This is a genomic window from Pseudomonas sp. P4_B3, assembly GCF_056402295.1.
Genome location: NZ_JBFUHR010000006.1, coordinates 1 through 57671 on the forward strand (window position 1 = coordinate 1; position 57671 = coordinate 57671).

53 protein-coding genes (1 of these 53 running past the window's edge) are annotated in these 57671 nt (G+C 56.4%); 28 read left to right on the forward strand and 25 right to left on the reverse strand.

All coding sequences use genetic code 11. The features are described 5' to 3' along the window. Positions 1–596 precede the first annotated feature (596 nt). The gene (gene rfaH / locus AC1DWG_RS07845; RefSeq protein WP_477787662.1) at positions 597–1127 is read right to left on the reverse strand and encodes a transcription/translation regulatory transformer protein RfaH; all 531 of its coding nucleotides are present in this window, start codon (positions 1125–1127) and stop codon (positions 597–599) included. Between the two features lie 649 nt (positions 1128–1776). On the opposite strand from rfaH, the gene AC1DWG_RS07850 reads away from it, so the two are divergent. From AC1DWG_RS07850 to AC1DWG_RS07925, 16 genes are all read left to right on the forward strand, one after another. Further along, the gene (locus AC1DWG_RS07850) at positions 1777–2217 is read left to right on the forward strand and encodes a low molecular weight protein-tyrosine-phosphatase (protein ID WP_477787579.1); all 441 of its coding nucleotides are present in this window, start codon (positions 1777–1779) and stop codon (positions 2215–2217) included. Positions 2218–2254: 37 nt separating this feature from the next. Continuing rightward, on the forward strand, positions 2255–4483 hold the full coding sequence (locus AC1DWG_RS07855) for a polysaccharide biosynthesis tyrosine autokinase (protein WP_477787580.1): 2229 nt from the start codon (positions 2255–2257) through the stop codon (positions 4481–4483). A 337-nt stretch (positions 4484–4820) separates the two neighbouring features. Beyond that, positions 4821–5939, forward strand: a complete 1119-nt coding sequence (wecB, locus tag AC1DWG_RS07860; protein WP_477787581.1) for a non-hydrolyzing UDP-N-acetylglucosamine 2-epimerase — start codon at positions 4821–4823, stop codon at positions 5937–5939. Between the two features lie 88 nt (positions 5940–6027). Further along, positions 6028–7263: a UDP-N-acetyl-D-mannosamine dehydrogenase gene (gene wecC, locus AC1DWG_RS07865; protein WP_477787582.1), complete on the forward strand. Its 1236-nt coding sequence runs from the start codon at positions 6028–6030 to the stop codon at positions 7261–7263. A 37-nt stretch (positions 7264–7300) separates the two neighbouring features. Beyond that, positions 7301–8557, forward strand: a complete 1257-nt coding sequence (locus AC1DWG_RS07870) for an MATE family efflux transporter (protein WP_477787583.1) — start codon at positions 7301–7303, stop codon at positions 8555–8557. Further along, positions 8547–9704: a polysaccharide pyruvyl transferase family protein gene (locus AC1DWG_RS07875; RefSeq protein WP_477787584.1), complete on the forward strand. Its 1158-nt coding sequence runs from the start codon at positions 8547–8549 to the stop codon at positions 9702–9704. The genes AC1DWG_RS07870 and AC1DWG_RS07875 overlap by 11 nt, the downstream gene beginning before the upstream one ends. Further along, the gene (locus tag AC1DWG_RS07880; protein WP_477787585.1) at positions 9671–10801 is read left to right on the forward strand and encodes a glycosyltransferase; all 1131 of its coding nucleotides are present in this window, start codon (positions 9671–9673) and stop codon (positions 10799–10801) included. Before AC1DWG_RS07875 ends, AC1DWG_RS07880 begins: the two co-directional genes overlap by 34 nt. After that, on the forward strand, positions 10798–12030 hold the full coding sequence (locus tag AC1DWG_RS07885; RefSeq protein ID WP_477787586.1) for a DUF6369 family protein: 1233 nt from the start codon (positions 10798–10800) through the stop codon (positions 12028–12030). The genes AC1DWG_RS07880 and AC1DWG_RS07885 overlap by 4 nt, the downstream gene beginning before the upstream one ends. Before the next feature lie 59 nt (positions 12031–12089). Further along, positions 12090–12779 (forward strand): WecB/TagA/CpsF family glycosyltransferase, encoded by a 690-nt coding sequence (locus tag AC1DWG_RS07890; protein WP_477787587.1) that lies wholly within the window; start codon positions 12090–12092, stop codon positions 12777–12779. Positions 12780–13049: 270 nt separating this feature from the next. Continuing rightward, positions 13050–13337: a hypothetical protein gene (locus AC1DWG_RS07895; protein ID WP_477787588.1), complete on the forward strand. Its 288-nt coding sequence runs from the start codon at positions 13050–13052 to the stop codon at positions 13335–13337. Between the two features lie 88 nt (positions 13338–13425). Next, positions 13426–14538: a polysaccharide biosynthesis/export family protein gene (locus AC1DWG_RS07900; protein ID WP_477787589.1), complete on the forward strand. Its 1113-nt coding sequence runs from the start codon at positions 13426–13428 to the stop codon at positions 14536–14538. A 13-nt stretch (positions 14539–14551) separates the two neighbouring features. After that, positions 14552–15211, forward strand: coding sequence for a YjbF family lipoprotein (locus tag AC1DWG_RS07905; protein ID WP_477787590.1), 660 nt, complete (start codon positions 14552–14554; stop codon positions 15209–15211). After that, positions 15208–15975, forward strand: coding sequence for a capsule biosynthesis GfcC family protein (locus AC1DWG_RS07910; protein ID WP_477787591.1), 768 nt, complete (start codon positions 15208–15210; stop codon positions 15973–15975). Before AC1DWG_RS07905 ends, AC1DWG_RS07910 begins: the two co-directional genes overlap by 4 nt. Further along, a complete protein-coding gene (locus AC1DWG_RS07915; RefSeq protein WP_477787592.1) occupies positions 15972–18056 on the forward strand; it encodes a YjbH domain-containing protein in 2085 nt (694 codons plus the stop codon). The genes AC1DWG_RS07910 and AC1DWG_RS07915 overlap by 4 nt, the downstream gene beginning before the upstream one ends. Then, positions 18053–18442: a VanZ family protein gene (locus tag AC1DWG_RS07920; protein ID WP_477787593.1), complete on the forward strand. Its 390-nt coding sequence runs from the start codon at positions 18053–18055 to the stop codon at positions 18440–18442. The genes AC1DWG_RS07915 and AC1DWG_RS07920 overlap by 4 nt, the downstream gene beginning before the upstream one ends. A gap of 330 nt (positions 18443–18772) precedes the next feature. Beyond that, entirely contained in the window at positions 18773–19231 is a 459-nt protein-coding gene (locus AC1DWG_RS07925; protein ID WP_477787594.1) for a mannose-1-phosphate guanylyltransferase, read from the forward strand. A 35-nt stretch (positions 19232–19266) separates the two neighbouring features. Here AC1DWG_RS07925 and AC1DWG_RS07930 read toward each other — a convergent pair whose 3' ends face one another. Beyond that, positions 19267–19893, reverse strand: a complete 627-nt coding sequence (locus tag AC1DWG_RS07930) for a hypothetical protein (RefSeq protein ID WP_477787595.1) — start codon at positions 19891–19893, stop codon at positions 19267–19269. A gap of 74 nt (positions 19894–19967) precedes the next feature. Then, positions 19968–20336: a hypothetical protein gene (locus AC1DWG_RS07935; protein ID WP_477787596.1), complete on the reverse strand. Its 369-nt coding sequence runs from the start codon at positions 20334–20336 to the stop codon at positions 19968–19970. 475 nt (positions 20337–20811) lie between these two features. Between AC1DWG_RS07935 and tal the strand changes: the two genes are divergently transcribed. Continuing rightward, positions 20812–21738 (forward strand): transaldolase, encoded by a 927-nt coding sequence (tal, locus tag AC1DWG_RS07940; protein WP_477755958.1) that lies wholly within the window; start codon positions 20812–20814, stop codon positions 21736–21738. 122 nt (positions 21739–21860) lie between these two features. Here tal and rssC read toward each other — a convergent pair whose 3' ends face one another. The 3 genes from rssC to AC1DWG_RS07955 form a co-directional block, all read right to left on the reverse strand. Further along, positions 21861–22343 carry an anti-sigma factor antagonist RssC gene (gene rssC / locus AC1DWG_RS07945; RefSeq protein WP_477787597.1) on the reverse strand — a complete coding sequence of 161 codons (483 nt, stop codon included), beginning with the start codon at positions 22341–22343 and terminating at the stop codon, positions 21861–21863. Further along, positions 22343–23524, reverse strand: coding sequence for a two-component system response regulator RssB (gene rssB, locus AC1DWG_RS07950; RefSeq protein ID WP_477755956.1), 1182 nt, complete (start codon positions 23522–23524; stop codon positions 22343–22345). Before rssB ends, rssC begins: the two co-directional genes overlap by 1 nt. Before the next feature lie 391 nt (positions 23525–23915). Beyond that, complete coding sequence (locus tag AC1DWG_RS07955; RefSeq protein WP_477763450.1) at positions 23916–24605, reverse strand: MlaA family lipoprotein; 690 nt, start codon at positions 24603–24605, stop codon at positions 23916–23918. A 200-nt stretch (positions 24606–24805) separates the two neighbouring features. On the opposite strand from AC1DWG_RS07955, the gene AC1DWG_RS07960 reads away from it, so the two are divergent. Both AC1DWG_RS07960 and AC1DWG_RS07965 read left to right on the forward strand, forming a co-directional pair. Then, complete coding sequence (locus AC1DWG_RS07960) at positions 24806–25426, forward strand: HAD family phosphatase (protein WP_477763449.1); 621 nt, start codon at positions 24806–24808, stop codon at positions 25424–25426. A 112-nt stretch (positions 25427–25538) separates the two neighbouring features. Beyond that, positions 25539–25802 (forward strand): DUF4404 family protein, encoded by a 264-nt coding sequence (locus AC1DWG_RS07965; protein WP_477755953.1) that lies wholly within the window; start codon positions 25539–25541, stop codon positions 25800–25802. A gap of 710 nt (positions 25803–26512) precedes the next feature. Here the strand turns inward: AC1DWG_RS07965 and queF are convergent. Together queF and copI are read right to left on the reverse strand one after the other, a co-directional pair. Then, complete coding sequence (gene queF, locus AC1DWG_RS07970; RefSeq protein WP_477755952.1) at positions 26513–27343, reverse strand: NADPH-dependent 7-cyano-7-deazaguanine reductase QueF; 831 nt, start codon at positions 27341–27343, stop codon at positions 26513–26515. 61 nt (positions 27344–27404) lie between these two features. Then, positions 27405–27941 carry a copper-resistant cuproprotein CopI gene (gene copI, locus AC1DWG_RS07975; RefSeq protein ID WP_477787598.1) on the reverse strand — a complete coding sequence of 179 codons (537 nt, stop codon included), beginning with the start codon at positions 27939–27941 and terminating at the stop codon, positions 27405–27407. A 155-nt stretch (positions 27942–28096) separates the two neighbouring features. Here copI and AC1DWG_RS07980 point away from each other — a divergent pair, with 155 nt between their 5' ends. Next, the gene (locus AC1DWG_RS07980) at positions 28097–28777 is read left to right on the forward strand and encodes a heavy metal response regulator transcription factor (RefSeq protein WP_007995297.1); all 681 of its coding nucleotides are present in this window, start codon (positions 28097–28099) and stop codon (positions 28775–28777) included. Continuing rightward, positions 28777–30126: a heavy metal sensor histidine kinase gene (locus AC1DWG_RS07985; RefSeq protein WP_477787599.1), complete on the forward strand. Its 1350-nt coding sequence runs from the start codon at positions 28777–28779 to the stop codon at positions 30124–30126. Before AC1DWG_RS07980 ends, AC1DWG_RS07985 begins: the two co-directional genes overlap by 1 nt. Before the next feature lie 64 nt (positions 30127–30190). On the opposite strand, the gene AC1DWG_RS07990 is transcribed toward AC1DWG_RS07985, so the two are convergent. The 3 genes from AC1DWG_RS07990 to AC1DWG_RS08000 form a co-directional block, all read right to left on the reverse strand. After that, positions 30191–31435 (reverse strand): lipoprotein-releasing ABC transporter permease subunit, encoded by a 1245-nt coding sequence (locus AC1DWG_RS07990; RefSeq protein WP_477787600.1) that lies wholly within the window; start codon positions 31433–31435, stop codon positions 30191–30193. A 63-nt stretch (positions 31436–31498) separates the two neighbouring features. Then, positions 31499–32182 (reverse strand): lipoprotein-releasing ABC transporter ATP-binding protein LolD, encoded by a 684-nt coding sequence (gene lolD, locus AC1DWG_RS07995; RefSeq protein WP_218428817.1) that lies wholly within the window; start codon positions 32180–32182, stop codon positions 31499–31501. A gap of 7 nt (positions 32183–32189) precedes the next feature. Continuing rightward, the gene (locus AC1DWG_RS08000) at positions 32190–33440 is read right to left on the reverse strand and encodes a lipoprotein-releasing ABC transporter permease subunit (protein ID WP_477787601.1); all 1251 of its coding nucleotides are present in this window, start codon (positions 33438–33440) and stop codon (positions 32190–32192) included. 94 nt (positions 33441–33534) lie between these two features. On the opposite strand from AC1DWG_RS08000, the gene AC1DWG_RS08005 reads away from it, so the two are divergent. Further along, positions 33535–34116, forward strand: a complete 582-nt coding sequence (locus AC1DWG_RS08005) for a PilZ domain-containing protein (RefSeq protein WP_477763444.1) — start codon at positions 33535–33537, stop codon at positions 34114–34116. Between the two features lie 14 nt (positions 34117–34130). After that, positions 34131–34853: a glycerophosphodiester phosphodiesterase gene (locus tag AC1DWG_RS08010; protein WP_477756820.1), complete on the forward strand. Its 723-nt coding sequence runs from the start codon at positions 34131–34133 to the stop codon at positions 34851–34853. A 42-nt stretch (positions 34854–34895) separates the two neighbouring features. Here AC1DWG_RS08010 and sthA read toward each other — a convergent pair whose 3' ends face one another. From sthA to AC1DWG_RS08050, 8 genes are all read right to left on the reverse strand, one after another. Continuing rightward, a complete protein-coding gene (sthA, locus tag AC1DWG_RS08015) occupies positions 34896–36290 on the reverse strand; it encodes a Si-specific NAD(P)(+) transhydrogenase (RefSeq protein ID WP_007984277.1) in 1395 nt (464 codons plus the stop codon). Positions 36291–36497: 207 nt separating this feature from the next. After that, positions 36498–37520: an FAD:protein FMN transferase gene (locus tag AC1DWG_RS08020; RefSeq protein ID WP_477787602.1), complete on the reverse strand. Its 1023-nt coding sequence runs from the start codon at positions 37518–37520 to the stop codon at positions 36498–36500. Between the two features lie 276 nt (positions 37521–37796). After that, positions 37797–38153, reverse strand: coding sequence for a hypothetical protein (locus tag AC1DWG_RS08025; RefSeq protein ID WP_477763443.1), 357 nt, complete (start codon positions 38151–38153; stop codon positions 37797–37799). 682 nt (positions 38154–38835) lie between these two features. Next, positions 38836–39279 (reverse strand): hypothetical protein, encoded by a 444-nt coding sequence (locus AC1DWG_RS08030; RefSeq protein ID WP_477763442.1) that lies wholly within the window; start codon positions 39277–39279, stop codon positions 38836–38838. A 670-nt stretch (positions 39280–39949) separates the two neighbouring features. Beyond that, positions 39950–40393: a hypothetical protein gene (locus tag AC1DWG_RS08035; protein WP_477756679.1), complete on the reverse strand. Its 444-nt coding sequence runs from the start codon at positions 40391–40393 to the stop codon at positions 39950–39952. Beyond that, positions 40374–41486 carry a polymorphic toxin type 44 domain-containing protein gene (locus AC1DWG_RS08040; RefSeq protein ID WP_477787603.1) on the reverse strand — a complete coding sequence of 371 codons (1113 nt, stop codon included), beginning with the start codon at positions 41484–41486 and terminating at the stop codon, positions 40374–40376. The genes AC1DWG_RS08035 and AC1DWG_RS08040 overlap by 20 nt, the downstream gene beginning before the upstream one ends. Positions 41487–41614: 128 nt before the next feature. Then, on the reverse strand, positions 41615–42100 hold the full coding sequence (locus AC1DWG_RS08045; protein ID WP_477787604.1) for a hypothetical protein: 486 nt from the start codon (positions 42098–42100) through the stop codon (positions 41615–41617). A 216-nt stretch (positions 42101–42316) separates the two neighbouring features. Further along, positions 42317–43780, reverse strand: coding sequence for a glyceraldehyde-3-phosphate dehydrogenase (locus AC1DWG_RS08050; protein WP_477756617.1), 1464 nt, complete (start codon positions 43778–43780; stop codon positions 42317–42319). A gap of 363 nt (positions 43781–44143) precedes the next feature. Between AC1DWG_RS08050 and mfd the strand changes: the two genes are divergently transcribed. The 3 genes from mfd to AC1DWG_RS08065 are packed head-to-tail and all read left to right on the forward strand — an operon-like array spanning position 44144 to position 50882. Then, positions 44144–47593, forward strand: a complete 3450-nt coding sequence (gene mfd, locus AC1DWG_RS08055; RefSeq protein ID WP_477759923.1) for a transcription-repair coupling factor — start codon at positions 44144–44146, stop codon at positions 47591–47593. 10 nt (positions 47594–47603) lie between these two features. Continuing rightward, positions 47604–48182, forward strand: coding sequence for a CsiV family protein (locus AC1DWG_RS08060; protein WP_477763440.1), 579 nt, complete (start codon positions 47604–47606; stop codon positions 48180–48182). Positions 48183–48188: 6 nt separating this feature from the next. Continuing rightward, complete coding sequence (locus AC1DWG_RS08065) at positions 48189–50882, forward strand: SNF2-related protein (RefSeq protein ID WP_477787605.1); 2694 nt, start codon at positions 48189–48191, stop codon at positions 50880–50882. Positions 50883–51020: 138 nt separating this feature from the next. Here the strand turns inward: AC1DWG_RS08065 and AC1DWG_RS08070 are convergent, their stop codons facing one another. The 3 genes from AC1DWG_RS08070 to AC1DWG_RS08080 all read right to left on the reverse strand — a co-directional run bounded on the left by AC1DWG_RS08070 (position 51021) and on the right by AC1DWG_RS08080 (position 53647). Further along, positions 51021–51758 (reverse strand): S-methyl-5'-thioinosine phosphorylase, encoded by a 738-nt coding sequence (locus AC1DWG_RS08070; RefSeq protein WP_477763438.1) that lies wholly within the window; start codon positions 51756–51758, stop codon positions 51021–51023. Between the two features lie 12 nt (positions 51759–51770). After that, on the reverse strand, positions 51771–52781 hold the full coding sequence (nagZ, locus tag AC1DWG_RS08075) for a beta-N-acetylhexosaminidase (RefSeq protein ID WP_477787606.1): 1011 nt from the start codon (positions 52779–52781) through the stop codon (positions 51771–51773). Between the two features lie 158 nt (positions 52782–52939). Continuing rightward, positions 52940–53647: a TetR/AcrR family transcriptional regulator gene (locus AC1DWG_RS08080; RefSeq protein ID WP_477763437.1), complete on the reverse strand. Its 708-nt coding sequence runs from the start codon at positions 53645–53647 to the stop codon at positions 52940–52942. 229 nt (positions 53648–53876) lie between these two features. On the opposite strand from AC1DWG_RS08080, the gene lexA reads away from it, so the two are divergent. Together lexA and sulA are read left to right on the forward strand one after the other, a co-directional pair. Next, positions 53877–54485, forward strand: coding sequence for a transcriptional repressor LexA (lexA, locus tag AC1DWG_RS08085; RefSeq protein WP_007995278.1), 609 nt, complete (start codon positions 53877–53879; stop codon positions 54483–54485). 10 nt (positions 54486–54495) lie between these two features. Continuing rightward, the gene (gene sulA, locus AC1DWG_RS08090; RefSeq protein WP_477755311.1) at positions 54496–54972 is read left to right on the forward strand and encodes an SOS-induced cell division inhibitor SulA; all 477 of its coding nucleotides are present in this window, start codon (positions 54496–54498) and stop codon (positions 54970–54972) included. A 93-nt stretch (positions 54973–55065) separates the two neighbouring features. Here sulA and AC1DWG_RS08095 read toward each other — a convergent pair whose 3' ends face one another. From AC1DWG_RS08095 to topA, 3 genes are all read right to left on the reverse strand, one after another. Further along, the gene (locus tag AC1DWG_RS08095; RefSeq protein WP_015095953.1) at positions 55066–55299 is read right to left on the reverse strand and encodes a hypothetical protein; all 234 of its coding nucleotides are present in this window, start codon (positions 55297–55299) and stop codon (positions 55066–55068) included. Positions 55300–55393: 94 nt separating this feature from the next. After that, positions 55394–55918 (reverse strand): DUF6586 family protein, encoded by a 525-nt coding sequence (locus AC1DWG_RS08100; RefSeq protein ID WP_477787607.1) that lies wholly within the window; start codon positions 55916–55918, stop codon positions 55394–55396. A 228-nt stretch (positions 55919–56146) separates the two neighbouring features. Next, positions 56147–57671 carry the 3' portion of a type I DNA topoisomerase gene (topA, locus tag AC1DWG_RS08105; protein WP_477754641.1) on the reverse strand. Its footprint extends 1103 nt past the window's final position, so the window shows 1525 of its 2628 coding nt (coding positions 1104–2628); its start codon lies off the right edge, out of view — the gene reads right to left on this strand; it ends in the stop codon at positions 56147–56149.

Consider the following 57671-nt stretch of genomic DNA (forward strand, 5'->3'; position numbering starts at 1 on the left):
CGTCGTGTGAACCGGATAAACGCGGCGTACTTGAGTCCATCGCCGGCAAGCCGACTCCTACAGYTCCCCGGGAAGTCACTTCATTTTCAACCAGGACGCGGTCTTGTAGGAGCTGGCTTGCCAGCGAAGGTCGTTAACGATAACGCGAGTAAACCGGATAAATGCGGCGTCCTTGAGTCCATCGCCGGCAAGCCGGCTCCTACAGTTCCCCCGGGAAGTCACTTCATTTTCGACCAGGACGCGGTCTGTTGTAGGAGCTGGCTTGCCAGCGATGGTCGATAACGATAACGCGTGCGAACCGGATAAACGCGGCGTACTTGAGTCCATCGCCAGCAAGCTGGCTCCTACAGTTTCCCGGGATTGCGTGAAGAACCAAAAAAAGGATACCGGGCAATCGCGTGAAGACATAAACCTGTTCGCGAGCTGGAACGTCAGCGACGCCGTAAAGATGCGGTCCTGACTGAGACCGCTACCTTCCCGGCGCTGCGAAAAAAGCTTAATGCCTACTGGGGGGGGGAGCGAAGACGAGAGCAACTGACCTTGTTGCCAGAATGGTATCTGCTGGTTGATTGGCTGGCCGGGAGCAACGCGCCGTGTCAATGCTTACTGATATCAACCAGGGGGATGCTGATTCTTTGCTCACGCTGCAGCAGCGTCATCAGGAGCAACACACGCTGCTCTCCCTCCATCGCCAGGAAGATCGCTTCCACATCGACAAAAGGCCCCTCATTGATACGCACCTTCTCGCCACAGGCAAACCGAGCCTCCACAGGGGCTCCGCTATCGTGCTCATGAAGTCGGGCGATCAAGTCATCACCTACGGGCAGCGGCTTGCCTCCAAAACTGACAATTCGCAATACACCGCGGGTAGAACGCAAAGGCGCCCAGCTCTCACCTGAGCCTAGCTGGATAAACAGGTAACCCGGAAACAGCGATTCGCGAACAATCCTCCTGCGCCCCTGTAAATCACGTTCGCGCTGGTGCGTAGGGCGAAAACAGGTATACCCCTGGTTATCCAGATTGATCTCTGCACGCTCATCCTGGTTCGCCTTGCATTGAACCAAATACCAGGCGCTAGCCGTGAGACTCTCAGGCAAGGTCGTTTGAACTGCCGAAGCACTATGGATGGACACAATCAGCCCCTTCTACGCCCATGCGGCCAAGTAGCTCCGCGGTTTTCCCCTCGACCTTGCGACGGATTTCTCCCAAGGATGGAAACGCACCCGAGAAACGGAATTGGCCGATCATGGAAACTGTGCCCTTTAAAAACGCACGAAATTCATTGGCAATAAACGAATGCTGGAGAACGCTTTACTCAAAGCAATCCCCCTACACTTATCATCAAACTGCACCTCACGCTATTTAACATAGCCCAATACTGGACAACACAGAAAAGTCAAAAATGTTAATATTTGTCCGATAAGATCCAGTAATGTTATTTTAAGAGTTAGCGATGTTATTTAATATCTGACTTTATATATTGATATTTTTTTTCCGCGCACACTTAATAATCCCGTGGCATTTAATGGTTGAGTTTGCCGTGGGTTGCCAGTTATGATTTTTAGCACAGCAACTGTCAAGCACGCTCCAAGTCGAGATTCCAGCAGACCAGAGTCTTCGCAGTGAACAGTTTCATCCAGTACGGCAATTCCTCACGGAAAGAGGCACACACCCAATAGCTGCAAGCCGTCACAAAAGTGCCATTGAAGAAGAACAGAATTTCAGTCTTTCCAATTGCACCATCACCGCAAGTGTGGAATTTCCAGGGAGGTTGCCTTGTTTAACAAGATTCTCATCGTTTGCATTGGCAACATTTGCCGAAGCCCCACTGCAGAACATTTGTTGCGAGATGCACTGGGCCGGTCCGACATCGAAGTCAGCTCCGCGGGTCTTGGCGCGCTACAAGACCACCCTATCGAGTCCACCGCCCGGGCCGTACTGGAAGAGCATGGCCATCTGCCAAATGAGCACAAAGCCAATCAACTGACCCCCGCCACCATCAGCGAATCGGATCTGATCCTGGTGATGGAGCAGTCCCACATAGACCGTGTTCTCAAGATCGCGCCTGAAGCGCGAGGCAAGGTCTTCTTGCTGGGCAAGTGGCAGAACAACCGCGAAATCAGTGACCCCTACCGTCAAGGCAAACCTGCTTTTGTGCATGCATACGCGCTGATTGAAGAAGCAGTAACCGCCTGGGCAAGGCGTCTCGCACGCTAAACCACTCCTCGAACATCTGTTAAAAAAGAACCCACTTATGCAGCAAACTCCAGCATTAACCTCACATGACGATGATGATGAAATCGACTTGATGGGCCTACTCGGAACACTGGTCGATCATAAATGGTTGATTGCCGGGATCACTGCTGCCTCTATGGCTGTTGGCACGGCGTACGCGGTGTTGGCCAATCCTGTTTACCAGGCAACTGCCTTGATACAGGTGGAGGCCAAAAAAAATGACATGCTCGGATTCTCCGACATCAACAGCATGCTGGGCAAAGAGTCGCCTTCAGCCACAGAAATTGAATTAATCAAGTCGCGCGCCATCATCGGCAAGGTTGTCGACAATCTATCGCTGGATATCACTGTCGAGCCGAACCGTTTTCCGGTGATCGGCGACTTTATTGCTCGTCATTTCAAGCCGGACGCTGTTAATACGGTTGCGACGCCCTGGTTTGGCATGAACAGTTTTGCCTGGGGTGGCGAAACCCTGAAAATATTTCAGCTCGATCTCCCACAAGAACTCCTGAGTAAGACGCTCACGTTGGTCACTGGCGAAAACGATCACTTTACATTGCTGGATGAAGACGACAATGTCCTGGTCCAAAGCCAAGTGGGCCAAGCCTATGAAAAAGACGGCATTAAACTGCAGGTCGAAGTGTTGCAGGCGAATCCTGGTACTACGTTCAACATCGTGCGTGACCCACGCCTGACCAGTATTTTGAAGTACCAAAAGGTACTTGATGTATCGGAGCGCGGTAAAGAATCCGGCATGATCGGACTGGCTCTTGAAAGCGAGGAACCGGCCGAAGCCATTCAAATCCTCAATGAAATCGCCAAGCTCTATGTACGGCAAAATGTCGAGCGGACATCGGCCGAAGCCGCCCAAAGCCTGGATTTTCTTAAAGATCAACTGCCTCAGGTCCGTAAAGACCTGGAAAAAGCCGAAAACGCCCTGAACAAGTATCAAATTCGCAGCAAATCCATCGATATCAGCCTGGAAGCCAAGGCCATTCTCGATCAGATCGTGGCGCTGGATACCAGCATCTCAGAATTGAAATTGCAGCAAGCGGAAATGGATCGCAAGTTTACCCGTCAGCACCCCGCCTATCGGGCCTTGCTCAGCCAATTGGGCGAGCTGACAGCCAAGCAGAATGGCTTGGCCAAAAAAGTCGAGGGCCTGCCTTCAACACAGCAAGAACTGCTTAGCCTCACCCGCGATGTAAAAGTCAGCACCGAAATTTATACCCAGCTCCTGAACAAATCCCAGGAACTGGACGTAATGCGTGCCGGCACCGTGGGCAACGTGCGCTTGATCGATACCGCCGATGTGGATCTGCTAAAGCCCGTTAAACCGAAGAAACCCCTGATCGTTCTCATCGCCACCCTGTTCGGGGCTTTTCTGGCGATTGCAGTGGTGCTTTTTCGCAGGGCCCTTAACCGCGGCGTGGAAAATCCGGATCAAATTGAACAGCTGGGGTTGCCGGTGTACGCATCCATTCCTTTCAGCACACTGCAAAAAGGCGAGGAAAGCAAAACCCTGCGAAGTGGCCGAGGCCGCGCAAACAACGCCGCCCCCATACTGGCCAGCAGTCACCCCACCGACCTGGCCATAGAAGGATTGCGCAGCCTGCGCACCAGTCTGCACTTCGCCATGCTCGAAGCCAGCAATAATCGCCTGATGATCTCCGGCCCAAGCCCCAAGGTAGGTAAAACCTTCGTTTCCGCCAACCTCGCTGCAGTCATCGCTCAGACCGGCCAGCGTGTATTGCTGATCGACGTGGATATGCGCAAAGGGTATTTGCATAAAGTATTCGGAACGCCCGCTGAAAACGGGCTTTCAGATTTACTCGTCAAGCGCTGCGACCTGGCAACCGCGATCAATAAAACTGAATTCGAGCACCTTGACATTATTGGCCGCGGACAAATACCGCCCAACCCTTCAGAACTGCTAATGCACGCGAACTTCAGTGCGTTTCTAGACCAAGTCAGCGCCCAGTACGACCTGGTGATTCTGGATACCCCGCCATTGCTGGCGGTGACGGATGCGGCGATTGTCGGCCGCCAGTCGGGCACCAGCTTGATTGTGACGCGTTTTGCACTTAACCCGGTTCGTGAAATTGAATTAACCATTCGCCGCTTTGCACAAAATGGCATTGATTTGAAAGGCGCCATTTTCAATGGTGTTGAAAAACGCGCCTCGGCCAAATATGGCTATGCCGATTATGGTTATTACAACTACGAATATAAATCAGAGAACGTTTAGTTAACTAACTGTTATCTGTACCCCGCTACCGTCAAGCAGAAATGCATGGCGGTAGCCATATCAACTCCACCTTGCTACCTGCAGCTGAAAAAAATGCAGACACATTAATAAATAATGACGCTCTCAGGGACTGGCAATTAATCCTGGGGCGGTAGCGTGGCAAAAATCAAACAAGTGGCACCTCACGTCGATGGTTATCCGTTAATTCGGCGTATTTCTCTGGATCAACAAAGGTTGGCTCATCGTTGTTTTATACAGCATCGATCTGAAGCGACATTTGTTAGTCCGTCCAAACATCCCTCCACCTTCAGCTACGAACATAGCAATGGATCGCCCTATGAAGACCCTATGCATTTTTGGTACCCGTCCTGAGGCCATTAAAATGGCTCCACTTGCGTTGGCACTGGCGGCAGATGAACGCTTTGAGGCGAAAGTCTGCGTCACCGGCCAACACCGTGAAATGCTCGACCAAGTGTTGGGGTTGTTTTCCATTGAGCCGGACTTCGACCTGAACATCATGAAACCCGGCCAGGACCTGACCGATGTCACCAGCGCGATCCTGCAAGGGCTGAAGAAAGTCCTGGCAGAATTCCAACCCGATATCGTGCTGGTTCACGGAGATACCGCCACCACCTTTGCTGCCAGCCTCGCGGCCTACTACCAGCAGATTCCGGTTGCGCACGTCGAAGCCGGTTTGCGCACGGGTAACCTCTACTCGCCGTGGCCGGAAGAAGGCAATCGTAAACTCACGGGGGCGTTGGCCAACCTGCACTTCGCGCCAACCGAGACGTCACAAGCCAATCTGCTGCGCGAGGGCGTTGACCCGGCCACGATCGTCGTCACGGGCAACACAGTGATCGATGCCCTGCTGGATGTCGTCAAGCGTCTCGATCAGGACCTGGCACTGCTTGCCCAGGCCTCCGCACCGGCGGCCTTTCTGGACCCCGCCCGAAAACTGATCCTCGTTACCGGCCATCGCCGGGAAAGTTTCGGTGACGGCTTCGAACGCATCTGTCAGGCGTTGATGGAGGTTGCCCAACAACATCCAGAGGTTGATATCGTCTATCCCGTGCACCTCAATCCCAATGTGCGCGAGCCGGTCAATCGACTCCTGACCGGCATTCACAACATCTACCTGATCGAGCCCCTGGACTACCTGCCCTTCGTCCACATGATGAGCCGTGCGCACATCATCTTGACCGACTCCGGAGGCATCCAGGAGGAAGCGCCGTCACTGGGCAAACCCGTGTTGGTAATGCGCGATACCACAGAACGGCCAGAGGCCGTTGCCGCAGGCACGGTGAAACTGGTCGGCACCGAAACCGCGGATATCGCCCGCGAGTTGAACCGCTTGCTCACCGATACAGTCGCTTACCGCACCATGAGTTACGCCCATAACCCTTACGGCGACGGTAAAGCCTGCCAGCGCATCATCGAGGCGCTGCTCGCTCGCTAACCCCCTCCCTTACTTAACAGCCGTAGCTTTGCTCGGCTGTTAGCTCGCTTGAACAACGTATCTACACATCACCATTCAAGGACGTTCCATGCCTTTCAAAACCATCTCCGTCGTTGGTCTCGGGTATATCGGCTTGCCCACTGCGGCTGTCTTCGCTTCGCGCAAAAAACAAGTGATCGGTGTCGACGTTAATCAAAACGCGGTTGATATCATCAACCGTGGACAGATTCATATCGTTGAGCCAGACCTGGACATGGTTGTGCATGCCGCCGTGACTGAAGGCTACCTGCGCGCCACCACCCGGCCGGAACCCGCCGATGCTTTTCTGATTGCCGTACCCACTCCGTTCAAGGGCGACCATGAACCGGACCTGACCTACATCGAATCGGCCAGTAAAAGCATTGCCCCGGTGTTGAAGAAAGGAGACCTGGTCATTCTGGAGTCGACCTCCCCGGTCGGCGCTACGGAACAGATGGCCGCCTGGCTCGCCGAAGCCCGTCCAGACCTGAGTTTTCCGCAAACCCACGGTGAAAGCTCCGACATCCGCATTGCTCACTGCCCGGAACGGGTACTGCCCGGCCACGTGCTGCGCGAGCTGGTGCAGAACGACCGTGTTATCGGTGGTATGACGCCAAAGTGCTCCGAATTGGCCATCAGCCTTTACAAGGTCTTTGTCCAGGGTGAATGCATCGTTACCAACGCCCGCACTGCGGAAATGTGCAAACTCACCGAGAACAGTTTTCGCGACGTGAACATCGCCTTCGCCAACGAACTCTCGATGATTTGCGACAAGCTGGATATCAACGTCTGGGAACTGATCCGCCTGGCCAACCGCCACCCAAGGGTCGATATCCTGCAACCCGGGCCAGGAGTCGGCGGACACTGCATCGCTGTTGATCCATGGTTCATTGTCAGCAAAACTCCTGAGACTTCAAAGCTAATAAGAAGTGCCAGGGAGGTTAACGATTCAAAACCACAGTACGTAATTGAAAAGGTAAAACGCGAAGCCGACCGTTTTAAACAACCAAAAATCATGTGCTTTGGCTTAGCCTTTAAAGCCAACATTGATGATCTCCGAGAAAGTCCAGCTGTCGAAATTACAAAAGATCTATCAGAGCTATATCCGGACGCTGTATTTGCAGTAGAGCCAAACATAGAAAAACTGCCTGAATCCCTTAGCAAAAAAATACAACTAATAAGTCAGGAGCAAGCCATCCGCGAAGCAGACATCATTCTACTTTTGGTGGACCACAAAGAATTCAAAGCTATTGAGAAAAACAGACTCGACAGAGCCCTTGTAATCGATACAAAAGGGATATGGTGACGAGTGAGCGCGCAGACAAAAAAGGCTGCGTCAACAAATGAAAAACATTATCTATAGCGCCTTAAGCAACCTGATTAACTTTCTTTTCTCAAAAGGCGCAATGGTCGTAGCGGGGGCTTTTGCCTCCCACTACGCAACCATTGAAGACGCTAAGACCCTGACAATAATAATCACGACCATCTCAGCCTTCGGAACACTATTCCAACAGGCCATTAGCACCACCCACATTAGATACAATGGAGATACGATAACCCGTGACAAAAAATACAAAGCAACTTTAATCACTTTAATTGGAGTGATATCTGTACCTGTTTCGATGTACCTATATTACTCGTCCTCTCTCTCACCCACCAACGCAGCATTAACAATAGTACTTCTAATTGCACACGGAGCTAGCGGCTTCAAGATAGCCGCAGCAACCCAATCAAAGAAATTCAAACTAATCTCTTTGATAGGCACCCTGCAAGGACTATTACTATTATTAACATTACTACCGCTTATAGCATACTCAGGAAACTCTTACTTATACACTGCTCCATTTCTTCTCACCTCTATGCTATGGCTATTTGTGAGCCCCACCCGAACTGAACCAGAAAAATGTTCTGCAACAATTGTAAACGTTGTTAAAATAACATTTCTCCCAGCCATCTTTACCGGTCTATTTTTCATGCCCGTAATTTGGTTACTCCTCGGGTATGTACAGAGTAGATTTGGAGATCAGGAGTCTTTTCTGCTTGCGACCGCAAATCAGTGGAGAATGACCATAGGTATATTGCCCACGATTTTTGGAGGGTACTTACTTCTGCTACTCGTCAACAGCCCGAAAGACACTCAACACAATAAAAATATAAATTTTTCGATCACCTACTACCCAGCCGTAATCATTGCAATTTTTCTTGCATTATCCACAGATAAATTATCAATGATTTATCCGGATACGATTGTAAGAAACGGGGACCTTCAGCAAACAATAATGTTATTTATGCTTGCGAGCATCCTTACCTCATTCAAGAGCTCAATATCTCGAGAAATGGTAGCTGCTGAACTTGCAAAACTAAGTATTCTAAGCAACATGATATGGGCGGGAATATTCTCTCTAGTTTACTTTACAGCTTTCAATGAAGCAGGAGCCACCGGGGTCGCTAAAGCCTTCTTATTATCCCAGGTTATACATCTAGCTCTTTGGACACCAGCACTCGCAAAACACAACTTAGTACCAAAAAGTTTCTTTGATAAAAAGTTTTACATCAGCTTAATACCAATAGCCTGGATAACATACACCTATGCCATTTAACAAAAAACCTTTAAAAGCTTATATTCGAGGAGCTTATGGGCCGGGAAATTTGGGTGACGACGTTCTTCTCGAGGTGTGCATTAACATTTTGCGCCGACACTTTAAAGAAGAAAATATATCAGTAGGAGTCAAACACCCTAATAACGTTGGCTATCTAAATAAGTATAAATGCAATTATGTGCCGATATCAGCCCCCATCAAGACAGATTTTCTTTTTTTTGGTGGCGGAGGACAGTTTTTTGAATTCAATGGAAACAAGACCAAAAAGCCTTTTATCCAAAAATATCTAGAAGTTAGAAAACAAGGCCTAACTCAATTTGAAATCTTGAAGATATTCGCATTGCGAGCGCTAAAGAAAAGTCGCCCTTTATACAAAAGAAGCGCAGCCGTCTGTTTAGGCGTGGGCCCGTTTGAGACTTCCTCCCCCGCCCAAATAGAACAAGCCATAAGCCCACTTGTTAACTGTGATTTCAGATCCGTACGGGACAGTGTAAGCCTCGAAATACTCGAAAAACTTCTCCACACATCTGCTCTCTATACCGATCCGACCTTTCTACTTGACCACTGGAATACTGAGACGTCAAAACCAGTGAGAGAAAAAAGTAACTCTATTGGAGTCATATTACGCGATTGGAAATTAAATCAGCACGGCGAGAATGTATTAAAAAATACGATTGAAGCAGCACGCCAACTTGCTTCACGAGGCCATACAATTAAGCTGATTTCACTATATCACGAGCATGACCGCTCCATTATAGATAAAGTCCCTGATTTTGAATGGCTAGTCTGGGACCCTCAGAAGTGCACACCAGGCACCTTCATAAAAAAATTACAACAAGAGTTCGACATATTAGTCAGCACTCGAGCCCACGGGGTTTTGCTACCCGCACAAGTTGGACTACCGAGCGTAGTAGTTGGCATAGAGCCCAAACTGAAAAACATCCATAACTTATTACCTCAAGGCACCCTTTACAGTGACGGACTGAATCCAGATGACATTATTGAGAAGACCTTAATCGGCCTCAATAATCAGGATGAGCTTTCTCAACAACTGCTTAGCGATGTTAAAAAGCAGACCACCGTTGCCAACACTTTCTTAAAAGACATAAACTCATGGATAACAAAAAGCGTTCTGGAACTGCAGTAATCCTATACTTCGGGGTTGGAATTGAAACAACCCCGAAAATCGCCTTAATAAAGAGCACACTTGAAAAACAATATGAAAAAGTAATAATTGCCGGAATTACAGCCAAGCACTACTCATCAACTGAACCACACAAAGTGATAGCTGTAAGCGCTAAACACAAGCTTTTGAAAATATTTAATTCTGTAACCGGAATATTGAAACTTTGCCACTGGATTAACAAAACACCTCCACAATTAATTTATGCAGTTAACCCAATACCAGGCTTGATCGCGACTGTATTTAAAAAATTTAAATCCATTGAGTACATCTACGAAACACTTGAGATTTTTTGCGGACTAGATTACTTCCCCTACAGCAAGAAATATCGCCCTATCTGGTACTTCTTAGAGAAGAAGACCATCAACAACAGCCTAAAATCGTTCACGACAGATGAGTTCAGAGTAAAATTTCTTCGACGGTTACTAAAAGTAAAAAAAGAAAAAATCACCTATACCTACAATACCAATAGCCAAGTGCATATTTTACCAGAGCAGGCCAAAAGTCAGCCGACCATTTTAAGCTACTGTGGTGGCGTATATCCAGGCAGAGAAATTGATAAGATTATTCGAGCATTTGCCCTGCTAAAAGCATCTACACCGAATATCAGACTAATAATAGCGGGTGGGGGAAATGCCCTTTACATCCAAGAACTAATGCAATTGAGTCGCGACTTAGAAATTACCTCATGCATTGACTTTACAGGATCCATGTCCAATAGCCAGCTCAAGAAAATAATGAGTGAATCCAAAATAACATTTGCTTTTTACAAGCGAGACTCACTCAACAACAGGCTCAATAGCCCAAATAAAATCTTTGACGCAATTTTCTGCCGCACGCTCCTATTAACTACCAATTCTCCTCTTTCAAGAAAGATCATACAATTAAACAACATAGGAGAATTGATTAAAGAAACCAGCGCTACAGAAATCAGTAAAAAATGTCATGAGCTACTTAACAACCGAGAAAACCAATCACATTTCAATAAACTGATAGACAAGTACTCTTGGGAAACAGAAGAAAGAAAAATATTAAAAGCACTTGGATCAGCCTTACAATGACTTACATCGTTCTGTCTCTTCTATTTTTATGCCTAGGCCTTCTGAGGGAAAAAGGCCTATTATCTTTTCTGATGTTAATTGCCTGCTTGCCATTTTCAAACTCTTTTTCCATATATTTTTATCAATACGGACTCTACTCTTACGACTATTTCTTCTTCGGAGTATTGATTTCGACAAGTATCAGTGGCATCGCCACTAAAGCCAACGCTATAAAGATCCCCAAATGGGCAACCATTTCGTTTTTAATAATAGCAATTTATTCAGTAATCCCTGTCTTTTCTGGGACCTCCCTGGATGTATATTTTTTGCGGGATTATAGGCCCGCAATTTTTGCTCTTGAGTTAATCGCGGCATCGTTACTGCTCAAATCACAAAAGCTACAATTATCAAATCGCAATATCCTCACCGTAGCAACTCTAGCAGGCGCTACAAACCTCGTTTGGCTTGCACTTTCCATCGCAGGAGTAATGTCATCAGAGGACGAGTATTACACGACAAACAATTTCAAGTACTTTGATGCAAGTACATATATATCCGCACTATTCATAATATATTTTTTCTCCAAAACAAAAACTCACAGACACCCAGAACGCAAACTGGCTTTTAATCCGAGACAGACCCTCGCAATCATCGCCTCATTACTTTCAGTCATTTTGTCAGGGTATAGAATACTCGCCTTCGCGACGATTATTGCAGCCGCCTTAGCTGCAGCCAAAAGCCCAAAAAAACTCATCCCTATCGTAATAATTTTGGCCATCTCCGCACTGATATTTATATACTTGGCTGAATATTTCGGTGCCGCAAGGGTAGCTGAAGGACTCACTGCAAATGGATTGCTACAGCAATTCGCGACTAGGTATGGACCAGCCTTAGACGTCATATCCTCTTTTAAATCATATAATTATATATTTGGAAGCGGCTTTGGCACTTCATTCGATATAACATGGTTTGAATACAGATCACTAGACACCAGAAACAATTTCGTTGACAGCGCCTACATTACATTTTTCGCAAAATACGGACTTCTCGGAATACTGTACATCACATCAATTACATTATCCCTACTATCCCTAGTACCAAAGCCGATTAAACTTTCGCTCTTGGCATACCTACTTATTTTGTTCATTGCTTACGCAATATCTTACCAGCCAGCATCAGCGGGAATCATCATAGGCTGCATGATAGTTAGGATACTTCAATCAAATTTAGACAACACGGCCAAAGTATGACTACGAAATTAAACATGCAAAGAATTGAATTTTTGGACTGTCCCATGGATGTCGCCTCCATGGACAACACCGTCGAGACAATTCGTAGCGCAATTGCTGCCGGCCACTTCACCCAGCACGTGGTAGTGAATGTCGCCAAGATTGTAAACATGCGCGACGACCCTCAGCTGAGCGAATCCGTTCGTTCTTGTGACATCATTAATATCGACGGTATGGGTGTGGTGTTGGGCGCCCGCTTTCTCGGCCACTCAGTGCCTGAACGTGTCGCGGGTGTCGACCTGTTTCATAAGTTGCTGGAGATGAGCGCGGCCAACCAATTTTCGGTGTTCTTGTTAGGCGCCAAGGACGACGTCGTTTCCACCGCCGCCAGCAAGGTAAAGGCGCTTTACCCTGGGCTCGAAGTCGCCGGGTATCACCATGGTTATTTCTGGGACGACGAAGCCGCACTGGTCGAGAAGGTTCGGGCTTCAGGTGCGCAGCTGCTGTTCGTCGCCATCACCTCGCCGATGAAAGAAAATTTTATCAACCGCTGGCGCGATCAGTTGGGTGTCACTTTTGTCATGGGGGTGGGCGGAACGTTCGATGTAGTCGCTGGGAAGGTAAAACGCGCGCCGCAATGGATGCAGACGTACGGGCTGGAATGGCTGTACCGCGTTATCCAGGAACCCGGCAGGATGTGGAAGCGTTACTTGACCACCAACAGCAAATTCGCCTGGTTACTCATCAAAGAAAAGCTCAAGCGCTCTTGAATATCTTCGCCACGTTCGTAGCGTGGCCGAGCAATGTTAAAAACAGCGGGCGCGTTATAAATCGTCAGGCCTGTTAGACGTCCTACACAGGTATTCTTAAGGCAATGATCGCAAGATAAGACTCACTGAGGAATGACCCAGAGGTCCGCTCTCATCGAGTTCGAATCGATACTATCCTTAACGTTACTGGACGCTCAGAGTTTTTGGCCCTGCACACTCGCTTCTCAGTTTCACCGCCAATACCGATGATGCATCAAAAAGGAATCTACCATGACCAAACTACTTGCTTCCGCTCTAATGCTTTCTTTGAGTGCCTCCGTTTTCGCCGCTGAGCCTTCCACAGGGTCTTCTGCTCCAGGCACACCTGCAAAACCCGCAGCAAACGCTTCTTTGAATCAACCCACCCCTCTCGTGGGCAACCTGACCACAGAGTCTGCGCTCGGCCTCGGCGCCGTGATTGTAGGCGGAATCGCTGCACTGTCATCCAGTGGCGGAAGCAGCAATGGCGGCGGCACTACTGGCACTACCGGCACCACTGGCACCACCGGTACACGCTAAGCGCACCGCGAGGTCGATAGCCTTCTACCACCCGGAGCAATCCGGGTGGTTTCGTTCTGATGTGTTCCCTCCACAAGTGTCCTCAATCATGATTCGTAGTTTGTCGCTCGCTGTGCTTGCAGGTGTTGCCCTGCAGGGCTGTATGTTCTCGCCTGGTCAACACCTGGATACCAGTCAGGTTGGCCGTGAAGGCTCACCGGAAAGCACTCGGATCGAGTTGATTCCGATAACGCCCAAACTGATTGCCCAGAACGCGGCGACAAAAGTGCAAGCCTCGGTGCCTGCCGAGCTGCTGGCGTACAAGCCGGGTGCTTACCGGATTGGCGCCAATGATGTGTTGTACATCACCGTGTGGGACCATCCTGAGTTGACTGCGCCATCGGGTGCACAACAGCAGATTGATGCGAACGGTCGCCTGGTACGCCCGGACGGCACCATGTTTTACCCCTATATCGGCAATATTCATGCTGCTGGTAAAACCATCGAGGAGCTACGCGGTTTTATTGCCGAGCGCCTGACTCAATTTGTCGACAGCCCCCAGGTTGACTTGAGTGTTTTGCGCTTTGCCAGTCAAAAAGTCGTTATTTCCGGTGCCATTTTAAAAGCCGGTCAACAACCCATTACCACTTCGCCGCTCAGTGTCGTCGAAGCCATGGGTACTGCTACTGTCGATCCATTGAATGCCGACCTTGCCGGCCTGACACTGACCCGGGACGGACGTGAGTATCCGCTCGACCTGGACTCGCTGAACGGCAAAGGCTCGCTGTTGCATAACGTCTATTTGAAAGACGGCGATCAGTTGTACCTGCCCTACAACGACCGGAAAAAGATCTACGTCATGGGCGAGGTCAATCAGCCTCGGGCGCTCACGTTCAAAATCAATCGGATGAATCTGGCGGATGCGGTCGGAACGGTCGGTGGACTGAACCAGGCCACCTCCAATGGTAATGCGCTGTACGTGATTCGAGGTGCCGAGAACCTTGAAACCGAGCCGGCAAAAGTCTTTCAACTGGACGCCGAGTCGCCTACCGCGTTTGCTCTCGCCAGTCGCTTCGATCTGCACCCCCAGGACATTGTCTACGTCGGCCCTGCAGGCGTGACCCGCTGGAACCGCTTGATCAGCCAGTTGCTGCCATCTGCCGTTGTCCTGGGTACCGGCGCAGCGGCCACAAACAATCTCAGTGAAGCCAGCAGTCGATAAGGTTTGAGCCGCTTTGAAAACTTTGCGTAACAGCTCATGCCTGGCGGTGGGTTTACTGCTGTGTGGCTGCAATCCGTTGATGCAGGCGTCCCTGGATACCTTTAAAGCCTCCACACAGGGCGTCCAGCCGCTGGAATTGACTGCGGCGCAAGTGGAGGCCGTGCCCTATGCGCAGATCAAGGTCAGCACCGACGTAAGCGACGGTGTGTTGGCCAAGCTACGCCAGCAGGGCGACCTGGAGTTCTGGGTCGCCTCCGGTAAACAGGTGTTGTTGATGCGCGACGGTCTGGTCGTGCGCAGCGTCGGCCTGGGCATCAACCTCGATGGCACGCGCTTCGACGGTGAGTCGCCGTTCAAGCTTGGCTTGCAGCGATTGCCCGACGGTTACAGCAGTACCCGCTGGATAGATGTCTATCAGGGGCCGCGGGTCGGACTGGCGGTCAACAGTCGCTTCAGTCGACAGGCCATCGAAACCGTCACCATCCTGGACAAGGACTATGCGTTGCAGCGCATAGACGAACGCATCGACATACCCGAGCTGGGATTCAAGGCCACCAACCGTTTTTGGGTCAGGCCTGACGATGGCTTGATCCTGCAGAGCGAACAACATCTGACGCCGGAACTTTTCTTGAAGATTGTGCAATTGCGCCCTGACCGGGAGACGGCTCGGTGAGATATTTGAAAACGCTGTCGGCTTGCCTGTTGCTGGCAAGTTCTGCGATGACTCAGGCCGCTGTCACGGTCACGGGTGATGTAAAAAACGCCGGTTCCTTCGCGTTCGTGCCAGGCACACGCTTGGTCGATGCCGTCAGCCAGGGACGCCCGAACGTCGAAAGTTACTGGCTGGCCGCCGCCTGGCTGCACCAGCCACTGGTGGAGCAGCAAATCCGCCTTAAAGCCGGTGTGCTGTTCGATCTGAAATTGCTGCAACGTGGAGCCTTGCTTGAAGAAAAAAGCAGCCTTGCAGCCCTCGCTGCGCGTCTGTTGGAAGAGGTCAGCCGACTACCCGTTACCGGCCGCAGAGTCGCGGTGCTCGACCCCGTGGCGCTGGAGGTTGCGTTCGCCCGCAATTACTCGCTCAGTGACGGCGACCAGCTGATTTACCCTCTACGCCCGACTACGGTCACTGTCCAGGGCGCAGTTGAACAGCCCTGCGCGCTGCCTTATCGCGCCCTGCAGCCCGTCCAGGAATATCTTGAAAGTTGTCTGCCGGTGACCGACGCAGATGCCGATTACTTGTGGTTGATTCAGCCCGATGGCCAGGTCAGGCGAGTCGGCAACGCCGCCTGGAACCGCGAAGACGGGGTGTTTGCCGCCGCAGGCAGCACAATCCTGGTACCCGTGCGCAACGATGATCCGGACCTGCCCACACCCGACTTGAACGAGCAGCTTGCCCAGTTTCTCGCCACCCAACCGCTGCCCGAGGTGGCCCCTTGAAGTTACGTTTCGCCGCCGTAGTGTTGTTGCCCTACAGCCTGGCTCATGGAGAGCCGCGTTTTACCCAGAATGATTTCGGTGGCGTGGGTTTGCTGCAAACCCCCACCGCACGGATGGCACCCGCCGGCGAATTCAGCCTGAACGCCAACCGGACCGACCCATATTCGCGCTATAGCATTTCAATACAGCCCCTTGACTGGCTGGAAGGCAGTTTCCGTTATACCGCTATCGGCAACCATAAATACGGGGCCGAGGCATTAAGCGGCGACCAGGTCTATAAAGACAAGGCGGTCGATGTCAAAGCCCGCCTCTGGCAAGAAAGCCACTGGTTGCCCGAGGTCGCGCTCGGCTTTCGGGACGTTGGGGGCACCGGCCTGTTTTCCAGCGAATACTTTGTGGCGAACAAACGTTACTACGATCTGGATTTCAGCCTGGGCGTTGCCTGGGGCTACATCGGTAACCGCGGGGATTTCGAAAACCCGCTGGGGTACCTCGATGAGCGCTTTGATACACGCCCGGTAAACACGGGCGCGGACGCGGGCAACGTCAATACCGGCTCGTATTTTCGAGGCTCGCCCGCGTTGTTTGGCGGCGTGGCCTATCAGACGCCCTGGTCGCCTTTGAGCTTGAAACTCGAGTTCGACGGTAACGACTACAAGCACGAGCCGTTCAACACTACCCTGAAGCAGGACTCGCCCATCAACATCGGGGCGGTCTTCAAGCTAACTGACTCAGTCGATTTGAGCGCCGGTTGGGAGCGCGGCAACACCGCGTTGTTCGGTATTACTTTTCATACCAATTTCGCCAGCCGCAAGGCGCCGGCCAAGCGCTACGACCCCGCTGTCGAAGCGCTGCCGGCACGTGCGCCAACTACACCGCTCGATCAGGTCGACTGGGCGGGGGTTTCCAAACGACTGGAAAACAACGCAGGTTATAAGGTCGAGCGTATCGCTCAGCGCGATTCCGAGCTGATTGTGTATGGCGAGCAGTCGCGCTATTTCTACTCCGCCAAAGGCGTGGGCCGGGCCAGCCGGATTCTGGACAACAGCGCGAACGACGACATCGACTGGTTCACGATGGTGAACAAGCGTTACGACATGCCTGTGGACGAAGTCAGTGTGCCGCGCGACACCTTCCGGGCCGTGGTGAACAACCAGCAAGACCTTACAGACCTGCACCGCACCACCGAATTGAACCGGGCCACGCCACACATTGAAAACACGCTGTACACCCAGGCCCTCGAGCGTTTTACCTATGGTATCGGCTTGGGTTACAAGCAAAACATTGGTGGTCCTGACGGTTTGCTGTACCAGCTGACCGCAGATGTGGACGCTGAATACCGCTTTACCCGCAGCACGTGGACGAGCGGGGTCATCAGCACCAATCTGCTGAACAACTTTGAAAAGTTCACGTACGACGCGCCGAGCAATCTGCCCCGAGTGCGGACCGATTTGCGTAAGTACGTCGTCACCTCTGATGTAACGATGCCGACATTTCAGCTCAACCATGCCAAGCAACTGGATCAAGACTTGTTTGGCATGGTGTATGGCGGTTACCTGGAGTCAATGTTCGCCGGGGTCGGCGGTGAATTGCTGTACCGCCCGATGGGCGAGCGCTGGGCCCTGGGTGCTGATTTGAACTATGTACGCCAGCGTGACTTTGACCAGGGTTTTGGTCTGCGCGATTACAAGACCATGACCGGTCACATCACCACCTATACCGAACTGCCGTTCGATTTGCAGGCGGCGGTCAGTGTCGGACGTTACCTGGCGCGCGATTGGGGTGCCACGTTTGATGTGTCGCATGAGTTCAGTAACGGCGTGAAGTTCGGTGGCTGGGTCACCCGCACCACGGCCTCGACAGAAGAGTACGGCGAGGGCAGTTTCGACAAAGGTATCTATATCTCGGTCCCCTTCGACGAGCTGATGAGCGTTTCCACGATGCGTCGTGCCAATTTGGTCTGGGCTCCTTTGACCCGCGATGGTGGCGCGCGTCTTAACCGCCAATATTCGCTGTACACAATGACCAATGGCCGCGACAAAGACGCGTTCTATAAAAACTTTGAGAAAATCACCGAATGAGGTCGTTACTCCTGGGTGTCACACAACTTTCCCAAAGGATACGCACGCTGTTTTTCATCAGCGTCAGTGTGGTCTTGCTGACCGCCGCTTTGCGAGCGCAACCGGTTCCCGAAGCCTTTGCCCAGGAAGACAAGCTGCATCACCTGGTTGGTTTTTTCATGTTGTCTTTTAGTTGCCGGCTGGCCTTCCTGCGGGTCAAGGCGCACTGGATTGCCTTGGGCTGTCTGCTGACGGGGATCCTGATCGAATATGCACAAGCACTGATGCCGCTGCGCACGGCATCACCTTACGACGCCTTGGCCAATGCTGTCGGTGTGTCGATCGGCTTGATTGCGTGGCGTTGGGTGCGGCCCGTCAAACAGTCCGCCGGGGTCCCTGGCACTTAAGACCATGGCTTTTGCGTGGGCATAGCGACAACACGCCTGAAAACATCAAAGCACTGAATCGACGCCACCTGTTTCTGTTATGTGATTTTCTATAAGAAAGGCCTGTAAACGTCAGTTAGGCGAATGTAGTCCTCTGTAGGAGCCAGCTTGCTGGCGATGGACTCAAGTACGCCGCGTTTATCCGGTTCACACGCGTTATCGTTATCGACCATCGCTGCGATGCGGCGACCCGACAAGCCAGCTCCTACAAGGGAGCGTGCCCCACGCTTTTTTTTGCTCTTGGGTGCCGCGCTTTTTAAGCGGCCATAAACTTTTTCAAGGCAGACCACTATGAACGCTTCCGGATCACCGATCGACTCCGTCTATAAATCGCTGGACCCTTTTGCACCCGGTAACATGGTTTTGGGGCAGAAGTTCACCGAGGGCAACAGTGGATTGATGGCCTGGTTGCGGACGTACGAAAGTACTCCCCCCACGATCACCCCACAGCCAAAGTTGTTGGTGGAGCGCATCGGGCTCTTTCCTTCCTCGGGTGATATTCGGTGCATGGTCGGTAATCCCATTGCGCTACTCGAGTACTTGCGGGCCCTGTATGCCAGTGAAGCACTGGATGTGGATGACAGCGACGGCCTGAGCCTGACGTTCACTGAATGGCGCTTCAAGATCTGCCCAGCGCAGAGCGAGATCCTGTTGAAGGTTGAGAGTCGTGGCGATATAGCACTGATGCAGAAAAAAACTGCAGAGCTGCTGGATCGGATCGAAGAGAAAAACAGTCGTGAATTCGGGTGACGCCACTTCGCCAGAACTCACAATCGAAGCAAAATCTACAACCTTGACGATTCTCCGCGAGTGCGCCACTGAGGCTGCATGAATGCCTTTTCTGCCCCCGAAAGAGTGACGGCGAAAGAGTTCAAGAGCCTCTCGGCTGTATATTTTGGAAGACTCGTACTCAGCATGATCATCGCGAGCCCTAGCATGAGGGCCGTGCGGGGAATTTTGCGGATTTCCTTTCGCTCCAGCCTGAAAAGAAATACGCACGCCGCGATTGACCCCACAACCGCTCCGGCAATCGCTTCCGGCAGAGGATGAATCGTCTGACCGACATACTGGACGCTGAACCACCAGGTCGACAGCAGCCCGGCACCCAGTGCCAGCCATCGAAGCCGATGATCCAATTGGCGCAATAGCAAACTCAGGACAACGGTCGACACCAGGCAGGCGTTCATTGCGTGGCCGCTGATGACCGCGATATCCAGGCTTTCCAGGCCGATTCCCCAGCCCTTGAACAGCACTTTACTCAGACCGACGAAAAAATAGGCCACGAACAGTACGCCTAGCCATAAGAGGGCGAGTTTTCTGGATGCCATGCACCACAGCCAACCGGCGACGACCATGGCCGCTGGAAGCATGACGGTGATGCCGGCGTATTGTGCGATGTACAGTTTTGACACCAATCTACTTCCTCACGCCTCGTGCAATTTTCCAGTGCAATGGACACTGGGTGCGTGTTCAGTAGATACAACGCTCATCGATCCGAAAAGCACTTCAGGCGATTCTCTACGACAACCACCGAATAACTCGCGATGTGCATTGCCAGTCCGTCCTCTATCAGGGCTTCCAGCAAGGCAGCTTGTGCCGCGAAGCGCAGGTCGCGGTTGAGTTTTCGAGAGGCGTGCATCTGATCGATCAGGACATGCGTGACTTGATAGGGGGTGCTGCCTCTCAGACGCCCCAGCCAGACGGGGATTTTTTTTGCGGCTTTGGATTGTCTGATACCCAGCACGCACGTTGCCTTGTCCGAAGCGGTGTTTTTCGAAACCTCCTCGATTTCTTCAAACACGTCGGTCAATTTTTTTAGTGCGTAGCCAAGCATCAAATCATCAAACGCATCCAAAAACATATACCTCTTCACGTGGTGAAGTTATTTCTACAAACACATTTCCGATTATCACATTACACTTTATTCCATGTATGTACTGGACGTATTCTAACGATCAAAACATCTGCCAGATAACATTACACTTGTTAGCGCGAAGACTAACTTGAGCAGAGTATTAATTGACTTTTTATAACAATTATTGAGCCCGCAATCGAACTATATAGACTTCAACAATATCGGTAATTACACGTAAGGTGCGGCGAGCGTTATCAGAGGATTCAGCAGTCAGATGATCTGGTTGCAAGGCGTTAACCGTCAGATCAGTTGAACCTGTGAGCCCGCCTGGCATCCTATTTATCGACACCGCGCCCCACCTTTCAAACACCTGTTTTCAGGTTGTTGCCGCAGGGGCCATCGATACACGTACACGCCCTTGAGTGGCTGTCAGCGCTCGGGTAATGTCATCAGACCCATAGGACAGAGCACGCCCATGACTTCCAAGCTGGAACAACTTAAGCAAATGACCACCGTGGTTGCCGACACCGGCGACTTCGAAGCTATCGCTCGCGTTAAACCCGTGGACGCCACCACCAACCCTTCCCTGCTGCTCAAGGCCGCGGCCATTCCGGCGTATGCCGGGCTGCTGAACGCCAGCGTCAATGACTGCAAGGGCGATGTGGGCCTGGCCAGCGACCGTTTTGGCGTGGCCGTGGGGCAAGAAATCCTGAAAGTGATCCCGGGCCGTATTTCCACCGAAGTGGATGCGCGCCTGTCGTTCGACACTGACGCCGTGTTGAAGCGTGCGCATCGCCTGATCGAGCTGTACGACAAGGCCGGTATTGGCCGCGACCGTGTGCTGATCAAGATCGCGTCCACCTGGGAAGGCATCCGCGCTGCCGAGATCCTGGAAAAGGAAGGCATCCAGACCAACCTGACCCTGCTGTTCTCCTTCGCCCAGGCAGCCGCTTGCGCCGATGCCGGGGTGTTCCTGATTTCACCGTTCGTAGGCCGCATCTACGACTGGTACAAGAAAGCCAACGGCAACGACTACACCGGCGCGGATGATCCAGGCGTGCAGTCGGTGACGCGCATCTACAACTACTACAAGGCCAATGACTACAAGACCGTGGTCATGGGGGCGAGTTTCCGCAATCTGGGCCAGATCGAGCATCTGGCCGGCTGCGACCGCCTGACTATCAGCCCGGACCTGATCGACAAGCTGGCGGCGGATACCGGCAAGCTGGAGCGCAAACTGGTGCCGGGCCATGCCGGTGAAGCGCGCCTGAGCCTCAACGAGGCGCAGTTCCGCTGGTTGTCCAACGAAGATGCGATGGCGACCGAGAAGCTGGCTGAGGGGATTCGTCAGTTCGCGCGGGATCAGGAGAAGCTTGAGGCGTTGTTGCAGGCCAAGCTGTGATCTGAGTGGGTGTGATGCAAAAAGGGCGAACCCTGGTGGGTTCGCCCTTTTTTGTGGGTGCGGGGTTCTTGCGGACGCCATCGTCGGAACGCCGCCCGGAGCAAGCTCGCTCCTACAGGGGATCAATGGCGTTCGAGCGCATTCACCAGGTCATGGAACGCTTCACGATTGGTGTCGTTCAGGCCCATGAGGATTTTGTGCGCTTCAAGCACTTTGATCCGCACCACTTCTTCGGACTGATCCTGGTCTGGCAGGTCGTCCAGGCATTCCGGGCATGGCACCGGCTTGTCGACGATGTTGAACACCTGCTCGAAGCCCATGGACTGCAGCAGACGGGTGATGTCTTCGTGGGTGGTGACGACGGTCGGCAGCAGGCCGACCTGTTGCCGCGACAGGATCGACAGCTTGGCCAGCAGGCCCAGGGTGGTGCTGTCGATGCTGCGGGTTTCGGTCAAATCGATCACGATCGCGTTGAAATTCTTCGCGGTGAAGATTTTCTCTATAGTCGCATCCAACGCCGAACACAGGGTCAGGCGAACTTCACCGACGAACTTGAGGACGAAGGTGCCGTCCTGCTCGGCGAACTGGATTCTACCAGTACTCATCAAAGATTCCTGCTCAACACCAACAGGGCGATATCATCCGGCATCTCCCCTAGCGTGGCCAATCCAAAAACCTGCCGCAGCCCATCCAGGGTGCCGCCCGCAGCCTTGACCCGTTGGGGCAACGCCGCCTCTTTTTCTTTGAGTGTGGGTTCTGGCAAAAGGTCCAGAATACCGTCAGACATCAGCGTCAGGCTGAACGTCGGTGGCAGTTCCAGCACGTGGTCTTCGTAGGTGGCTTCGTTGAAGAGGCCCACCGGCAGGCCACGCCCTTCCAGATAACGAACACTGTCTGGCGTGTACAACACTGGCAACGGCAGATGACCGCCGATGCTATAGGTCAACAAACCGGTCTCCTCGTCGATGACTCCACCGACCATTGTGACGTGTTTACCCAGCTTACAACTGATCAGGCCCCGGTTGATATGACCAAGAACCTCTGAAGGCTTGAATTCCGGCAAGGTGCCGCTGCGCCGGGACTCGAACAGCAAGCGCGTGGTCATGAACTTCAACAGCACGGTGACGAAGGCTGAAGAGGCGCCATGACCGGAAACGTCCGCCAGGTAAAAGGCTACCCGGCGCTCGTCGACCCGGAAGTAGTCGACGAAATCACCCGACAGGTACAGCGACGGGATGATCTGGTGAGCGAATTTGAACTCGTTGATGGTCCAGGGGCTGACCGGCAGCATGTTCATCTGCACCTGGCGACCGGCGTTCTGGTCCTCCTGGAGCAGGTTCAGGCTGGCTTCGAGCTCGCGATTGGCCTTTTCCAGCTTCTCGCGGTAGCGCTGGTTCTCCAGCAACAGGCGCGCACGATCCAGGGCCCGGCGCACAGAGTGCTCGAGCACGGCCAGATCTTCGAGAGGCTTGATCAGGTAGTCCGCTGCGCCCAGGCGCAGGGCTTCGACCGCGTCGTTCATCACGCCCGCACCCGAAACCACAATCACCGGCGTTTGCGGCGACAACCCGGTCACCTGGCGAATGAGTTCGAGTCCGCCCATCTGCGGCATGCGCAGATCGCAGATGACCAGGTCGGGCTTGTCTTGCTCGAATACCTGAAGGCCCTGCTGGCCATTGCTGGCCTGCAAGACACTGAAACCACTGTCTTCCAAATAGGCGGCGAGGCTCGCGCGCACTACTTCGTCATCATCGATTATCAGCAGCGTGGCACTGGTTTTTGGCATGTGGGCAAACGGCGCCAGAATTAGGTTGGCGTAGCAGGCGGGGACTTTGGCCCGGCGCTGACTACTGGATTCGCTTTCTAGCCTCTCTGTCGCACCGCTTTCGGGCATTTGCCCTACACACTTGTACACCAGAGGTGCCCTTCTAAGGCGCAGACGGTACTCCCATCCGCGGGGCGTTTCAAGCTCACACCGATGGTCGCTTGACGTCTTTATTTGTCAAATCACCGAGAGTTATAAGAACAGGCAGATCCGTAACCCAATGGAAGGTTCGAACCCACGAGTCAAACCGGCCGGGACTACAGTGAAAAGCGTGATTACATCCGCATGCGGGTCTTCACAGACAAAAAAGGCGGCCTGTTGATGGCCGCCTTTTTCAGTTTACCGGTCGAGATCAGAAATCGTCTTCAACCTGACCGTCTTTCACCTTGAACTCACGGTTCTGCAAGTACGCATTGCGGATGAAGGTGTACTTGTCGCCGGTGATCAGCCTCTCGCTCGACAGCAGATTGGCGCGGGTATCGACGACATCCAGGGCAAAGAACGAGTTACGCACCGGAATGTCGTTTACGTAACGATAAGCGCCGGTGTAGCTGTCGACGTACCTGGACGGTGCATCACGCAAGGTGCTTGGCCCCAGGAATGGCAGCATCAAGTAAGGGCCGCTGCCGACCCCCCAGTAACCCAGCGTCTGACCGAAGTCTTCGTCATTGCGCTGCAGGCCCATTCTGGTGCCGACATCAATGACGCCCAGCAAGCCGAAGGTGGTGTTGAAAATGATTCGTGCGCTATCAACACCTGCGGCGCGAGGTTTGGCCTGCAGGATATCGTTGGCCAGGTTGCGCACATCGCCGATGTTGCGGAAGAAGTTGTGAACGCCGTCTTCGACAAACTGCGGCGTTATGTACTGGTAGCCCTGGGCCAGGGGTTTGAGCGCATAGGTGTCGATCACGTCGTTGAACTTGTAAATCGGGCGGTTGATGCTTTCCCAAGGATCCTCTTCCGTGGCTGCCTGGGCAACGAACGGAACCAGCATCACACTGGCGCACACACAAATCCTGGCTAGATGATTGCTCCAGCGCATAGAAAAAACTCCTTGGTTTGTACTGGCTCGGGCACTTGGCCCGGGCAATAAGTTGCCAAGTATAAGACGTAAACGCTGTTTAAGGCACTTTGCACGAAATCCACATCGAAGGAATCGTGCAAAATGCGAGCGATTCACGTCCATGTCACTCAACTGTCACCGTCGCCCGCTAGCCTTCAGGCTATTTCAGGGACGTCCACATGCCGCTCGCCGAAGCCTTGCCCCAAACCGCACCCAGCCTGACCGCCGTACTGTTCGGTCTCAGTGGCTGCCTGGTGGATTTCGGCGCACACACGCGCCGGCACGGCAGCCACTCGGCCGAACACGCCGAGGCCACACCCGGCGCACTGGATAGCCTGCGCAGCTTGCAGCGCCGGCAAATCCCCTGCGCCTGGCTCGATGAGCTGCCCCCTGCCCTGAGCCAATCCCTGGCCGCTGCGTTGCCTGAATGGATCAAGCAATCGCAACATCTAGCAACAAATACCCCATGGCCCGCCCCGAACGCCTGCTGGCAAGCCTTGATGACCCTGAATGTCGAGCGACTCGACGGCTGCGTACTGGTGAGCGGCGAACCCCGCCTGCTGCAAGCGGGGCTCAATGCCGGGTTGTGGACCATCGGCCTGGCGTCCTGCGGCTCGCTGTGCGGATTGACGCCTCAGGAATGGCAAGCGCTGACCCCGCAGGGGCGCGACATCAAACGCGCCAGGGCGACAATGCAACTGTTCGGCCTGGGCGTGCATTCGGTGATTGACCACCTCGGTGAACTCGACACCTGCCTGGCCGATATCAGCTTGCGTCGGCTCAAGGGCGAAAAGCCCTGACCGAGATCATGCAGGTTGCGCGCGAGTGGATTAATCTAAAGGTCAGGCATCGACCTTTGGCCTTCTGTCATGGTCTATGCCAGTGCCTATCGATTAAAGAAGGAAGAACGCCATGCCCGCCCGCGAACTGCAAGAACAGCTCAATGCCCTGCGCGAGCAATTGGAACAGAATCCTCCGCTTTCCGAAGCCGAGCGCGCTGACCTGCACGCGCTGATGGAACAGATCGAACTTGAACTTGAGCTGGAAACCAAAACCCAGGGATCCAGCCTCGCCGATGGCGTCAACCTGGCCGTGGAACGCTTCGAACTCGAACACCCTACCCTTGCCGGCACCCTGCGCAACATCGGGCAGGCCTTGGCCAACATGGGGATCTGAACCCTCCTGATGCAAAAAAGCCCCGTTGGCGATAGCAGGGCTTTTTCATTTCTGAAATTTGAAACTTGAACCTTGAACCTTGAACCTTGTAGGAGCTGGCTTGCCAGCGAAGGCAATCTACCAGTCAACTAAAATGTCGACCGAACCACCGCTTTCGCTGGCAAGCCAGCTCCTACAGTTTGATGTTACTGACGGACGATGCAAAAAAGCCCCGCTGGCGATAGCAGGGCTTTTTCATTTCTGAAATTTGAAACTTGAACCTTGTAGGCGCTGGCTTGCCAGCGAAGGCAATTTCCCAGTCAACTAATATGTCGACCGAACCACCGCTTTCGCTGGCAAGCCAGCTCCTACAGTTTGATGTTACTGACGGACGATGCAAAAAAGTCCCGCTGGCGATAGCGGGGCTTTTTCATTTCTCAAATTTGAAACTTGAACCTTGTAGGAGCTGGCTTGCCAGCGAAGGCAATTTCCCAGTCGACTAATATGTCGGCCGAACCRCCGCTTTCGCTGGYAAGCCAGCTCCTACAGTTTGATGTTACTGACGGACGATGCAAAAAAGCCCCGCTGGCGATAGCGGGGCTTTTTCATTTCTGAAATTTGAAACTTGAACCTTGTAGGAGCTGGCTTGCCAGCGAAGGCAATCTACCAGTCGACTAATATGTCGGCCGAACCRCCGCTTTCGCTGGCAAGCCAGCTCCTACAGTTTGATGTTACTGACGGACCAGGCGATGGTTCGGCAGCTGCACCTCTTCGGTGCTGCGGTACGGGTTGATATCCAGCCCGCCACGGCGCACATAACGCGCATACACCGTCAGTTTCTCCGGTTTGAGCAACCGCTGCAGGTCGAGGAAGATCCGCTCTACACACTGCTCATGGAAGTCCGAGTGCTGGCGGAAGCTGACGATGTATTCGAGCAGGCTCGCGTGATCCAGCGCCGCGCCACGGTACTCCACCGCCACGCTGCCCCAGTCCGGCTGGCTGGTGACCGGGCAGTTGGACTTGAGCAAATGGCTGTGCACGCTCTCCTCGACAATGCGCGAATCATCGCAACGCAGCAGTTCCGGCCGTGGATGCTCGTAGTTGCTGACGCTGATATCCAGCTCGTCGATGCACACGCCCGGCAAGGCCACGACGCCTTCGCTCTCGACATCCTTGAGACTGCGAATGCGCACGCCCACCGGCTTGCCGGCAGCCGCCGACAAATCCTTGACCAACGTCGCCTCAAGGCTCGCGGTATCGGCAAACGGCGTCTGGTTCAGGGAGTTGAGGTACAGCTTGAACGACTTCGACTCGATGATGTTCGGCGAATCCGCCGGAATGCTGAATTCGCCGATCGCCACCACCGGCTTGCCCGACGGCAGCAGCCAGGACAGCTCGAAGCAGTTCCAGAAGTCCACGCCTTTATACGGCAGGGTTTCAGCCGTCAGGCCCAGTTCCGCCCACTTCGCGGTGCGCGGGATCGGGAACAGCAAGGACGGCGTGTAGGTGGCGATGTATTCGCTGGACTTGCCCAGCGGCGAGTGTTCGGCTGCGGGATGCATGGCGGAAACCTGACTGAATAATCAGCGGATTCTATCAGCCTTTGCTCCCGCCTTTGAGTGCTTACTGACTGACAGTCAGTTTGCCGACCATGCCAGCCTCGTAATGACCGGGGATGTTGCAGGCAAATTCGAGGCTGGTGGCCTTGCTGAAGGTCCAGGTCAGCTCGGCGGTCTTGCCCGGCTCCACCAGCACGCTGTTCGGGTCGTCATGCTTCATGCCGTGGTCCATCGAACCGTGATCCATGCCGGYCATGTTGCCGTGGTCCATTGCCTTCATGCCGGTGGGCGTCAGCATGCCGCTCTGCTGCATCTGCAACATTTCCTGCTGGTGTCTGGCGTGCATCGCCGCATCCCCCAGGTTGAACTCATGCAACAACTGGCCTTTATTGACCAGCACGAAGCGCACGGTTTCCCCGGCCTTGATGTCGATGGCCTGCGGCGTGAATGACATGTCCTCCATCACCACCTCGATGCTGCGGGTCGCCTTGGCCGCCGGGGCCGGCTGACCGAAATCGTAGCTATGCCCGGCGTCCGCCCACACCGGTGAACTCAGCGCCAGCAAACACAGGATGTGCGCCACGGACTTGCGTAAAAACATCGTCATACTCCAACAAGATAAGGCTCAGCATGGGGAAAACTCTAAACTGCTGCCACTGCCCGCAACCTGACAGCCAGATTACAACTTTGTCAGGTTGACCTGTATGAACGCTGCCCACGGTATAAAGCGTTCGTTCCATCTGCCAAGAGCTGCCCATGAAACTGCTGATCGTCGAAGACCAACCGAAAACCGGCCATTACCTGCGCCAGGGCCTGGCCGAGGCCGGGTTCAACACGGAACTGGTGGCCGACGGCAACACCGGCCAGCAATTGGCCCTCAGCGGCGAATATGCCCTGCTGATTCTCGATGTGATGCTGCCCGGTCGTGACGGCTGGCAGATTCTGCAAGCGGTGCGCAGCGCTGGCCTGGACACGCCGGTACTGTTTCTGACAGCACGTGACGCCGTGGAGGACAGGGTTCACGGCCTCGAACTGGGCGCCGATGACTATCTGGTCAAGCCGTTTGCCTTCTCCGAACTGCTGGCGCGAGTGCGCAGCCTGTTGCGTCGCGGCAGTGCCACGCCGCAGGAGACCAGCCTGCAACTGGCCGATTTGCGCCTGGACCTGATCCGTCGCCGGGTCGAACGCAGCGGCCAGCGTATCGACCTGACCGCCAAGGAATTCGCCCTGCTGGAAATGCTCCTGCGCCGCCAGGGTGAAGTCCTGCCCAAGTCGCTGATTGCGTCCCAGGTCTGGGACATGAATTTCGACAGCGACACCAATGTCATCGAGGTGGCGATCCGTCGTCTGCGCCTGAAGATCGACGATGAATTCCCCAACAAACTGATCCACACCGTGCGCGGCATGGGTTACGTCCTCGAAGAGCGCCCCGCCTGATGCGCCGGCTGTCCTTGAGCAGCCGCCTGGCGCTGTTGTTTGCCGCCTGCACCGCCGTGGTGTCGTTGTTCGCCGGGGTGCTGTTCAGCCGCGCCAGCGAGGCGCACTTCATTGAGCTCGACCAGCAACTGCTGGACGGCAAACTGATTGGCTTGCGTCGGGCCTTGCACGACTTCCAGTCGAGTGACAGCGAAACGAAGCTGGCGGAGGAATTGAGCCGGCAGGCTGGCCTGCCCCTGCGAATCACCGGCAGCGACGGCCAGCGCTGGTATGACAGCTCGACCAACATTCCCCAGGTATTGCCGCGCCAGCCCGGATTGTCGACGGTAAGCCATGACGGCATGGATTACCGCGTCCTGAATGCACCGCTTTTCGCGGACAAACCCGAGTCACCGCAACTGACCTTGCTGCTGGACATCACCCACCACCAGCACTTCCTGCAACGCATGCAGCATTTGATCTGGCTGACCGTCGGCCTGTCGGCCCTGGCTACCGCCCTGCTTGGCGCCTGGGCGGCACGCAGCGGTTTGCGCCCGTTGCGGCGGATCAGTGCGGTGGCCAGCGGTGTTTCCGCGCAATCGCTGAACGCGCGGTTGCCTGAAGAAAACATGCCGCCGGAACTGGCGGAAATGGCCCACAACTTCAACGCCATGCTCGGACGCCTCGACGACTCGTTTCAGCGCCTGTCCGCGTTCTCCGCCGACATTGCCCATGAACTGCGCACGCCATTGTCGAACCTGCTGACCCACACCCAGGTCACCCTCACCCGCCCTCGCCCCCTCGAGGACTATCGCGAGGCCCTGCACAGCAACCTCGAAGAATTGCAATGGATGGCGCAACTGGTCAATGACATGCTCTATCTGGCCAAGGCTGACCATGGGTTGTTGATGCCCAAGCGCGAAGCGCTGGAACTGGCCGAAGAAGCAGACCTGCTGCTGGAGTTTTTTGCGCCACTGGCGGAAGACGCGCGGGTGACGCTCGCACGGGAAGGTCATGGGAGTCTGGAAGGCGACCGCAGTATGTTGAGGCGAGCATTGTCCAACTTGCTGGATAACGCGCTACGTTTTACCCCCGCCGACGGCGAGGTTCGGGTAAATATCGTCGAGCAAGCGAATGGCCTGAGATTGAGCGTCGAAAACACCGGGAGCGGGATAGACGCACAGTTACTGCCGAAGCTGTTTGACCGTTTCTACCGTGCAGACCCGGCACGCCGCGAAGGCAGCAGTGAACATGCGGGATTGGGATTAGCGATCACCCAGTCGATCATCCGCGCCCATGGCGGGCAGATTCGTTGTGAATCGGAGAATGGGTGGACGCGGTTTGTGATCGAGTTGCCAAGGGGGGATTGAGGCTGGCAGGACCGGCCTCTTCGCTGGCAAGCCAGCTCCTACGAAGAGCTGGCGGTGTCAGGTCTTACGAATAGCGCAAAGCGTGAGCCGGCTCGATCTTCGCTGCCCGCCACGCCGGGTAAACCGTGGCCAGGAAGCTCATGACGAAGCCCGCCGTGCAGATCAGCGCCACATCCGCGCCTTGCAGCTCGGACGGCAGGTTGCTGACGAAATACACGTCGGAACTGAAGATATGCTGCCCGCTGACCCGCTCGATCCAGCCCACGATCTGGCTGACGTTCAGCGCGGCAATCACGCCCAACACACCGCCAATCAGGGTGCCGACGATACCGATCACCGTGCCCTGCACCATGAAGATCGCCATGATCTGCCGTGGCGTGGCGCCGATGGTGCGCAGGATCGCGATGTCCGCACCCTTGTCGTTCACCACCATGATCAGGGTCGCGATGATGTTGAACGCCGCCACCGCGACGATCATCAGCAACAGCAGGCCGATCATGGTTTTTTCCATTTTCATTGCGCTGAACAGGCTGCCCTGGGTGTGGGTCCAGTCGTCTGCCTTGTAGGCGGCGCCCAGCCCCGTGGCGATGTCGCTCGACACTTGCGGCGCGGCATACAGGTCCTTCACCGCCAGGCGCACGCTCTGCACCTGATTCGGCTCCCAGTGCTGCATCTGCGCGGCATCGGCCATGTGGATCAGCGCCATGGTGCCGTCCAGCTCCGCACCGACCTTGAACACGCCGACCACATTCAGCCGCTGCATGCGCGGGGTAATGCCGCCCGGCGCATTGCTGACTTCCGGCACGATCAGGGTGATCTTGTCGCCAACGTTCAAGCGGAAGCGGCGCGCCGTGATCTCGCCGATCACCACGCCGAATTCGCCCGGCTTCAGGGCTTCGAGACTGCCCTGGACAATGTGCTTGGCGACGATCGATACCTGGCCTTCCAGCGCCGGGTCGACACCGCTGACCTGGATTGGCTGCATCGTGCCCTTGTAGGACAGCATGCCCTCCATCTCGGTGAACGGCACTGCCGCCGTCACTTCCGGGTTTTTCATCGCCGCCGCTGCCACGGGTTTCCAGTCATCAATCGGATTGACGCCGACGATGTTGGCGTGCGGCACCATGCCGAGGATGCGCGAGCTCATTTCGCGCTGGAAGCCGTTCATCACCGACAACACCACGATCATCGCCAGAACGCCGAGGGCGAGGCCGATCATCGACGTCATCGAGATGAAGGAAACAAAGCGATTGCGGCGCTTGGCGCGGGTATAGCGCGTGCCGATAAAGATCGATAACGGTCTGAACATTCGCTGGGGCACCGTATGGAAATAATAGACCCGACGCCTTTCCAGACATCGGGTTTCAGCCAATCAGATGGGAGTGAGACAGCCTTCCTGCAGGTGCAGGACGCGGTCCATCTGGCGGGCCAGGTTCATGTCGTGGGTCACCACCAGGAACGCCGTGCGCATCGAGGTGCTGAGTTCCAGCATCAAGTCCTGAATGCCCTGGGCGGTGTGGGAGTCGAGGTTGCCGGTTGGCTCGTCGAGCATCACCAGGCCCGGTGTGTTCACCAGGGCGCGGGCGATGGCCACGCGCTGACGCTCACCACCGGACAATTCGGCCGGCTTGTGCTCCAGGCGATGGCCCAGCCCTACCCGCTCCAGCAACGCCGTGGCACGCTGGCGCGCTTCGGGGATCGCGGTCTTGCCGATCAGCAGCGGCATGCAGACGTTTTCCAGCGCGGTGAATTCCGGCAGCAGGTGGTGGAACTGGTACACGAAGCCGAGGGCACGATTACGCAGCAGGCCGCGTTTCTTCTCGCTCAACGCCGACAGTTCCTCGCCGTCGAGCCAGACGCTGCCCTTGGTCGGCGTATCGAGGCCGCCCAGCAGATTGAGCAAGGTACTTTTGCCCGAGCCCGACTTGCCGACGATCGCCACGCGCTCGCCCGGGTGCAACTCCAGTTGCAGGTCGGCCAACACTTCCACCGACTCCGGACCTTCCTCGTAGGACTTGCCCAGGCTGCGGCAGCTCAAGATTGCTTTATCACTCATGCCCGACTCACTCATAACGTAGCGCCTCCGCAGGCTGGGTGCGCGCGGCACGCCAGGCTGGATACAGGGTGGCGAGGAAACTCAGGACCAACGCCGCAGAGCAGACCATCACCACGTCCTGGCTCTGCACTTGCGATGGCAGGTAATCGATGAAGTACACGTCGGCGTTGAGGAACTTGTGGCCGATCAGGCCTTCGAGCACCGCAATCGCGGCACTGACATTCAGCGCCGCGAAGATCCCGACCACGGCGCCGATCACGGTACCGACCACGCCAATCACCGTACCTTGCACCATGAACGTGCGCATGATCGTGCCCGGCGTGGCGCCCAAGGTGCGCAGGATCGCGATGTCGCCCTTCTTGTCGTTCACCACCATCACCAGCGTGGAAATGATGTTGAACGCCGCGACCGCGACAATCAGCAGCAGCAACAGGCCGATCATGGCTTTTTCCATGCGGATCGCCTGGTACAGGTTGCCGTGGGTGCGGGTCCAGTCGCGGGCGTAGTAGCGGTCTTCACCGAGATCGCGGGCGATGCTCCACGCGGTGCGCGGTGCCTGGAACAGGTCGTCGAACTTCAGGCGCAGGCCCTGGACCTGATCCGGTTTCCAGCGGTGCAGCCGAGCCAGATCCTGCAGGTTGGTGACGCCCAGGTAGCCATCGAGCTCGCCGGCGCCGACATGGAAGATGCCGACCACGGTAAAGCGCTTCATGCGCGGGAACATCCCGGCCGGGGTCACGGTGACCTCCGGTGCGACGAAGGTCAGCTTGTCGCCGATCGCGGCACCGAGCTTGGCCGCGGCCTTGTCGCCGATGACGATGCCAAACTCGCCCGGCACCAGATCGTCGAGTTTTCCCTGGGTCATGAAGTGATCGATGATCGACACCTGGCGCTCTTGCGCCGGGTCGATGGCATTGAGCAGTACTTTCGAGACCTTGCCGTTATTGGTCAGCAAGCCTTGCATTTGCGTAAACGGCGCCACGGCCGTCACCTGCGGGTTCTGCTTGACCTTGGCCGCCAGGCTTTGCCAATCGCTGATCGGCTCGCCGGACTCGATGGTCGCGTGGGGCACCATGCCCAGCACGCGGGTGCGCATCTCATGATCGAAGCCGTTCATCACCGAGAGCACCACGATCATCACGACCACGCCAAGGGCGAGCCCGATCATCGAAGTCAGGGAAATGAATGACACAAAATGATTGCGACGCTTTGCACGGGTGTAACGCGTGCCGATAAATACGAAGAGAGGTCTGAACATGTCGGGGCTTGTTCGGAGGGAAAAGGAACGTCCTTGTGGCGGGGGTCGATAACCAGCTTTACACTCAGACCACCGCCGCTACCATGGGTTCGCCATGTCGACATTAGATGAAGAAGATCGCCGCGAATACTACCGTATCGAGGATACGATCGCACTGGAAATTCGGCCCCTGTCCGCTCGCGAAGCCGCAGGCCAGGAAGTGTTGCAGGATGCTTCCCCGCTCTTCAACTTGCTCAGCGAACTGCACCTGAGCGAATTCGAGTCGCAACACCTGTTGCGCCAGATCAGCGAACGCGACCGCACGACAGCCGCATTCCTCAAATCCCAGAACAAACGCATCGATTTGCTGAGTCAGGTCGTCGCTCTGACAGTGCTCGGGCAGATCGGCGAACCGCGGCCGGTGATCATTTCCGAAGGCGGCATCGACTTTCAGCATCCACATCCCATCGCCGCCGGCGCACGCCTGTCGGTCAAGCTGGTGCTGATGCCGCAGGCCCTGGGCCTGCAGCTGCGCGCTCGCGTCACCCACTGCGACCGCAAGGGAGATGGCTATGACGTCGGCACCGAGTTCGAACACCCGACCGACGCCCAGCGCCAACTGCTGGCCCGCCACATCTTGCAAAAGCAGGCCCAGGAACGACGCCAGGCCCGCGAACAGCTCGAATCAGGCAATTAATTTAAGGAAGAACCGTGACCCTCATCTACGGCCATCGCGGCGCCAAGGGCGAAGCACCGGAAAACACCCTGACCAGCTTTCAGGAATGTCTCAAGCACGGCGTGCGTCGCTGTGAACTGGACCTGCACCTGTCCATGGACGGCGAGTTGATGGTCATCCACGACCCGACCCTCAAGCGCACCACGGACCGTCGCGGCAAGGTCGTCGAACACACGGCGGCCGAGCTGGTGACGTATGACGCACGCAAGGGCGGCCCGGACTGGATCAAGCCGTGCCCGATTCCGACGCTGGAAGAACTGTTCGAGAAATGCGACTTCGATCACTGGCAGTTGGAAGTCAAAAGCGCATCGAGGATGCGTGCCGCGACCACCGTGCTGGCGATTCGCGAAATGGTCCAGCGTCATGGGCTGATGGACAAGGTGACCATCACCTCGAGTTCCCGGGAAGTGCTGAAGGCCGCGCTGGAACTGGTGCCGGACGTATCCCGCGGGCTGGTGGCCGAGTACGCCTGGCTCGACCCGCTGAAGGTCGCGGCCAGCTATGGCTGTGAGATCCTGGCGCTGAACTGGACCCTGTGCACGCCGGAACGCCTGCAAAGGGCGCAGCGTCAGGGGCTGCATGTGTCGGTGTGGACCGTCAACGAGCCTGCGCTGATGCGCAGACTCGCCGACTTCGGCGTTGACAGCCTGATTACAGACTTTCCCGGTTTGGCCACCGCCACCCTCGAGAATTGCTGAAATCGGTCTCCCCGGCCGGCTCAGGCCACCGGCCGGAGCCGCTCAAAAAAGCCGGTTGAGGCCGTCGTACGCGGCTACCCGATAGGCTTCGGCCATGGTCGGGTAGTTGAACGTGGTGTTGACGAAATACTTCAGCGTGTTCAGTTCGCCCGGCTGGTTCATGATCGCCTGACCGATGTGCACGATCTCCGACGCCTGATAACCGAAGCAGTGAACGCCCAGGACTTCCAGGGTTTCACGGTGGAACAGGATCTTCAGCATGCCTTGCGGCTCGCCGGCGATCTGCGCCCGCGCCATGCTCTTGAAGAACGCCTTGCCGACTTCGTACGGCACCTTGGCCTGGGTCAGCTCCTGCTCATTCTTGCCGATCGAGCTGATCTCCGGAATGGTGTAGATGCCGGTCGGCACGTCATTCACGAAACGCCAGCTACCGTTATCGACGATGCTGCCAGCGGCCGAACGACCCTGGTCATGGGCCGCACTGGCCAGGCTCGGCCAGCCGATCACGTCACCGGCGCCGTAGATGTTCGGCACGCAGGTGCGGTACGCCTCGTCGACTTCGATCTGACCACGGCTGTTGACCTTCACGCCGATGTTTTCCAGACCCAGCTGATCGGTGTTGCCGGTACGACCATTGCACCAGAGCAAGGCGTCGGCCTTGATCTTCTTGCCGGACTTGAGGTGCAGGATCACGCCGTTGTCCACGCCTTCGACGCGGTCGTAGTCTTCGTTATGGCGAACCGTGATGTTGTTGTTGCTGAAGTGATAACTCAGGGCCTGGGAAATTTCCGAGTCGAGGAAGCTCAGCAACTGACCACGGTTGTCCACCAGCTCCACCAGCACACCCAGACCGCTGAAGATCGAGGCGTATTCGCAACCGATCACGCCGGCGCCATAAACGATGAGTTTGCGCGGGGTGTGGCCGAGGCTGAGGATGGTGTCGCTATCGTAGATACGCGGGTGGTGGAAATCGATGTCCGCCGGGCGATAAGGGCGCGAACCGGTGGCGATGATGATGTGCTTGGCCACCAGTTTTTCGACCACGCCGTTGGCGCAGACCACTTCGATGGTTTGCTCGTCGGCGAAGCTGCCGGTGCCGAAGAACACGTCGACGCGGTTACGGGCGTAGTAGCCGGTACGCGAAGCGACTTGTTTGGAGATGACTTTCTCGGCGCTTTTCAACACGTCCGGGAACGAGAACCAGCGCGGCTCACCAATGGCCCGGAACATCGGGTTGGTGTTGAATTGCATGATCTGCCGCACCGAGTGACGCAGTGCCTTGGACGGGATGGTGCCCAAGTGAGTGCAGTTGCCGCCGACCTGGCGACGGCTATCGACCATCGCCACCTTGCGCCCTGCCTTGGCGGCGTTCATTGCCGCGCCTTCTCCCGCCGGGCCGGAACCCAACACCACCACGTCGTAGTTGTAGACAGCCATGCGTACTCCTCAGAACAGGCCGCGGCACCCTCGGCACCTGCGGCTAAATCACGCCAATGCGTGGCATGAAGGAACAATTTGGGGCCAGTGCAGAACCCGGACACAGTCTATAGAAGCGTCAACGCCGCGCACATTAACCCTTGGTCGCGTCGTAGGCTACTTTTGCCTGCGCTACAACGCCAGTTTTCAATGCTCAAATCGCCGAAATCATTCGGTTTTTTCGCCACTGAGGCGTTCAAAAGCGTGACTGCTGCGTGTGACGAAACCTGTATCGGCACGAATCACAAAAAATGCGCCGATATCGTGCTTTTCTGCGTAGTCCCAACCGCGCTCCGGGCCGAGAATCAGCAACAGCGTCGATAAGCCATCGGCCATCAACGCTGAAGGATGAATCACCGTGACCGATGCCAGACGGTGTGAGACCGGCGCACCGGTGCGCGCATCGAAGGTGTGGGAAAAACGCTGGCCGTTCTGCTCGAAATAATTACGATAGTCGCCGGAAGTGGACAGGCCATAACCGTCGACAACAATGACGCGCTCGGCCACTTGCCGGTCATCCCGCGGCTCTTCCAGGGCGATGCGCCATGGCGAACCGTCGGCCTTCTTGCCGGCCGCCTTGAGCTCACCCGTGGCCTCGGCGAGGTAGTCGTGTATGCCCATCGCCTCGAGTTTTGCAGCGATCGTATCCACCGCATAACCGGCGGCGATGCTGTTGAAGTCGACCTCGACGGCGGCGTCCTTGCACAACCGGTCGCCATCGATGCGCAAGTGTTGGTGGCCGACGCGCTGGCGGACATCGGCGAGCGCTTCGGCGGTCGGGACTTTCTCTTCTCGGGCCTGCGGTCCGAACCCCCAGAGGTTCAGCAACGGCTCCACCGTCAGATCGTAGGAACCGTCGCTTTGCACTGACAGTTGCTCGCCCACGCGGACCAATTCGAGGATCGACGCCGGCATTGCCTGACAGCGGTTGGCCGGCAATGCATTGAAGCGCTCGATGTCCGAGTCGCTGCGGTACGTGGACATTTGCCGATCGACTTCAGCGAGAATTTTTTCGACTTCGGCGCGCACGTCTGCCAGCGCGGGAAGACCGGCGTGACGGACGTACTTGATCGAATACGTGCTGCCCATGGTGGGGCCGCTGAAAGACTCCATCGAATCGCCATGGCCGCAGCCAGACAACAGGCCAATCAAAACGACCAGACCGCCCAGGCGCCAGCTCAATACATCCATCTTTTACAGCCCGCCCCGACATGGCCCCAAGGCCGACCATTATGCACCACCCCTGAACCGGCTTACCGGCAAAGACGGCTGCATATGTTCAACGCTGCTCAGTTAAGCGAAGTGATTCTTTGTAGGAGCGAGCTTGCTCGCGATGGTCGTCAACGATAACGCGTGTTTACTAGTTAAACGCAGCGCTCTTGGCTCCATCGTCGGAACGCCGCCCGGAGCAAACTCGCTCCTACAAAATTCTTAACTGAACAGTATTGGCTGCAAATGTTGGTCTTTTCATGGAGTCGCGGTATCGGTGACGCATTGTTTTAGTCGATCCGAATCCGTACCGCTGCCTTCGCTGAGATCAATATCGCCGTTGGCATCAAGGTAGATGTTCGTATTCGGCCACCTCGGAGTAATGTTGACGCAGTGGGCTCGAACATTTTTGCTCCACCAGGATATTTCCATAAAAAAATCGTCATCAGGAAACAGAAAACCGTTATCAACCGTACCTCCGCCGGGTTGCATCCCGCCCTTGTATATCTGGTGCTGGACATTCCAGATATACCTGAGTTCTTCCCTTCCATTTTCGGAGTAGTGAATGGTTACGGTCGGAAGTGCAATATCCCAGTAGCTAATGGCCAGATACAAAAATGGAATCCATAACCACCTTCTATACCTTGGACCTGTTTTACGTACAGGTGTGGACACGATTTCCATCCCCTCAGCTTTATGAAGTAATTGCCGACACCTTATTCACGATCATCTATGGACATCCCGCTCTGTGGGTATTACTTGGCCCACCTCACACCGATACTGATTGTCAACTATGGCACATATCAAGGTTTCGCCAAGTCCCACTGGCACTCCTTCAACCGATCTACGTCAGTACCGCTCCCCTCCCGCATATCAATATTGCCGCCGGAGTCGAGGAATATATGCGTATTTGGCCACTTAGGTTTAATGCTGATGCAGTGCAAACGGCCTTTCTCACTCCCCCAAGAAAACTCCATGAAGAACTCAGCATCCGGAAATAGAAATCCATGATCGATAACGGCGCCTCCCGGAGGCATTCGTCCCTTATATATCCGGTCCTGGACGCTCCATATGTATCGCAGTTCTTGTACAGCATCCGTGGAGTAATGGACGGTGGCAGTAGGTAGTACAAAAATATTCCATAGCACTATCGGCAGTAGCGCGAGTAACGGAAGCAGTAGCGGTAACAACGGAATCCATAGCCACCGAATGTAACGCGACCTAGGTTTTTTACTGGAATGGACACGAGCTCCATCTCCCAGAATCGCACTGCATATCGCTTTGATCCCTTGGCTCTTCATGGGCTCGCTGTATCAGTGATGCATTGTTTTAGTCGATGCGAATCCGTGCCGCTGCCTTCGCTGCGATCAATATCGCCATTGGCATCGAGGTAGATGTGCGTATTGGACCATGTCGGGGTGATATTTACGCAGTGTCGGAGATCTTTATCGTTCCACCAAGAGACCTCCATGAAAAACTTCTCATCTGGAAACAAGAACCCATGATCTCGTGTGCTGCCGCCTGGAGGGAGGCCTCCTTTGTAAATCCGGTGTTGCACATTCCAGATGAACCGCAGTTCGTCAACGCCGTTCTTGGAGTAATGGACGATTGCGGTAGGCAACACAATAATTTGCCAGAGGACAATCAGCAAAAGCACCAGCAGGGGCAGTAATAGCGGTAGCAACGGAATCCATAGCCACTTAATGTAACGTGTTCTTGGTTTATTTACAGACGTGGACACGGACTCCATCCCCCCAGTTCTCTTATGGAACTGCCAGCACTTTATTCATGATCATCTACGCCGTCATCCCACCTTCAGGGTGCTGACTGGCGAGCTTTATACCGATGTTTATCGACACTTTATCATCCAATGTTCACAATTCAGTCCAAGGGCCGGCCGTAGAATGAGTGTCGGAGCATTTTATTTTTTTGATGTTGTACTCATTGCCGAGGGCATTCCGTTAATCGATCTGAATCGGTTGCACTAGTGTGACCGCTATCGAGAGCTCCATCTGCTCCAATATATATACGGGTCGTTGGCCACTTAGGACTTATCCTTACGCAATGACTTTTCCCTGAGACAGTCCAGTCGAACTGCATAAAGAAATTATCATCTTTAAAAATATGGCCAGGACCTCCTGTAGATTGGCCAGGGGAGATTCGCCCTCGAAATATATCGTGCTGAGTATTTAGAACAAAACTCAACTTCCCGACCCCCGCCTCTGAGAAATAGACTTTCACCCTCGGCACGGAGACATACCAGACAAAATACATCAGAAGCAATATTGCTAGCGGTCTACCCTTAAACAAAAGCAGCACCATTTACTTGCATTTGTGCCCCCCCCCAACCCGGAGTAAATCGCTAGCATTTCGTTAATCAAACCAATACCGACTTTTAATCTTGACGCATGTTAGGGCTTCACCAAATCCCATTGACACTCTTTCAGCCTATCCACATCTGCACCACTCCCTTTGCGCATATCAATGTTGCCGTCGGCGTCGAGAAAAATATGCATGTTGGGCCACTTCGGTGTGATGCTGATGCAGTGCCAACGCCCGTTCTCGGCTGCCCAAGAAAACTCCATGAAAAATTCGGTATCCGGAAATAGATATCCGTGGTCGCTGGTGGCACCTCCTGGGGACATCCGCCCCCTGTATATCCGGTCTTGAACGTTCCAGGTGTACCGCAATCCGCGCTCGGCATCCTTGGAATAATTGACGGTTGCACTGGGTAGAACATAAACATTCCAGAGGGCCATCAACTGCAGTACCAGCAGTGGCAGCAGCAGTGGTAAAAACGGAATCCATAGCCACCGTAAGTAACGAGATCGGGGGTTATTTACAGACGTGGACACGGACTCCATCTCCCCAGTTCTCTGGTGGAACTGCCAACACCTTATTCATGATCATCTGCGCTGTTATCCCGCCTTCAGGGTGCTGATTGGCGAGCTTTATACCGATGCTTATCGACACTCTATCAGCTACATCATCCCATGATCGCAATTCAGTCCAAGGGCTAGCTGTAGGACGAGGGCCAAGGAGCTCTCTATCCTCTTTGGGCGTTGTTCGTAACTCTTCGGCTTTGCGCAGGGTATCTGAGGCGATTTGCTCGGCCCCTGCTCCGTCTAGCAGTAAGCTTTCTGAAAGTCCACCTATGATTCCGACATAACCGTAGTGGATGTTCGACCAAATGTCGTAGTAGTAGAGATACTTCCCTTGCTTGTGTCGTACCCCGGGAAACAGCTCCCGAAGCTTCGGCTTGTGATCCCACTCCATGTTTTGACCCACTTGTTTAGTCCAGATCGCCATCGCCTCAAGCTTCTTCGTCCATGCAATTCCGTTGAAATTTGGTGGTCCAGCCAGCCTGGCGTACCAGGGTAACGCCCGAAATTTCCTGGCTTGCGCGCTGCTGTCGTAGCTCATCAGCTCTTTCATTTTCAACACGGACGGATGCTTGATGTTCCTGTTCATCTCACCTGCGATGTAGCTGGCAAGCTCTTCCATCTGGTCTGGATGGTTACAGGCTTCGCTTCCACCAAGGTCGCCGGGTGGTGCAGAGATTTTATCTGCCAGCTTCAGATCAACCACCTGAGGCTTGGCCGTAAAGCTGTTTTCAGCCGGAGCCGCCGATGAGCCCGCAGCCCTGGTGGCCGGCTGTGCAGGGCTTGCGTTGCTTTGATACGTGGCCGTCATTACGGAGGGGATCAGTCGAGCTTTACAGGGGCAATTGCTGTAACTGTCCAGCGTACCAGCCATGGGTTTTCCATGACTGATCATGTACGAAATGCCACCGACGATCCGATACGTCTTCCCGTCTTTTCCACAGGTGACCCGATCACCATCGCAGGCGTGGGCAACGCCATACATCATGATCCGGGTGTCACCATCCAGAACTTTGCCACCACAGGTGGTTCGGTCATTCAGACCGATGAAATGTCCTTCTTTCATTGAATTTCTTCTTCATTACATCCGGCCGTCCCCAGAAGGTTTACGGCCATGGGTTACGACCGTCAGCTGCGTTAGCATTTAAGCAACGCAGCACTGAGACAGCCTTGGGCAGCGCCAGACCTCGTCACTCAGTCCGCGACTGATGGCAAAAAATCTTCGACCATCGATACACCTTCGCGCGCAATAAACACGTAGCCGCCTTGCGGCGTATTGATGATCTCATCGCCATTGCTGAGCACGCTGCCGACCAGCGCCACATCATTGTTGTCTTGCCCTGCGCCGGTGATGATTTGCGCCGTACCGCCATCGGCATACAGGACGTAGTCACCTGTTCGCGCTACGCGCACCGACCGTCCATTTTCCAACTTGAACTCCAGCGGCCCTGTCCCTTGCTGGATCACCCCGCCGTTACGGGTCTGGCTGCCCTCGGTTGCGCACCGGAAGATGGCGATAGCAGGATGAGTGTCGATGTAAGCCTGCTGTTGACGCACAACCACTTGGGCGTGCTCATGGAATTGCGCAATTTGCTGCTCAGTGAAGTGTGGATTGTCCAGACTGCGCAGATACTCTGGGGAAACATCGTTGGTATACAAAGGTTGCAAGGGTGCATTCATTTCAAAATCCTTATCCTTGGTAGGGTGTTCAGAAATAATGCGGCGGACGCTAACAGCGGCGCGACTCTCACGGCAGGGTCAAAAGAATGATTCAGAAATTTCGCCAAAAGAAACGATCCTTTTCCTACAGGATTGTTTCTAAAGCGTATTTATTGCGGAGCGCCCAAACAAAAACGCCCCGACCAAAGTCGGGGCGCTTCATGTGCCGCTAAAGGCTTAGCGCGGGAAGGCTGGCGGGTTTACACCGGCCATGTCTTCCATCACGCGAACCACCTGGCAGCTGTAACCGAACTCGTTGTCGTACCAAACGTACAGAACAACGCGGTTATCCTGGGTGATGGTCGCTTCCGCGTCCACTACGCCTGCGTGGCGCGAGCCAACGAAGTCGGTGGAAACCACTTCCTGGGAGCTCACGTAGTCGATCTGCTTGTGCAGATCCGAGTGCATGGCCATCTGGCGCAGGTACTCGTTGATCTCTTCGCGAGTGGTGGCCTTTTCCAGGTTCAGGTTCAGGATGGCCATCGACACGTTCGGCGTAGGAACGCGAATCGCGTTGCCGGTCAGCTTGCCCTTGAGCACTGGCAGCGCCTTGGCGGCTGCGGTGGCGGCACCGGTCTCGGTGATAACCATGTTCAGCGGCGCGGCGCGGCCACGACGGCTGCCCTTGTGGAAGTTGTCGATCAGGTTCTGGTCGTTGGTGAACGAGTGAACGGTTTCGACGTGGCCGTTGATGATGCCGTACTTGTCGTTGACTGCCTTGAGCACCGGCACGATGGCGTTGGTGGTGCAGGAAGCCGCCGAGATGATCTTGTCGTCAGGGCTGATATCGCCATGGTTGATGCCGTGCACGATGTTCTTCAGCGCGCCCTTGCCAGGTGCGGTGAGGATCACGCGGGCAGCGCCCGGGCAGGCCAGGTGCTGGCCCAGACCGTCAGCGTCACGCCATACACCGGTGTTGTCGACGATCAGAGCGTTTTCGATGCCGTACTGGGTGTAGTCGACTTCGGCCGGGCTCTTGGCGTAGATCACCTGGATCAGGTTGCCGTTGGCGGTGATGGTGTTGTTGGCTTCATCGATGGTGATGGTGCCATCGAACGGGCCATGGACCGAGTCGCGGCGCAGCAGGCTGGCACGCTTGACCAGGTCGTTCTCGGCGCCCTTGCGGACAACGATGGCGCGCAGGCGCAGGCCGTCGCCACCACCGGTTTTCTCGATCAGGATGCGCGCCAGCAGACGGCCGATACGACCGAAGCCGTAGAGGACAACGTCGGTGCCTTTGCGGGCGGATACGTTTTGCTGGCCAACCACGTCAGCCAGTTCTTCACGGACGAACTGCTCGGCAGTACGGCCATTGCCTTCGGCCTTGAATTTGGCCGCCAGCTTGCCCAGGTCCACCGAAGCGGCGCCGAGCTTGAGCTCGCTCATCGCCTTGATCAGCGGGAATGTTTCGTGGACGGACAGCTCGCTTTCGTCGGACTGACGGTGACGAGCAAAGCGGTGAGCTTTGAGAATCGCAATGACTGAACGATTGATCAGGCTGCGGCCATAGATCGAGCTCACCACGTTGTTATTGCGGTAGAGCTGACCGATAAGCGGAATCATCGCTTCTGCGAGTGCTTCACGGTCGATCCATTCACCAAGACACTGGTCGGGCTTCTGAGTCACGGGAACCTTCCACATGTAGGGGCAGAAAAAAGGGGCTACATTATGCCGCCGAGTGACCGCCGTAGCAATGCGCGCCCGTCGTGCTTTACGTAACAAATCGTCGTTCAAAAAACTTACGCATCGCGCCAGCCCAATAAAACCGGGGCTTGCAGCGCAGTCAATTTTTTGGAGGTCACGCCTCGTTATCCGTAACCCTCCGTAACACTCGTTGTTTTTGCCACTACATATTCAGTAATTTCTGGCAAAAAACCGCCGAATTTTGTCTTTACCACTACATTTCACCAAACCCGTGCTTTAGACGCAGTCAGCAACTGACAGGCGGCATCGTAGACCGCTACAATTACCGACTTTGTCGCAACGCTTGGAGCTCAACCTTCCGTGCCCGTTCTGCGTCTACCGCTTCTCCCTGCCGCGGCAGGTAAACAGCACTGGGGCAACCTGCCCGGTGCCGCCCTGAGCCTGGCCATTGCCGAGGCCGCCAGCGCTGCCAAGCGCTTTACCCTGCTGCTGACCGCCGACAGCCAAAGTGCCGAACGGCTGGAACAGGAGCTGGGTTTCTTCGCCCCGGATTTGCCCGTATTGCACTTTCCCGACTGGGAAACCCTGCCCTACGACCTGTTCTCGCCGCACCAGGACATCATTTCCCAGCGCATCGCCAGCCTGTACCGGCTGCCGGAGCTGAGCCATGGCGTGCTGGTGGTGCCGATCACGACCGCCCTGCATCGCCTCGCGCCGACCAAGTTCCTGCTCGGCAGCAGCCTGGTACTGGATATCGGCCAGAAACTCGACGTCGAGCAAATGCGCACCCGCCTCGAGGCCACCGGCTATCGCTACGTCGATACCGTGTACGAGCATGGCGAGTTCACCGTTCGCGGTTCGCTGATCGATCTGTTCCCGATGGGCAGCAAGCTGCCGTATCGCATCGATCTGTTCGACGACGAAATCGAAACCCTGCGCACCTTCGACCCGGAGAACCAGCGCTCCATCGACAAGGTCGACTCGGTCAAGCTGTTGCCGGCCAAGGAGTTTCCGCTACAGAAAGAAGCGGTCACCCGCTTCAAGGCGCGGTTTCGCGAGCGTTTTGACGTCGACTTCCGCCGCTGCCCGATCTTTCAGGACCTGAGCAGCGGGATTACCCCGGCCGGTATCGAGTACTACCTGCCGCTGTTCTTCGAAGAAACCTCGACCCTGTTCGATTACTTGCCCCAGGACACGCAAGTGTTCTCGCTGCCCGGTATCGAACAGGCCGCGGAAAACTTCTGGAACGACGTGCGCAATCGTTATGAAGAACGCCGCGTCGACCCGTCCCGTCCTTTATTACCACCCGCCGAACTGTTCCTGCCGGTGGAAGACTGCTTCGCGCGCCTGAAGAACTGGCCGCGCGTGGTGGCCAGTCAACAGGACGTGGAAAGCGGTAGCGGTCGCGAGCGCTTCCCCGCTCGCGAGCTGCCGAACCTGGCCATCGAAGCCAAGGCCACCCAGCCAATGGCAGCGCTGGCCGAATTCCTCGACCAGTTCCCCGGTCGCGTGCTGTTTACCGCCGAATCCGCAGGCCGCCGCGAAGTGTTGCTGGAGCTGCTGGAACGTCTGAAGCTGCGACCGAAAACCGTCGACAGCTGGCCAGACTTTGTCGCCGGCAAGGATCGCCTGGCGATCACCATCGCCCCGCTCGACGAAGGCTTGCTGCTCGACGACCCGGCCCTGGCCCTCGTCGCGGAAAGCCCGCTGTTCGGCCAGCGCGTGATGCAGCGCCGTCGCCGCGAAAAGCGCGCCGATGCCAACAACGATGCCGTGATCAAGAACCTCACCGAGCTGCGTGAAGGTGCGCCGGTGGTGCACATCGACCACGGTGTCGGTCGCTACCTGGGCCTGGCAACCCTGGAAATCGATAGCCAGACCGCTGAATTCCTCGCCCTGGAGTACGCCGAAGGCGCCAAGCTTTACGTGCCGGTGGCCAACCTGCACCTGATCGCCCGCTACACCGGCAGCGACGACGCCCTGGCCCCGCTGCACCGCCTCGGTTCCGAGACCTGGCAGAAAGCCAAGCGCAAAGCCGCCGAACAGGTGCGTGACGTGGCCGCCGAGTTGCTCGACATCTATGCCCGCCGCGCCGCCCGCGAAGGCTACGCTTTCGCCGATCCGAAAGCCGACTACGCCACCTTCAGCGCAGGCTTCCCGTTCGAAGAAACCCCGGACCAGCAAACCACCATCGAAGCGGTGCGCGAAGACATGCTCGCGCCCAAGCCAATGGATCGCCTGGTGTGCGGCGACGTCGGCTTCGGCAAGACCGAAGTGGCGATGCGCGCCGCGTTCATTGCCGTGCATGGCGGTCGCCAGGTGGCGATCCTGGTGCCGACCACCCTGCTCGCCCAGCAGCATTACAACAGCTTCCGCGACCGCTTCGCCGACTGGCCGGTGACTGTGGAAGTGATGAGCCGCTTCAAGTCGGCCAAGGAAGTGAATGCGGCGGTCGCGGACCTGGCCGAAGGCAAGATCGACATCGTCATCGGCACGCACAAGTTGCTGCAGGACGACGTGAAGATCAAAAACCTCGGCCTGGTGATTATCGACGAAGAACACCGTTTCGGCGTACGCCAGAAAGAACAGCTCAAGGCGCTGCGCAGTGAAGTCGACATCCTGACCCTGACCGCTACGCCGATTCCGCGCACGCTCAACATGGCGGTGTCGGGCATGCGCGATCTGTCGATCATCGCCACGCCGCCGGCTCGTCGTCTGTCGGTACGCACCTTCGTCATGGAGCAGAACAAGAGCACGGTCAAAGAGGCCTTGCTGCGTGAGTTGCTGCGTGGCGGCCAGGTCTACTACCTGCACAACGACGTGAAGACCATCGAGAAATGCGCCGCCGACCTCGCCGAACTGGTACCGGAAGCACGGATCGCTATCGGTCATGGGCAGATGCGCGAACGCGATCTCGAACAGGTGATGAGCGACTTCTACCACAAGCGCTTCAACGTGCTGATCGCCTCGACCATCATCGAGACCGGCATCGACGTGCCGAGCGCCAACACCATCATCATCGAGCGTGCCGACAAGTTCGGCCTGGCACAGTTGCACCAGTTGCGCGGCCGGGTCGGACGCAGCCACCACCAGGCCTACGCCTACCTGCTGACGCCGCCACGCCAGCAAATCACCCCGGACGCGGAAAAGCGCCTGGAAGCGATTGCCAACACCCAGGACCTCGGCGCGGGCTTCGTGCTCGCCACCAACGACCTGGAAATCCGTGGCGCCGGCGAACTGCTCGGCGACGGCCAGAGCGGGCAGATCCAGGCTGTCGGCTTCACGCTGTACATGGAAATGCTCGAGCGCGCAGTGAAGTCGATCCGCAAGGGCGAGCAGCCGAACCTCGATCAACCGCTCGGCGGTGGTCCGGAAGTCAACCTGCGGGTTCCGGCGTTGATTCCCGAGGACTACCTGCCGGACGTTCACGCCCGCCTGATTCTCTACAAGCGCATCGCCTCGGCCACCGATGAGGACGGCCTCAAGGATTTGCAGGTGGAGATGATTGACCGTTTCGGCCTGTTGCCGGAACCGACCAAGAACCTGATCCGCATCACTGCATTGAAATTGCAGGCCGAGCAACTGGGCATCAAGAAAGTCGATGGCGGCCCCCAAGGCGGTCGCGTCGAGTTCGCCGCACAGACGCCGGTCGACCCGCTGACCCTGATCAAACTGATCCAGAGCCAGCCAAAACGCTACAAATTCGAAGGCGCCACGATGTTCAAGTTCATGGTTCCGATGGAGCGCCCGGAAGAGCGCTTTAATACTGTAGAGGCGCTGTTCGAGCGCCTCGTTCCGAAAACTGCTTGAAGGACGCCGCATGCGCCTGTTTCGCTCACTGACCTTGCTGACCCTGTTGATGCCAGCACTGGTTGCACCCACGGCATTTGCCGATGACCTGTATCAGGTCGAAATGATTCTGGTCCGTCAAAACGCCGTGCCGGCGATTGTCAGCCGCGCCGCACCGGAAGACTGGGCCGCTGGCGCCCAACCCGTCAGCCCCGACAGCCTGCGTACACCAAGCCTGAATGGCGAGGTGGATAAACTCACCAGCAGCGCCGACTACACGGTGTTGCTGCACAAGGCCTGGCAACAGACTCTCGGCGAAAACGCCAGCAAAGTGGCGATCAGCGACGGCAAGGAACAATATGGTCAGTTCCCGATCGAGGGCACGCTGAACATGACGCTGGGACGCTTTACCGACGTCGACGCCGATTTCTGGGTCAATCAGATCGATGCCAATGGCATGGTGACCGCCAGCGAGCGCCTGAAACAGGAAAGCCACACCAAAAACGGCCAGTTGAACTTCCTCGACAACGGCCACCTCGGCCTGCTGATCAAGATCACCTCGCTGACCGCTCCCGCACCCCGAGCAGCTCCCGAAGAAATTCCGGACTGATTCCCTATGTCCGCGACCCTGAGCAAACCCCTGGCACCATCCTGGGTCAGCCGATTCAAGGAACAGAGCCTGGAGCGTGGTCGCCGTTACGCGCTGGAGAATCGTGTCAGGATCGTCGAGGCCGGCGACGCCACGATCATTGCCGCCTGCGAAGGCTCTGGCAGTAACGTTTACCGTCAGACCATTCGCCTGCGCGAGTCAGCCAAGGGCACGCTGCTGATGGTCGACGCCACCTGCTCCTGCCCGGTCCACATCAACTGCAAACATTGCGCAGCGGTGCTCCTGCAAGTGCAGGAAACCCTCGACTACCCCGCTGCCGCCAAAGACGCCGAACTTCTGGAAAAACTCCAGGCAGTCCTGGAAAACCGCAGCCCGAAAGCCCCGCCGCAAGTGCTGGTGGACAATGTGCAGCCCGTCCCGCGCCTGTGGCTGGCCAGCATCGAGTTCAGCGCGTTCGAACCGCGCAACGGCCGAATGCAGCGGTACATTCAGCATCGGGCGGCGCTGTCTTTCAGCTACCTGGATGAGTACGTGTCCGGGCAGAGAAACTCCGACATCCTGATTCGTCAGGAAACCCAGACGCTGCGGATAAAACGCCACCCGGAAGTGGAACAGTCCTACCGGGAACAGCTGCGAATCCTCGGTTTCAAAGTCGCCACCCGGCAAAGCAAGGCCTTGCCGGAAAGTGCCGGCGAGCTGTTCGAGATGGTCAATGACAGCGCCTGGCTGACCTTTACCCTCAATGAATTGCCGAAGTTGCGCACCCAGGGCTGGGAATTGCAGATCGACGAGGACTTCGGTTTCGACCTGACGGCGGTAGACGACTGGTACGCCACGGTCGAACAGGCACCGGAGCGCGACTGGTTCGATCTGGAACTGGGGATCATCGTCAACGGCGAACGCCTGAGCCTGTTGCCGATCCTGCTCAACCTGATGCGCTCCCACACCGAAATCCTCAACCCGGAACGCCTGGCCCGACGCCGCGACGACGAGCTGATCCTGGTCAACATCCCCAATCGCCCGAACTCCGAGTACGGCCCGCTGCAAGTCGCCCTGCCCTTCGGCCGCTTGAAGCCGGTGCTGGCCACCCTCGGCGAGTTCTACCTGCAGGAGCCCGGCGACACCACGCTGCGCCTGAGCAAGGCCGATGCCACGCGCCTGAACCCGCTGGAAGACATGCCACTACTGTGGGAGGGTGGCGAACAGATCCGCACCCTTGCCCAGCGGCTGCGCGACATCAAGGACCACACGGCCACCGCCCCGGACGGCCTGAATGCGACGCTGCGTCCGTATCAGCTCGAAGGCTTGAGCTGGATGCAGTCGCTGCGACAACTGGAAGTGGGTGGAATTCTCGCGGACGACATGGGCCTGGGCAAAACCCTGCAGACACTGGCGCATGTTCTGAGCGAGAAAAACGCCGGCCGCCTCGATCGGCCGTGCATGGTCGTAATGCCGACCAGCCTGATTCCCAACTGGCTCGACGAAGCGGCGCACTTTACGCCGCAGCTCAAGGTACTGGCGCTATACGGTGCCAGCCGCAAAAAGCACTTCGACAAGCTGGCTGACTACGATCTGATCCTGACCACCTATGCGCTGCTGCCCAAGGATGTCGAACGCCTGGCGGCGCAGCCCTTGCACATACTGGTGCTGGACGAAGCGCAATACATCAAGAACCCGAGCAGCAAGGCCGCCCAGGCTGCCCGTGAGCTCAATGCCCGGCAACGCCTGTGCCTGAGCGGCACGCCGCTGGAAAACCATCTGGGCGAGCTGTGGTCGCTGTTTCACTTCCTCTTGCCCGGCTGGTTGGGCGACGTCAAAAGCTTCAACCGCGATTACCGCGTGCCGATTGAAAAACGCACCAGCGAGGTCAGGCTCCAGCACCTCAACGGCCGGATCAAACCTTTCCTGCTGCGCCGCACCAAGGAACAGGTGGCCACCGAGTTGCCGCCGAAAACCGAGATCATCCACTGGGTCGAACTCAACGAGGCCCAACGCGACGTGTACGAAACCATGCGTTTGGCCATGGACAAGAAAGTCCGCGACGAGATCACCCGCAAAGGCGTGGCCCGCAGCCAGATCATCATTCTCGAAGCGCTGCTGAAACTGCGCCAGGTGTGCTGCGATTTGCGCCTGGTCAACGAGGCGACCCTGCCAAGCCGTGGCAGCACGTCAGGCAAGCTCGACAGCCTGATGGAAATGCTCGAGGAATTGTTCGAAGAAGGTCGACGGATCCTCCTGTTCTCGCAGTTCACTTCAATGCTGTCGCTGATCGAAGACGAACTGAACAAACGCGGCGTGGCCTACGCCCTGCTGACCGGCCAGACCCGCGACCGCCGCACGCCGGTGAAGGAATTCCAGAGCGGCAAACGTCAGATATTTCTGATCAGCCTGAAGGCCGGTGGCGTTGGCCTGAACCTGACCGAAGCGGACACGGTGATTCATTACGATCCGTGGTGGAACCCGGCGACGGAAAACCAGGCGACTGACCGGGCGTATCGCATCGGCCAGGAGAAGCCGGTGTTCGTTTATAAACTGATTGCGCGCGGCACGGTGGAAGAAAAGATTCAGCACCTGCAAAAGGAAAAATCCGACCTCGCGGCCGGCGTGCTGGATGGGCGCAAGGCCGGGGACTGGAAACTGCAGGGCGATGATATCGAAGCGCTGTTTGCGCCGCTGCCGGAAAACCTCGAAAAACGCTGAGATTTGCGGCGCCTGAACCGGCCTCTTCGCTGGCAAGCCAGCTCCCACAGGTTCAGTGGCGTTCGTAGAATTTGTATTCGACGCGACACTGTAGGAGCTGGCTTGCCAGCGAAGGAAGCCACTCGGTGTCGAGTGAACTCAGCCCTTGAGCACCCGCGCCAATGTCGATTTCACCTTGCCCATGCCGTCATGCAACGCCTGCTCGATTTCGGCCATGGTGATCACCGCCGTCGACTTGCCCGCCGCCGGGTTCACCACCAGCGCCAGACAGGCGTAATCCAGTTCCAGTTCCCGGGCCAGGGCGGCCTCCGGCATACCGGTCATGCCAACGATGTCGCAGCCATCGCGCTCCAGCCGGGCGATTTCAGCCACTGTCTCCAGGCGCGGCCCTTGAGTGCACGCATACACGCCATGACTGCTGTAGCCCACACCTTCCGCCGCCAATGCCGCGATCAGTTGCTGGCGCAACGGTTCGCTGTAGGGGTAGCTGAAGTCGATATGGGTGACGTGTTCCAGGTCATCGGCAAAGTAGGTGTGCTCACGACCGCTGGTGTAGTCGATCAACTGATGCGGCACGCAGAAGTGCCCGGTGCCCATGGCGGAATGAATTCCACCCACGGCATTGACTGCGAGAATCGCTTGCGCCCCTGCCTGCTTCAGCGCCCAGAGGTTGGCGCGGTAGTTGACCTGATGCGGCGGAAAACGATGGGGATGACCGTGACGGGCGAGGAACAGCACTTCCTTGCCGGCATACTCGCCGATCTGAATGTCGGCCGAAGGTGCACCATAAGGCGTGTCCACTGCCAGTGACTGGCGAATGCTCAGGCCTTCGAGTTGAGTCAGGCCAGTGCCACCGATAATCGCGTAAACCGTCATAACGAACAGTCCTTAATCAATCAATTGAGCTTCTTTGAGTGCGCCGACAGCGGTCAGCCAGCGCGGGTCCTGACGGTATTCGGTGCTGGCGAACGACTGGCCGCGCATCCGCGCAATGCGCTCGGAAGGCTTGACCTTCAGACGCTGGGCAGCGCTCAGGGCGAGCTCGGCAGCCGCACGGTCGTTGCACACCAGGCCCATGTCGCAACCGGCAGTCAGCGCCGCTTCGATACGGCTGGCGGCATCGCCGACCACGTGGGCGCCCGCCATGGACAGGTCGTCACTGAAGATCACCCCGTCGAACTGCAACTCGCCACGCAGGATGTCCTGCAACCAGCGGCGGGAGAAACCAGCGGGCTGGGTATCGACTTGTGGATAAATAACGTGGGCCGGCATGACCGCGGCCAGCTGCTTGCTCAATTTGGCAAACGGCACCAGGTCGTTGGCACGGATCTCGTCGAGGCTGCGCTCATCATTCGGGATCGCGACGTGGGAATCCGCTTCCGCCCAGCCGTGACCGGGGAAATGCTTGCCGGTGGCCGCCATGCCTGCGCTGTTCATCCCGCGGATGAATGCACCGGCCAATTGAGCGGCGCGCTCCGGGTTACCCTCGAACGAACGGGTACCCACCACCGCACTGCGCTGGTAATCGAGGTCGAGCACCGGGGCGAAGCTCAGGTCCAGGCCGACGGCCAGCACTTCGGTCGCCATGATCCAGCCGCACTGCTCGGCCAGGTACTCGGCGTTCGGGTTGTCGGCGATGGCGCGCATGGCGGGCAAGCGCACGAAACCCTGGCGCAGGCGCTGCACACGACCGCCCTCCTGGTCCACAGCCAGCAACAAGTCGGGACGGACGGCTCTGATCGCCGCACTCAATTCACGCACCTGGCGTGGGTGCTCGATGTTACGGGCAAAGATGATCAGGCCGCCCACTTCGGGCTGGCGCAACAATTGGCGATCTTCAGCCGTCAGCCAGGTACCGGCGACGTCCACCATCAACGAGCCTTGCAAGCCAGCAGTCATAAAAATTCCTTGATAACAGAAAACCCGGCCCACACGAATTCGCCGCCGGGCGCTGTGCCCGGCAGGTCGGCGATATCAATGGAAAACGGGTTCAGAACGAGAGTCGGCATGGGCGGCTAGCTTAGCGGATGTCGGCTGCCGCGCCCACCCGTGTGCGGTTAAACCTTGGCGGCAACCGGTGTCGATTTGCTGCGTGGACGCAACTGGGCAGTGGCCATGGCCGCGTCCGTCACACCGGATTCGGCACGCATGCCGGCGGCCAGGAATGGCACCATCAGACGCATGACCTGCTCGATCGAGGTATTCACGCCGAAGTCGGTTTCAGCAATCGCCCGCAAGGCCTTGATACCGGACATGCTGAACGCCGCAGCACCGAGCATGAAGTGCACGCGCCAGAACAGCTCGATGGGCGGAATACGCGGTGCCGCGTCGTTGACCAGTATCATGTAGCGGCGGAACACCTTGCCGTACATGTCTTCCAGATAACGACGCAAGTGCCCCTGGCTCTGACTGAACGCCAGTCCCAGCAAACGCATGAAGATAGACAGGTCGTTGCCACTGCGCGGCTGCACCACCAGAGCCTGCTCGACGAGGATTTCCAGCAACTCTTCGAGTGTCGGCCTGATTTCAGGTTTGGCCTGGCGCCGCTCCAGCTCTTTATCGAGACTGATGCAGAACGGCCCGAGGAACCGCGAGAAAACCGCCTGGATCAACGCCTTCTTCGAACCGAAGTGATAGTTCACCGCCGCCAGGTTGACACCGGCCTTGCTGGTGATCAGGCGCAACGAGGTTTCGGCGAAACCTTTTTCCGCGAACAACTGCTCGGCAGCATCGAGAATGCGTTCAACGGTTTCCGACTGGGCCATGGCTACTCCGCCTGACAAACACTTGTTTGAAACATACGTTTCAGCCTGCGCCTTGTCAAGCCTGGCAGTTCGTTTCGGGAATGGTCGGTCAGACATTTAACCACACAACAGCGAAGCTTCAATCCACTGCCTGATTGACCGTCCGGCGGCCATTAAAAAAAGGAGCATTGCCAAGACCGGCTCACTGTATATAATCCCAGTCACTGTATAAAAAAACAGAGCGATCAATATGCTAAAGCTGACGCCACGCCAAGCCGAGATTCTGGCCTTCATCAAACGCTGCCTGGAAGACAACGGTTATCCACCTACCCGCGCGGAAATCGCTCAGGAACTGGGTTTCAAATCACCCAACGCGGCGGAAGAACACCTCAAGGCACTGGCCCGCAAGGGTGCAATCGAGATGACGCCTGGCGCCTCCCGTGGCATTCGCATCCCCGGCTTCGAAGCCAAGGCCGACGATTCCACCCTGCCGATCATTGGCCGGGTCGCAGCCGGCGCCCCGATTCTTGCGCAGCAACACATCGAAGAGTCCTGCAACATCAATCCCGCCTTCTTCCATCCGCGCGCCGACTACCTGCTGCGCGTCCATGGGATGAGCATGAAGGATATCGGCATTTTCGACGGTGACCTGCTGGCGGTCCACACCACCCGCGAAGCCCGTAACGGCCAGATCGTGGTGGCGCGAATCGGCGACGAAGTGACCGTCAAGCGCTTCAAGCGTGACGGCAGCAAAGTCTGGCTGATCGCCGAGAACCCCGAGTTCGCCCCGATTGAAGTGAACCTTCAAGACCAGGAACTGGTGATCGAAGGCTTGAGTGTCGGCGTCATTCGCCGCTAAAGGAGGCACCATGCAGTTCCCACAGCCATCACCACAGCAAACCCAACTGCCGTTGTTCGAAGCGTTCATGGCGCAGCCATTGGCGCCGATTCTGAAAGACGTAGTCGAGTCCCCCTGGAGCGCCGAACCTGACGTTTTCAGCGAGCTGTCACTGCGTGGTGCAACCGGGAACTGCCTGAGCCTGCTGGCACCGATCCTCAGGGAATTGAGCCAGGACCAGGATGCACGCTGGCTGACACTGATCGCGCCACCCGCCAGCCTGACTCAAGCCTGGCTGCGAGATGCCGGCCTCAACCGCGAGCGCATTCTGTTGCTGCAACCGCGGGGCACCCAGAGCGCCCAGCAACTGACCTGCGAAGCGCTGCGCCTGGGTCGCAGCCACACGGTAGTCAGCTGGATCAACCCGTTGAGCCCGCAATCGCGGCAACAACTGATCAGCGCCGCCCGCACCGGGGACGCTCAGAGCCTGAATATTCGACTGGGCTGACTGACAGACAAAACGTGTGCTTCACCGCGCGAGGCTTCTCCAGGGACTGAGAAGCCGATGGGTAGCGATATCAAGAAAAACGACAGACGGGGATCAATGAAGCACCCGCGACCCCTCGTCCTTGTCGAATTCGCCTTCAACCAGGCGACCTGCCATCTGAACACCCACGCTCAACATCGCCTTGGCGACTTCCACGTGCTGCCCTTGCAGGAACGCTTTGGCGTCCTCGGAGAAATCCAAAGTAACCAGAGAACCCTCGTCCTCGGCCCTGCGCAGCTCGATACGGCCGTCTGGTAACTCGACAATTTCTAGAAAGGACGTTGGCATAAAGGACTGTTCTCCACGAAAGGCGGGGATTATATAGGCATCGTTCGGGGTTCGCTTGAGATCTTGACCAGATGTCATTACCCAAATGTGTGCGTCAGCACTCGTTCAACCCTTCACGAAACCGGATCGCCAATGCTTTCAGGTTCTGACGCCAACTCTCCAGCTCTTCCCGGCTCAGTTCCTGCGGCGCGTCCTCTTCATCCAGATTGACAGCCTGAATCAGTGGCTGGGTCACGTCCCCTTTCGGCTTGTGCGGCGCGCGCGGCGGCTGAAACAGCGCAGCATGGGCGGCCAGGAGTTTGGCCAGCCAGGTCTCCGGGTTATTGGCCAGCTCGACCAGCTCAGCCATTTCCGGAATGGCGATGGTATCCAGCACCTCGCGAGTCAGCAATAACTCTGCACGGGGCGCATTGGCCTGAGGCAAGCGATAGTAACCGGCGATTTCGTGACACAGCCCCAACAGCGCGCCGTACAGGTGAAACAGAGCGGATTCGCGTCCCGCCTGGATCAGCGCCAGCGAATTCATCGCCCGCCCCTCTTCAGTGCGGGCCAGTGCTTCCAGCGACAGGCCGGCGAAATAAATCTTCTGATTGGTGCGGGTATAAAGTTCGTGGGCCATGACGGCAGCCTCCACAACGAAATAATTGCTTCACGCAGGTTGGACAGTGTCGTGGATCAGCCGATCCAACCGCAAGCCCAAAACAAGAAAGGCCGCATGAAAACCCGAAGGTTCTCATGCGGCCTTGCGCACTGTAGGAGCTGGCTTGCCAGCGAAGGCGTCCGCAAGTTCGGCGCATGACTCAAGGGACCCTTCGCTGGCAAGCCAGCTCCTACAGGGTCGGCGGCTTTAAGCCTTGGCAGCCGGACGCTTGTCTTCGACTTTCCACTTGCCGCCGTCGTAGAACGCTTTCCAGCCAGTGGGCTTACCGTCAACCTCGGTCTGCACGTACTGTTCCTTGGTCTTGCGGCTGTAACGAATCACAGTCGGGAGACCATCCGGATCTTTCTTCGGCGCCTCACAGAGGAAGTGATACTTCGGATCGATCTCATCCTTGTGCGGGATGATTTCCATCACCAGCGGAGCACGGGTCTCGCGGTTTTTCGGGAACTGGCTGGCCGCCAGGAACAGACCGGATGCACCGTCGCGCAGAATGTAGGTGTCGTTGACCTTTTCGCACTTCAGCTCAGGCATCTTCACCGGGTCCATCTTCGGCGGTGCCGCATCGCCGCTCTTCAGCAGTTTGCGCGTGTTCTTGCAGGTCGCGTTGGTGCAACCGAAGAACTTGCCGAAACGGCCGGTCTTGAGCTGCATTTCGCTACCGCACTTGTCGCATTCCAGGCTCGGGCCTTCATAGCCCTTGATGCGATAGGTGCCCTCTTCGATTTCGTAGCCATCGCAATCCGGGTTGTTACCGCAGATGTGCAACTTGCGCTTCTCATCGAGCAGGTAGGCATCCATCGCCGTGCTGCAGATCGGGCAGCGATGCTTGCCACGCAACACCAGCGACTCCGACTCACCCTCGTCGTCCGCGGCGATTTCATCGCCCGGCACCAGGTTGACGGTGGCCTTGCAGCGCTCTTTCGGCGGCAGGCTGTAGCCCGAGCAACCGAGGAACACGCCGGTCGACGCAGTACGAATCTGCATCGGACGACCGCAGGTGGTGCACGGGATGTCGGTCATCACCGGTTGATTGGCACGCATGCCGCTTTCCGGGCTTTCGGCTACTTCGAGTTTCTTCTTGAAGTCGCCGTAGAACTCGTCGAGCACGTTTTTCCAGTCGCGTTCGCCCTGGGCCACGTCATCGAGATGCTCTTCCATGCCAGCAGTGAAGCCGTAGTCCATCAGGTTGGAGAAGCTCTCGGCCAGACGCTCGGTGACGATATCGCCCATCTTTTCCGAGTAGAAACGACGGTTGTGCAGCGCCACGTAACCACGGTCCTGGATGGTCGAAATGATCGCCGCGTAGGTCGAAGGACGACCGATGCCGCGTTTTTCCATTTCTTTTACCAGGCTGGCTTCCGAGTAACGTGCCGGTGGCTTGGTGAAGTGCTGGGTCGGATCAAGCTTGATCAGCTTCATCGCGTCGCCCTGGGCCATGTCCGGCAATACATCGTCGTCGCCCGGCTTGGCGATTTGCGGCATGACACGGGTGTAACCGTCGAACTTGAGGATGCGGCCCTTGGCGCGCAGCTCGAAGTCGCCGGCACCCACGGTGACGGTAGTCGACAGGTATTGCGCCGGCAGCATCTGGCAAGCGAGGAACTGGCGCCAGATCAGTTCGTAGAGGCGCTCAGCGTCACGCTCCATGCCCGATAGCTTGCTTGGCTCGGTATTGGCGTCGGAGGGACGAATCGCTTCGTGAGCCTCTTGT

What these genes read in the sequence shown, in the direction of transcription:
- queF (WP_477755952.1), bottom strand. Translation starts at nt 27,343, where the DNA reads ATGCATCCCGCAGCCGAACACTCGCCGCTGGGCAAGTCCAGCGAATAC.
- sulA (WP_477755311.1), top strand. Translation starts at nt 54,496, where the DNA reads ATGCAGTTCCCACAGCCATCACCACAGCAAACCCAACTGCCGTTGTTC.
- AC1DWG_RS08080 (WP_477763437.1), bottom strand. Translation starts at nt 53,647, where the DNA reads ATGGCCCAGTCGGAAACCGTTGAACGCATTCTCGATGCTGCCGAGCAG.
- AC1DWG_RS08050 (WP_477756617.1), bottom strand. Translation starts at nt 43,780, where the DNA reads ATGTGGAAGGTTCCCGTGACTCAGAAGCCCGACCAGTGTCTTGGTGAA.
- AC1DWG_RS07900 (WP_477787589.1), top strand. Translation starts at nt 13,426, where the DNA reads ATGATTCGTAGTTTGTCGCTCGCTGTGCTTGCAGGTGTTGCCCTGCAG.
- rssB (WP_477755956.1), bottom strand. Translation starts at nt 23,524, where the DNA reads ATGCCAAAAACCAGTGCCACGCTGCTGATAATCGATGATGACGAAGTA.
- nagZ (WP_477787606.1), bottom strand. Translation starts at nt 52,781, where the DNA reads ATGACTGCTGGCTTGCAAGGCTCGTTGATGGTGGACGTCGCCGGTACC.
- AC1DWG_RS07920 (WP_477787593.1), top strand. Translation starts at nt 18,053, where the DNA reads ATGAGGTCGTTACTCCTGGGTGTCACACAACTTTCCCAAAGGATACGC.
- AC1DWG_RS08045 (WP_477787604.1), bottom strand. Translation starts at nt 42,100, where the DNA reads ATGAATGCACCCTTGCAACCTTTGTATACCAACGATGTTTCCCCAGAG.
- AC1DWG_RS07895 (WP_477787588.1), top strand. Translation starts at nt 13,050, where the DNA reads ATGACCAAACTACTTGCTTCCGCTCTAATGCTTTCTTTGAGTGCCTCC.
- AC1DWG_RS07960 (WP_477763449.1), top strand. Translation starts at nt 24,806, where the DNA reads ATGCCGCTCGCCGAAGCCTTGCCCCAAACCGCACCCAGCCTGACCGCC.
- AC1DWG_RS08070 (WP_477763438.1), bottom strand. Translation starts at nt 51,758, where the DNA reads ATGACGGTTTACGCGATTATCGGTGGCACTGGCCTGACTCAACTCGAA.
- AC1DWG_RS07890 (WP_477787587.1), top strand. Translation starts at nt 12,090, where the DNA reads ATGGACAACACCGTCGAGACAATTCGTAGCGCAATTGCTGCCGGCCAC.
- AC1DWG_RS08065 (WP_477787605.1), top strand. Translation starts at nt 48,189, where the DNA reads ATGTCCGCGACCCTGAGCAAACCCCTGGCACCATCCTGGGTCAGCCGA.
- AC1DWG_RS07990 (WP_477787600.1), bottom strand. Translation starts at nt 31,435, where the DNA reads ATGTTCAGACCGTTATCGATCTTTATCGGCACGCGCTATACCCGCGCC.
- AC1DWG_RS07880 (WP_477787585.1), top strand. Translation starts at nt 9,671, where the DNA reads ATGGATAACAAAAAGCGTTCTGGAACTGCAGTAATCCTATACTTCGGG.
- AC1DWG_RS07875 (WP_477787584.1), top strand. Translation starts at nt 8,547, where the DNA reads ATGCCATTTAACAAAAAACCTTTAAAAGCTTATATTCGAGGAGCTTAT.
- rssC (WP_477787597.1), bottom strand. Translation starts at nt 22,343, where the DNA reads ATGAGTACTGGTAGAATCCAGTTCGCCGAGCAGGACGGCACCTTCGTC.
- AC1DWG_RS08095 (WP_015095953.1), bottom strand. Translation starts at nt 55,299, where the DNA reads ATGCCAACGTCCTTTCTAGAAATTGTCGAGTTACCAGACGGCCGTATC.
- AC1DWG_RS08020 (WP_477787602.1), bottom strand. Translation starts at nt 37,520, where the DNA reads ATGGATGTATTGAGCTGGCGCCTGGGCGGTCTGGTCGTTTTGATTGGC.
- AC1DWG_RS07925 (WP_477787594.1), top strand. Translation starts at nt 18,773, where the DNA reads ATGAACGCTTCCGGATCACCGATCGACTCCGTCTATAAATCGCTGGAC.
- AC1DWG_RS08000 (WP_477787601.1), bottom strand. Translation starts at nt 33,440, where the DNA reads ATGTTCAGACCTCTCTTCGTATTTATCGGCACGCGTTACACCCGTGCA.
- AC1DWG_RS08005 (WP_477763444.1), top strand. Translation starts at nt 33,535, where the DNA reads ATGTCGACATTAGATGAAGAAGATCGCCGCGAATACTACCGTATCGAG.
- wecB (WP_477787581.1), top strand. Translation starts at nt 4,821, where the DNA reads ATGAAGACCCTATGCATTTTTGGTACCCGTCCTGAGGCCATTAAAATG.
- sthA (WP_007984277.1), bottom strand. Translation starts at nt 36,290, where the DNA reads ATGGCTGTCTACAACTACGACGTGGTGGTGTTGGGTTCCGGCCCGGCG.
- AC1DWG_RS08040 (WP_477787603.1), bottom strand. Translation starts at nt 41,486, where the DNA reads ATGAAAGAAGGACATTTCATCGGTCTGAATGACCGAACCACCTGTGGT.
- lexA (WP_007995278.1), top strand. Translation starts at nt 53,877, where the DNA reads ATGCTAAAGCTGACGCCACGCCAAGCCGAGATTCTGGCCTTCATCAAA.
- AC1DWG_RS07985 (WP_477787599.1), top strand. Translation starts at nt 28,777, where the DNA reads ATGCGCCGGCTGTCCTTGAGCAGCCGCCTGGCGCTGTTGTTTGCCGCC.
- AC1DWG_RS07965 (WP_477755953.1), top strand. Translation starts at nt 25,539, where the DNA reads ATGCCCGCCCGCGAACTGCAAGAACAGCTCAATGCCCTGCGCGAGCAA.
- AC1DWG_RS07980 (WP_007995297.1), top strand. Translation starts at nt 28,097, where the DNA reads ATGAAACTGCTGATCGTCGAAGACCAACCGAAAACCGGCCATTACCTG.
- AC1DWG_RS07855 (WP_477787580.1), top strand. Translation starts at nt 2,255, where the DNA reads ATGCAGCAAACTCCAGCATTAACCTCACATGACGATGATGATGAAATC.
- wecC (WP_477787582.1), top strand. Translation starts at nt 6,028, where the DNA reads ATGCCTTTCAAAACCATCTCCGTCGTTGGTCTCGGGTATATCGGCTTG.
- tal (WP_477755958.1), top strand. Translation starts at nt 20,812, where the DNA reads ATGACTTCCAAGCTGGAACAACTTAAGCAAATGACCACCGTGGTTGCC.
- AC1DWG_RS08060 (WP_477763440.1), top strand. Translation starts at nt 47,604, where the DNA reads ATGCGCCTGTTTCGCTCACTGACCTTGCTGACCCTGTTGATGCCAGCA.
- AC1DWG_RS07870 (WP_477787583.1), top strand. Translation starts at nt 7,301, where the DNA reads ATGAAAAACATTATCTATAGCGCCTTAAGCAACCTGATTAACTTTCTT.
- lolD (WP_218428817.1), bottom strand. Translation starts at nt 32,182, where the DNA reads ATGAGTGATAAAGCAATCTTGAGCTGCCGCAGCCTGGGCAAGTCCTAC.
- AC1DWG_RS07885 (WP_477787586.1), top strand. Translation starts at nt 10,798, where the DNA reads ATGACTTACATCGTTCTGTCTCTTCTATTTTTATGCCTAGGCCTTCTG.
- AC1DWG_RS07955 (WP_477763450.1), bottom strand. Translation starts at nt 24,605, where the DNA reads ATGCGCTGGAGCAATCATCTAGCCAGGATTTGTGTGTGCGCCAGTGTG.
- AC1DWG_RS08100 (WP_477787607.1), bottom strand. Translation starts at nt 55,918, where the DNA reads ATGGCCCACGAACTTTATACCCGCACCAATCAGAAGATTTATTTCGCC.